Origin of the sequence: Nibribacter ruber (genome assembly GCF_009913235.1) — a bacterium.
Taxonomy (GTDB): domain Bacteria; phylum Bacteroidota; class Bacteroidia; order Cytophagales; family Hymenobacteraceae; genus Nibribacter; species Nibribacter ruber.
Genome location: NZ_CP047897.1, coordinates 4,258,022 through 4,315,692 on the forward strand (window position 1 = coordinate 4,258,022; position 57,671 = coordinate 4,315,692).

Sequence of the window (57,671 nt, forward strand, 5' to 3'; positions counted from 1 at the left end):
CTCCTGGGGGTTTTCCTTTAGGTATTGCACATATTCAGAGAGCTGTACAATCTGGTGGCTGTTCATGCGCCGCTCTATGCGCCTGAAGATGGTATTGCGCTTGTACAGAGAGAAGTCATGGCCGGTCTTGTTACGGATGAGGGAAAAAATCTTCTGCAACATCTGGGTGGACTTGTGCGCCTCCTCCACGTGCTTGCCTTTGATGGGCGGCATCTGGGCGTAGGAGATAAGCTTGTCAGACATGTCTTCCACCCGCAGAACATGGTCTACAAACTCGGTTTTGATGGCGTTGCGGGGCATGCTGTCAAAGCGGGCGGTGTTGGGGTCCTGCACCATTACCATCCCAAAGTTCTCCATGATCATTTTCACGCCCAATGCCCCGTCTGAGCCCATGCCAGAGAAGATGATGCCTACGGCGTGCTCCCGCCGGTTCATGGCCAGACTCTCAAAGAAGAAGTCAATGGGCATGCGCTGGCCGTTGGGCTGGGCCGGGTGGTGCAGTTGAAAGACGTTTTTCTCCAGAGAGGTCTCCTGGTTGGAAGGCACCACGTACACGTGGTTGGGCTGTATCTGCAGCCCCGCGGTAATCTCTACCACGGGCATGGTGGTGTAGCGCTGGATGATCTCGGTCATCAAGCCCTTTTGTGTGGGGTCTAGGTGCGGCACCACCACAAAGGCCATGTCTGAGGTGGGGGGCATATGGTGGAAGAACTGCTCAAAACCCTCCAAAGAACCCGCAGAGCCGCCCAGGCCTACCACCTTAAACGTGTTGTGGTGTTGGGCTACCGGTTTGCTTTCTTCGGGGCTTTTGGCAGAGGCACCTTTTCTAGACAAATCCTCCGTAATGATAGGCTGTTCTATCTCTTCTCTCTCCATTGGTATGTGTACGTAGTAGACACGGCTGGGTCTGTCAGGAAAAACAGGGGAGAACCTGTCTTAAAATGCCCAAGAGCCTGTTTTACTTAATCCAACAAGGTACAAATTACCCGGCAGACTCTGCCAAAAATAGGAGCGGGCCGCTGATAAACCGCATTTATACGGAGGGCGGCTTTGGAATTTGTTCCAGAAATGAGGGTACATACGGTAATTGTGGCAGGTACAACACCTCTTGCCGGGCTATGCTCGTACTACCTGTACAAGCTATTCCAGACACAAGATGAAATTACTGCACCATGATGTCATTGTCATCGGGACCTCGGCGGGGGGCATGAACGTATTGTGCAACCTGCTGTCTCAGTTACCGGCAGACCTACCCGCGTCCATTTTTATTGTCCAGCACCTGGCCAGGGACTCCAACGCCCAGATTCTGGTAGACCGCCTTAGCAAATTCACCAAGCTGCAGTGCCAGGTAGCCCAACATGAGCAGACCATAGAGCACGGCAATGTGTACTTTGTGCCGCAAGACAACCACCTTCTGTTGCAGAAGGGCAGAATGCTGGTCACCAAAGGCCCCCGGGAGAACCTGTTCAGGCCTGCCATTGACCCTTTGTTCAGGTCTGCCGCCGCGGCCTATGACTCAAGGGTGATTGGCATTGTGCTTACCGGCATGTTACAGGACGGCACCGTGGGCATGGAGATGATCAAGCGCAGCGGCGGCATTACCATGGTGCAGAGTCCTGCAGAGGCAGAATACCCAGACATGCCCCAGAGCGTGCTAGACATGATGGAGGTAGACTACGTGGTGAAGGTGGCTGAGATGGGAGAGCTTATCAAGGAACTGGTCCATGTGCCGGCGTCTGCCATGAAAGAACCGCCCGAAGACATTACCTATGAAGCCAAGATTGCCGAACGCCTCATGCTGGACTCAGGAGACATAGAAGACACAGAGTTGATGGGTCCCCGCTCTGCCTTCTCCTGCCCAGACTGCGGCGGCGCCCTCTGGGAGGTAAACACCGGGCATGTGAAACACTTCCGGTGCCACGTGGGGCATGCCTACACCCAGGAGTCCTTTCTTAATGCCAATGTAGAGTCCCTGGAAGAAACCCTCTGGATTGCCATGCGCATGCTGGAGGAACGCCGCACCATGCTGCACGCCATGGCCGAGCAGGACCGGCGTAAAGGCCACAACAATTGGTCAGAAAGCCAAAAGGAGCGGGCAGATGAACTTAAGCTGCACATTTCCCGCATCCGGCAGGTGCTGCTGGCCAACGCCAACTCCAAAAACCACAAACAAGACGACCAGGAGGAAGAACGCGCCTAGCCGTTTTTGGCCTGTTTCGTGTAAAACAAGCCAAAAACGAAGCCTCTCCTGCAAAAGCAAAAGGTGGCTCCTGCCGTGTATGGAAAGAGAGCCACCTTTTGCTTTGGTAAATTATGGAGAGTATCAAACCCTGGTAGAAGGAGTTTCCAATCAAACTTCAGCCTGCCTGCTGGCAAAACGGCGCAGCAGCAAGTACCCGGTCAAGCCCGCCAGAATGGAAGCCACCAGAATAGAGAACTTGGCCGCCGTCTGGTAGTCTGGGTTGTCAAAGGAAAGCAGGGCCACAAAAATGGACATGGTAAACCCAATGCCCGCCAAAAAGCTCAGGGAGAGAATCTGGGTCCAGGTAACGCCTTCGGGCAGGTCACTGATGCCCAGTTTCACCGCGGCCCAGGAGAAGGCCATGATGCCCACGGGCTTGCCCACAAACAAACCCAGGATAATGCCCAAGCCCAACCCGCTGTACAGCCCGTCTACCATGCCCAGTTCCAGGGCAATGTTGGTGTTGGCCAAAGCAAAAACAGGCATGATGAGAAAGTTGACGGGCTTGGTGAGCGCGTGCTCCAGCTTTTCCAGAGGAGATTCGTCAGCGCCGGGGGTGGTGGGCAGCGTGAAGGCGGTGAGCACCCCGGCAATGGTGGCATGCACCCCAGAATGATGAATGCAGTACCACATGAATACGCCCGGCACCAGGTAGAAAATCAGGCTCTTGACCCCCAGCTTGTTAAAGGCAATCAACATGGCAAAGATGCCTGCCGCATACAGCAGGTAGTTCAGGTGCATTTCTTTGGAGTAAAACAGCGCAATGACCAGAATAGCGCCCAGGTCATCTACAATGGCCAGCGCCGTCAGGAAAACCTTTAGCGTGACGGGCACCCGGCTGCCCAGCAAAGAAAGAATGCCAATGGCAAAGGCAATGTCGGTGGCCATGGGAATACCCCAGCCGCTGGCCAGCTCGGTGCCCTGGTTGACGAGCCCGTAAATAGCCGCCGGCACCAGCATGCCCCCAATGGCGGCAAACACAGGGAAGGAAGCCTTTTTCAACGATGACAACTCACCCTCTTTCAACTCACGCTTGATCTCCAGGCCCACCAGCAAGAAGAAGACGGCCATGAGCCCGTCATTGATCCAGAGCAGGACAGAATACCGCAGACGCACGCCCTCAGACGCGTAGCCCACCTCATGCGCCAGCAATCTCTCCAGGTCATCGCCCAGCGGCGAATTGGCCACCAAAAGCGAAATGAAAAGACAGAGCATGAGCAGAATGCCGCCGGCAGAAGCTGAACTGAAAAAGGCTTTGAAGGTTCTAACGTTGATATGAAACATAGGCAGGAGTAAGAGGTAGGCAGATATTTTAACGGCTTTTCACTTAAGGAAGATGCACGCCCTGTAAACCTACAAAATTTATAAGAAAGGCAGGGCCAGGGAGAGAGCCGCCGCCGGTGGTCGTTTTTGGCGGGTTTTCCAGGAAAGAGACCAAAAACGAGCATGGGTAGAAATTGGCTTTTCCCGAGGATAGGGAAGGCTGTATGTTGCCAGAAGAGAGGTAAGGCGCTAATAAATAGCCTTTTGACAATTTATATTCTCCGTATAAATACTGCTTTTAGAGCAACCCCTGCCCGGGAAATACGTTTTACTTGGAATCTATAAAAATTTGGAGTTTCCCCCTATGAGAGAAGAAGATGTTGTGCTAAAAGCCATTCATAGACTAGTGAAGGGAGACCCTTCGCCGGTTCATTTACCTTTATCCCCAGACGCGGTAAGTGCCTTGTCTGGTGTGCCCGTGGAGCGTGTGGTTGCGTGTTGCAAGGTGTTGGAGTGCCACGGGTACTTAACCAGCTGCCGTGTCAACAGAAACGTGAGTTATTACATTACCAACGCCGGCATTTCTGAGGTGAAGGGCGGCAAATTGAAACTTGGCATCTTTCACCGCGTGCCCGCCTCTTACCAGGAACTGAGATAAACCACCCTCCTTGCCCAATCTAAAACTATGAGCCAAAGCCCCTCCTTCTCCAGGACGGGGTTTTCTGTTTTTGGGCTGTTTCCTGAGAAACTGCCCAAAAACGACTTCTGCTATTCTATGATGATGTTGTCTACGTTTACCTGCGGCGCCTGCCCGTCTTTCATGTAGGCCCAGAACATGCCTTTGGTGCTGTACGTGATGCCTATGCTACCTTGGGCATCTACCGCAATGACGCCGCCCTGTCCGCCAGCCAAACCCACTTTCTCATGAATCACGTGCTGCACGGCTTCTTCTACGGTAAGGCCCTTGTACTCCATGAGCGCGGCAATGTCATGGGCCACGGTGTGCCGGATGAAGAACTCGCCGTGCCCGGTCCCCGAAACAGCGCACACGTGGTTGGCGTACGTGCCGGCCCCAATGATAGGTGAGTCGCCCACCCGTCCATAGCGTTTGTTGAGCATGCCGCCCGTAGAGGTGCCCGCCGCCAATCTACCGGCCTGGTCAACCGCTACGGCACCCACCGTCCCTAGTTTAGTTTCTGCCGATGCCAGGCCCTGGGATTCGGCTAGTTTTACCGCTTTAATTTGCGCGCGCCGTTCCTCCAGTTCAAAGTAAGATGGGTCTACCAGGTCTAAGCCACGGGCGGCGGCAAACGTCTCTGCGCCGGTACCCACCATCATGACGTGCTCAGAATGTTCCATTACCTGGCGCGCGGCCAGAATGGGGTTCTTGATGGTGCGCACCCCAGCCACCGCGCCCGCCTTGAACGCAGCGCCGTCCATGATGGAAGCGTCTAGTTCCACGCGTTCTTCATTGGAGAAAACCGCGCCCCTGGCCGAATTGAACAGAGGAGAATCTTCCAGTAGAAGGATGCTGGCCTGAATGGCGTCTAGGCTGCTCTTGCCTGCCTGCAACACGGCATAACCTGCCTGCACCGCCTCCAGCAGTTTGCTTTCATAGGCCGCTCTTTTCTCTGGAGGCATGGGTGCATCATACACATTGCCGCAACCCCCATGGACAATTATAGCAGTGACAGCAGCAGAAGAAGCAATAGGTTTCTGGTTCATGGACCTAAGTTGGGTTACACGTTCGCCCTGCAAGATAAAGGTTTGCGCCAGACCAGTTGTCCCAGCTAAGGAAGGAATCCCGTTTTTGGCCTCTTTTCCGGGAAACAACCTAAAAACGAAACCACTCTGGTCCTTAAAAATGGTCTGCCCGGGCATCTAGGCAGTCAAGTGCGAAGAAAATAGTTGGTGAAGCGAAGTGAGGAGGCCGCGGGTTTAACTTCTATTTTAAATCATAGGGGGGCACTTCCCAGACCGGCAAAGCGGGTGTTCCCAACTTACTGCTCACAGGCTGCTTTATTAGAGTTGCTGATCTCGTCTATGCTTTACTTGTCGGCTGCACCATGGCTGCACAGGCACCAGGCCTTTTCCATTCGCTTTTACTGTTTACCTCTGCTTTATTGTCTTTCTAGGGCAGACTTGGTTCTGTAAGGAGGCTGCTTAGGGAAGGCATCAAAAAATACGTGGTATCTGCCACCGCATTTGTACGGACCGTTTTGGCAAGAAATGACCGTAATTACTCACCTGCGGCTCAAATTCAGTGTTTATCCAGACCATTTGCCGTGTTTATTTTCCATTTTCAACGGCCTTGAAAACGTATATCTAGCTATACCTCTATAGAGGACTACTTCTATAGCTGAAGCAGAGTGTGTGATGTATCATTTAGATCCCAATGGCCATGCAAAGAATTATTTCACAGACGGTAAACGACAAGAAGATCATTCTTTTGCAAGGAGACGTGGACACCTGTGACCAAAGACTGAGCCGACGCTTGCAAAGCGTTCAGCGGCAGGGCAAAGAGTGCCATGTGTGGATTGACTGTGGTTCTGTGGAATGCATCAGGCAGCTGGGGGTGTGCCATTTCATTAACCAGCTCCTGGTGCTTCGCAACACCAACCCGCATATAGTATTGGTGCAGCCAGACCCTGTTCTGCAACAAGCCTTGGCTGTGTGCAAGGTGGATGGTTTGTTTACTTGTATTCCCAGTCTGGAGCAGGCGTATTTGGGCGTTTAGCCTGCCTTGCATCTGGTGGGCTAGGGAGAGATTACATGATGATGGATTTAGAGAAGTTTACAGAGTTGGCTGCCGCCCTCTCGTATATACAAGAACTGGGGTTCACCCACACCTTCCGGTGCCACGGCCAGCAATTGGTCTCTCTGGAAACCCGGCAGGCGTTTTCACAAGACAGGTTCCTGCTGGTGGCCTGCCACCGTTTCAGGACGGGGGCGCACAAAGACCTGCGGGTGGTGCTGTATGCCGTAGAAGGCCCCGAAGGCGCAAAAGGCATTGTGCTGGATGACTGCCAGAGCTACGGAGACAACTGCCTGGGCAATTTTCTGGTGAAGCTCAAGATGTGCCAGCTCCCGCCGGCGCAAGACGCCAAGCCCCTTCCTCCAGAAAAAAGACTGCCTCCGTTCAGGCGCGCTTCCTAGCCTTTGAAAAAGCTTGATTAGAATTTCAGCGGCACCATTTCGGCCCACAGCTCATTAAAATGCTGCAGATAGGCCTGCACCACCTTTGGGTCTGAGGAGACCAGTACGTTCTCATGATTGTAGAGTGCGGCGCTTCTGGTCCAGTTGTAGCTGCCGGTGAGCACGTGCGTGTTATCCAGCACGGCAAACTTGTGGTGCATGTGGTTGGGCGTCTCGTCTACCCGAATGGTCAGCCCGGCCTGGGCCAGTTCCCGTATGTCTGATCCTTTGTCAAACAGCTTTTCATTGTCAGTGAGCAGCTCAATGTTTATTCCCCGCTGGAACGCCTGCAGAATGGCCCTGGTAATGCGGTCATCAGAAATGGTGAACACGCAAATCTTAAGCGAAGTCTTGGCTGCCAGAATGTTGGAAATGATGGCGTTCAGGCAGTCATCGCCGGGGCTGAAAAACACGCCGGTTTTCAATTTAGACGAAGTAGGGGAGAAGAAAGAGCTCAAAGACATGGCAACTGGAAAACGTGAAGGGTGAAGATACAGGTTCAGGCCTGAAATTCTAACAGCCCACGGCGTTTTTGGCCTCTTTCCCAGAAAACAGGCCAAAAACGGAGCTTCCTTTTGGTGCTTTACGCTAGTGACGTGCCTTTACCTAAAAGCCCCTGCACCAGACTCTCCAATCGGGCCAGTCGCTCTTCTATAGAGGACGGGGACTTGAGGTACGTGCTATACACGCCTTCAATGCGCCAAATTTCTCTCACGTCTTTTACGGGCACCGCCAGGTACTCATAATCTGGGTTGTCGGCTTTCATGGACAGCGCGCCTTCCTGGGTGAGGCCTTGGTAGCGGCGGGCCATGATCTGCGCGTCTGTGACTACTACATACAATTCATTGGGTTGCAGATCTTCGGGCTGAGCAGGTAGGGCGGCGCAATACAGCAAATCGCCTGGACGGAGCCCGTGCTGCTGGTACTGCATCTCAGAGCCCTGGTGCTCAAAGGCGCGGTGCAAGGTAGTACTGGCGTTGGGCAAGGCAATGAAGGGCAAGCTTTCCAAAAACTCGCGCTCCTGCCTTCTGGTAAGATACGCTGCCTGCAATGCTCCCATCACCAAAACCGCCTTCTGCGCGGAAGGCTCAGGCGTATCTGCTACTTTTTTGAGCAGCTGGCTCTGGTGTAGGTCCCGTTTAAAGATGTCAAAGCCGTATAAATCATTGACGGTGAGTTCTTTGGTGATGAGAAGGTCCAGGCTTACGCCGAAGTGCCGGGCAATCTGAATGAGCGTGTCAATCTTGGGTTCAGAGCGGCCTTCTTCATAGGCACCCACGCTAGGGCGCGCTAAATCAAATAGTTGCGCGAAACCGGCCTGGCTCAAATTCTTGACCGTCCTGATTTTCTTAATGTTCTTCCCGATGCACGACATAAAAAATATTTTAAAAATAAACCTGCTACAATTTTGAGCGTATCTATTTTTTGTAGTATAATTGCCTTCGAAATCAGGACAAGATAAGGACTATTTCTGTAAATGTGGCTACTATTATGAGCAATGCTAGGTAAAACAAGAATTTCGCTGTTTTAGCACTCATAAAAAGAAGTTCCGGTAGAATGTCAGGATTATGAGCAGAAGTTGAGATAAGGTAAACCAGCAAGGCCTTCCAAATCGGAAACAGGCCAGCGGATAGGGAGAAAGACTGAAAGTAAATAAAGAGAACTATGAACCAGAGAACCAACACTTACATGGCCACGCTTTTCATCACCTTTGTCCTGGTGAAACTAGTGAAGGCGGTTCTGGGATTTGAGTACCATATCTTGCAGGAAGGTATTTTCAACCTGAAGTTTCTGGCAGACCTGGCCATGTGGGGAGTAAGCTACTATCTGGTGGATTTCCTGAGGCAGCAAATGTTCCAACCAAAGGCTTCGCGTTAGAGAGCTAGAGCGCACTCGCATAAAGACATACTATGGAAAACAACTACTTCTTAAAAGTAAAAGACTATCTGTTGGAGCTGGGTTTTCAGATTAGGCTGGAAGACCCCCATGACAAGGTGTTTGTGGTTGACAAGGAAAGCCTGGGCATTACCAACCTGGTCATTGGTTGCGCAGACCCGCTGCTGATCATGGAGCAATACCTGCTGGAACTGCCCAAGGTCACCGTGGAGATTTGCCAGAGCCTGCTCCAGAAAAACCGCGACATCATTCACGGAGCCTTTGTGCTGGATGAGACGGGCCAGAAACTCATCTTCCGGGACACGCTGCAAATGGCCAAACTAGACCTGCATGAGATTGAGGCTTCCCTCAACTCCCTTGCGCTGCTGCTGAGCGAATACTCAGACCAACTCATTCAATTCTCAAAAAACTAAAGAAACACGCTATGAATATTCTTAAACGCATTTTCAAAATAGGGCAGGCCGAAGCCCACTCGGCGGTAGACCAGCTGGAAAACCCCATCAAATTGACGGAACAGGGCATCCGGGACATGAAAGAAGACCTGGACAAGAGCCTGAGAGCCCTAGCCGAGGTCAAAGCCATGGCCATCAGGTCCAGTAACGACGTGGAAAACTACAAAGCCAAAGCCCAGGACTATGAAAGCAAGGCCGTGCAACTGTTGCAGCGCGCCCACCGCGGCGAACTGAGCGCCACCGAGGCAGACCGCCTGGCCGGTGAGGCCCTGGTCAAGAAAGAGGAAAACACGGCTTTGTCTGCCAATGCGCAGGAGGACCAGCTCAAGTTTGAGAAGAGCGTGGCCCAGATGGATGCCAACATTAAAACACTCAGGTCTACCATCAGCAAATGGGAGAACGAGCTGCGGGTCTTAAAGTCCAGGGTGACGGTGAGCAACGCCACCAAGACCATTAACAAGCAACTGGCCCAGATTGACTCGTCGGGCACGGTGGCGTTGCTGGAGCGCATGAAGGAAAAAGTTGCGGTAGAAGAAGCCCTGGCAGAATCATACGGCGAGATTGCCAATGAAAGCCGCTCCATTGACCAGGAAATTGAGAAGGCCCTGGAAACCAGCTCGGCGCAGAAATCGGCTAAAGAAGTAGAAGCCCTGAAAGCCAAACTTGGATTCACCACCTCGCCAGAAACCCCGGCAGAATAAGAAAGGCGCCAGCGTTTTTGGGCTGTTTTCCAGGAAATAGCCCAAAAACGGACAATGTCGGTTTTTGCCGGCTTTCGGCTCCTGCTGCTGGGCTGAGAAGTAGCGGTTCAGGGTTCCTGAGCTTGTATCTCTCTGCTTTGCAGAATTGAGGTTTGCAGTCCGTTGTTCAGGATTTCTACTCCTCGGCGAAGGCTAGGTCATAGAAAAATAAGCAACCTCTGGATATTTCAGAAAGCAGCAAGAGGGGAGAGAGCCAGGTGAGCACGCTATATAGAATTACCGCAAGACCCGCCACCGTTTTTGGCCTGTTTTCTGAGAAAGAGGCCAAAAACGAATCCTTCGTCCAGAATCAAGATGCAGTATTTCAAATTTAACGTCTAGCAAGGTGGGTAAAATTGGATTTATGTTTTTTGCGGCCTTGTGCTTGTGGGCCATCACCCAAGGGGTGGGCGGGTACCCGGCACCCATGGCTACTCTGCCAGGCCTCGCGCAGATGCGGGCAGAAGTCATCTTAGTGAGTGCAGACACGTGCCAAGACCTGTTTCTGCAATTGTTGCCCCAGGGGCTGCAACCGTAGCAAAATCTGCCTGATGCCGCTGGAAAAAGAAGCAACTGGCAAGAATTAGCCGCAGAAGTAATTGAGAATTTGTAGATTTAGAGGAGAGAACCCGCGTACGTATGATTGAACTTTTACAAGCCTCCTTTTCCAGTGCCAACGCCTTTGCCTCTGGGCTGCTCATTTTCGTGCTCATCTACTGGCTTACGGTCATCATTGGGTTGCTGGACCTAAGTTCCCTGGATGTGGATTTGGATACAGATGCAGACGTAGACGGCCTTTCTTCTATTGCCTGGTTCAACTCTGCACTCGCTTTTTTCAATTTGGGCAGAATCCCGCTCATGTTCTTCTTGTCCTTCTTCGCGCTGCCGTTCTGGGTAATGTGCGTGGGCGTGAATAGCCTGTTAGGCACGCAGGACAGTTGGTTGGGCGTGCTATTTATGTTCCCAATCGCTTTTTTTTGTCTTTTTATCGCCAAGCTGCTTACCTGGCCCTTTGTGAAGTTATTTACCATCATGGAGAAAGAAGAAGCGCCTAAAACCACGGTCATTGGGCAGATGTGTACCATCCTGCTGCCCGCCAATGCCACCCAGATAGGCCAGGCCGCCGTGAAAACCGCCGGATCGCCGCTCTTGCTCAACGTCAAAACCACCCAGGGCCACCTTGTCCAGAAAGGAGAGACCGCGCTGGTGATTGACTACCTTCCAGAAAACCAATTGTATTTAATAGAACCCTACGAATCCCTTTAATCTTATCCTTTTATGTTTCAATCTCTTACTCTAGCCACCACCGTCATGCTGGCGGTGATTGTCTTCGGGCTCTTTATTGTGATTATAAAGATGTACCGCAAAGCCATTCAGGGAGAAGCCATGGTGCGCACCGGCATGGGTGACACCAAAGTGTCCTTCTCCGGCATTTTTGTGGTGCCCATCATCCACAAGCTGGAAATGATGGACATCACCCTCAAAACCATCGTGATTGCCCGCACCGGCACCGAAGGCCTCATCTGTAAAGACAACCTGCGCGCTGATATTAAGGTGAACTTCTTTGTGCGCGTAAACAAGACTGCCGAGGACGTGGTGAACGTGGCGCAGTCCATTGGCTGTAAGCGGGCCTCAGACCCTTTGGCCCTGGAAAGCCTCTTTGACGCCAAGTTCTCAGAAGCCTTGAAGACCGTTGGTAAGCACTTTGACTTCGTGGACTTGTACCAAAGCCGCGACGAGTTCAAGCGCCAGATCCTGGCCACTATTGGCACTGACTTGAACGGTTATATCCTGGATGACTGCGCCATTGACTATTTAGAGCAGACCCCGCTTTCCAGCCTGAATGAGAACAACATCCTGGACGCTGAAGGTATCAAGAAGATCATTGACCTGACCGCCAAGCAGAAAGTACAAGCCAACCTGATTGAGCGCGAGCGCGAGAAAACCATCAAGAAGCAAAACGTAGAAGCGCAGGAAACCATTCTGGAGCTGGAAAAACAGCTAGCCGAGAACCAGGAAAAGCAGCGCCGCGAGATTGCCTCCATCAAAGCCAGAGAATCTGCCGAGATTGAGAAAGTAACCCAGGAACAGCGCATGATCTCAGAAAGAGCCCGCATTGCCACAGATGAAGAAGTACAAATCTCTGAGCAGAACCGCGACCGCCAGATCTTGGTAGCCGAGCGCAGCAAACAGCGCACAGACGCCATTGAAACCGTGCGCGTTGAGCAGGCCAAACTCTTGGAAGAAAACGAGATGCAACGCATTGTGGCCCTGGCTCAGATTGAAAAAGAGAAAGCCGTAGAAGAAGAGCGCAAGAACATCCAGGCCATCATCAAAGAGCGCGTGGTAGTGGAGAAAGCCGTGGTGGAGGAAGAAGAGAAAATCAAGGACACCAAAGCCTTCGCCGAAGCCGAGCGTATCAAATCTGTGGCCATTACTACGGCCACCATGGAAGCCGAAGAAGCCCTGGTGAAAGAGATCAAAGGTGCTGAGGCTGCCCGTCAGGCCGCTGAGTTCAGAGCGGAGCAGTTATTGATTGACGCCGAGGCCGAGAAAACTTCTTCTGTCAACCGTGCCCAGGCCATAAAAGTAATGGCCGAAGCCGAAGCAACCCATGCCGCTGCCGTTGGTTTGTCTGAGGCCCAGGTGATGGAAGCCAAGGCCGCCGCCCGCCAGAAAGAAGGCGAAGCCGAAGCCGTGGTAACCGAGCGCCAGGCCATTGCCAGCGCCAAAGCCACCAAAGTACAAGCAGAGGCCCAGGCCGAAGCCGATGAGAAACTAGGTCTGGTGGCCGCCAAGGTAACCCAGGAAAAAGGCCTTGCCGATGCGTCCATCATTGCCAATCTGGCCGCCGCTGAAGAGAAACGTGGTTTAGCCGAGGCCCGCGTGAGCGGTGAGAAGTTCACCGTTGAAGCCAAAGGTATTGAAGAGAAGGCAGACGCCATGAAGAAACTGGACGGCGTAGGCAAAGAGCACGAAGAGTTCAAGCTGCGTCTGGAGAAAGACAAAGCCATTGAACTGGCCCACATTGACATCCAGAAAGAGATTGCCGCCGCCCAGGCCAGCGTGATTTCTGAGGCCTTGAAAGCGGCCAAAATTGACATTGTAGGCGGGGAGACCATGTTCTTTGACCAGATTGTAGGCTCCATCACCAAGGGCAAGCAGGTAGACCGCCTGGTGGCCAACAGTGAAGTGCTGGGCACGGTCAAAGAAGCCTTCTTCCAGAAGGACGGCAACGGACACATTGACTTCAAGGCCAACCTGCAGCGCTTTATCACCCAGTTCGGCATGGACACCGAAGACGTGCGCAATCTGAGCGTTTCGGCCCTGCTCCTGAAAATGATGCAGCAGAAAACCCTGGATGACGCCACCGCCAACACCCTCAAGGAATTGACCTCTACGGCTACGGCCCTTGGTCTGGGTGACCAACCGGTGTACACGCTCAACTAAGGTCCTCATCCTCAGGGCGCTCTTTAAAAAGGGCGCCCTGAGGAACCATCGGGGAAAATAGAAAGGGAAGAGTGGAGTCAGGATCGTTTTTGGGCTTTTTTCTAGGAAACAGGCTAAAAACGAAAGAAGAGCGTTCAAAATAGGACTACGCTAGAAAAAATATTGAAAAACCTTAGAAGAGTGGGCTTCGGCTTTTACCCTTCACCGGAAATCAGTAGCTTTATTTTCACAGGTAATAATTTTTGACCCTTATCCTTTACGCATGAAAGCCCTCGCCCTTTCTATTGTTTTCGGTGCCGCCGTCCTGACCTCAGGCCTGGCGCAAGCCCAGACTAAAACTGCCACGCCGGCTAGAAACCGCGCTGCCTATACGCTTCCGCAACAATTCAACTCCCTTAAGTTCAGGTCTTCTGCTTACACAGAAAATGGCCAGAGTTACCGGGTGGTACGTGAAAGCGGGTTAGACGCCTTGCTCAAAAGCGTACAGGACACGCTCCAGTTGCGCCAGCAAAGCATTAAGAACGCCGGCAAAGACGTAGCCGTGGCGTTAGAAAAGGCCAAGCAGGAAATAACCGATCAGAAGGCGCAGATTCAGGCGTTGCAGCAGGAGAATGCCAAGAAAGAGCAACAATTGCAGCAAGGCGCGCATGACGTGGCCAGCCTGTCTGTATTGGGAATGGACATGGACAAGCAGATGTATGTGTGGCTGAGCCTGGGCATTATTTTGGGCTTAGGCATCCTGTCAGCGGTGTTGTCTGTCATGTACAAGAAAAGCAACGTGGAGGCCCAGGAGAAGATTGACGCCTATGAAGAGGTAAGCGAAGAGTTTAAGAACTACAAGCAGGCCGCCCGTGAGAAGGAAATCAAACTCAAGCGCGACCAGCAGTCTGAGGCTAACAAGGTAGAAGAGCTCAAACAACAGCTTGCCCAGTTGAGAAACTAGGGGATTGAGGTTGGTATAAGGTGTTTTCTGCGGCGCTCCTTCTTTTGCGTTTCCTTTTTTATGGAATTTCCTGTTCAGAGAACAAATAAATAAAGTGGTGCGCCTCCCAACTGAAAGAGCTTTGGGAGGCCAGCACCCATCTGTTTTTGGCCTGTTTTCTAAGAAATAGGCTAAAAACGAACCTTATACCATACTACCTCGCCCGCACAACCATTTGATTTCCCTTCTGCAAGGAGAACATGGGGTGAGGTACAACCTTTACTACCATGAGCACTGTTACTCCAGATACCAATACTCCCACTTCAAATGCCCCCGTTCAGTTAGAAGGCGGCACCTATGAAATTCTGCGTAACCGTTTAGCCAAGAGCGGCGGCGAGCTGCGCGGGTTGCTGGACCAACTCAACCAGGAACGGAAAGAAGTCTTCGGGGCGATTGAAACCAAACTGCTTACCACGGAGCGCGTCACCACAGAGCACAACTGCGTGCCCTGGGACATGGTGCCGGTAGGAGAACAGCTGCTGTTTGGCTACAACGTGCACCTGGGCCTGAAGACCGACGTGGAACTGAGCGACGTGTTCAGCGTCTATCTTTACCAGAACCACACTTTTCAGCAGCAGGGGCTGGAGCTTATCAACCACGCGGAATTTCTGGACGAGTTTCAGAAGCTGTACAAATACTACAAGAACACGCAGTTTGTCAAGTTTGCCGTCCAGGGCGTGCACCTGTTCATGGTGTTTCGCATAGGGAAAGGCGTCAATGACATCAAAACCTTTAAATGGGCGCTACAGGCCGGAAAAATCACCTACCTGGACAACCGCTCAGACCATGAATACAGCTTCCCCAACCAGCATGACTTCGCCTGGAAACGCGTTGCCAGAGAGGCGCACCGCCCGGGCAAGCACCCTCACATCTCCATTGAAGACAAGGTGTTTGTGGAAACCATTGGCGGCGACCTCACTATCAAGGTAGAAGACAATACAGACACCGGGCAGGGCATTTACTCTGAGCCCGTGGAGGACAAAGACCAGACCCTGGATGATTCTGAGCTGTATTACGCCCTCATCGGGAACCTGATTCTGCTCAAGATCAAGCCCTACCGTGAAAACAACTACCGCTACATCGTTTACAACGCCAAATTGAAAGAGGCGCGGCGCATTGACGCCCTTCAGGATTGCTGCGTGTTTCTGCCAGAGGACCAAGGCATCATTTACGCCTATGGCTATTACCTGCAGACCGGCGAGTTCAAAAGCTTTGACAACGGCTTGCAGGAGATGCTGTTTGAGAAACGCATTGCCTCGCCCAACGGCGAAGATTTCCTGTACGTCTTCTACAACAAGCAGACTGGCGTGTACCTGCTCCTGAGCTACAACCTCATCACCCAAAAGATTGAGAGCCCCATCATCTGCCACGGGTACGCCATCTATGAGAACGGCGAGCTCTGCTATTTCAGGGCAGACGAGGAGCCCAAAAAGCACCATGCCCTCCAGATTTGGCAGACGCCGTACATTGGCAGCAACTACACCATTCCGGTTACCAAAGAGAGTTTCCTGTACAAGATAGGCAACAAAGAAATTGTGCGGGCCATGGCCGAGTGCACCGAGATTCTGACCCTGGTCCACAAAGAAGACTCCTATGACAACCTGTACCTGGACCTCATCAAGCTCACCTCAGACTTACTGGATTCCTACCACTGGTTGGGCAAAAAAGAGACGTTTGCGTTAGCGCAGCCCCTCACGGCCATCAGGCAGACGGCCACCGCCGCGGTTGAGGAATTTGAGAAGGTCATAAGCATTAGAAAAAACACCCAGACTCAGGTAGAAACGGTATTGGGCACGGCAGATGCGTTGTTGGCCAAACTCAAGCTGCAGAGCGCCGGGCACATTAATGAGTATGTGAAAGCCTTAGCGGATGTGCGTTCAGTGCGCGGCGAAGTGATTTCTTTGAAGGAGTTGCGCTACGCAGACTTGGTGCGCATTGAGCAGTATGAGGCCCAGTTGCAAAGTTTCAGCCAGGAGCTGGCCAACCAGACTGTAGACTTTCTGCTCAAGCCAGATGCGCTGGCTCCCTACCAGCTACGGGTAAGTGACATTACCGCCAGCATAGACAAGATTGCCAAAGTGGTGGAGGCTGACGCCACTGACAAGGAGATTGCGGCCGTGAGTACAGAGCTGGAGATGCTCATTGAGATTGTGAGCAACCTCAAGATGGAAGATGCCACCCAGACCACGCGCATAGTAGACGCCATCTCCACCATTTATGCGTCCTTCAACAAAACCAAAGCCACCCTCAAACGCAAGCGGCAGGAGCTGTTGAGCAGTGAAGGCCAAGCCGAGTTCAACGCACAAATCAAACTCATCAGCCAGAGCGTCATCAACTTTTTGGACGTCTGTGACACGCCCCAGAAATGCGAAGAATACCTGACCAAGCTCATGGTGCAATTAGAGGAGCTGGAAGGGCGCTTCTCTGAGTTTGACGCCTTTTTAGAAATCATAGCCGACAAGCGTGAAGAGATTTACTCTGCGTTTGAGAGCAAGAAAGCCGCCCTGCAGGAAGCCCGCAACAAACGCGCCACCACCCTGCAACAAGCCGCCGACCGCATTCTCAAAGCCGTCCAAAGCCGCCTGGGCAAGCTGGGCACCGTGGCCGAAATCAACGGTTACTTCGCCTCAGATTTGATGATGGAGAAGGTGCGCACCACCGTAGACGAGCTTCTGGCTATGGGCGACACGGTGAAAGCCGATGCCATCCAGAGCCGCCTGAAAACCCTTCGCGAGGACGCTGTGCGCCAGCTCAAAGACAAGAGCGAACTGTTTGTAGAAGGCCAGAACGTGCTCAAGTTTGGCACCCACCATTTTACGGTAAACACCCAGCCGCTGGAACTGAGCATTGTGCACCGTGACGAAGCCATGTACTACCACCTCACCGGCACCAGCTTCTTTGAAAAGATAATAGATGAGCGTTTCCTGAGCTTCCGGCCCGTTTGGGAGCAGTCGCTTGTCTCAGAAAATAACCAGGTGTACCGCGCTGAGTACCTGGCGTTCCAGATTCTGCAGGCCGCGCAGCAGGCAAAAAACATAGCCGCCCCGGCAGATGGCCAGGAGGGAACATTGCAGCTCCTAACGTTAGACCAATTGCATACGCTGTCGTCAGGAGAGTTGCTGGAATACGTGCAGAAGTTCATGGCCTCCCGGTTCAATGAGGGCTACCTGAAGGGCGTGCACGACCAGGACGCAGCCCTGATCCTGACCTCACTGGTGCGCCTGTTCAAGACGGCAGACCTGCTCCGCTACACCGCCACTAATCGCGCGCTGGCCCGTTGTTTTTGGGCTGTTTTCCTGAAAGAAGGCCAAAAACAGCTGTTCCATCACCAGCTTAAAGGCGTAAGCGCCATCTTACAGGTGTTCCCAGAAACGCATCAGTTTGACAACATCAAGGCAGATCTGCAGCGTGAGCTTAAGGTATTCCAGCAGGAGAGTGGTTTGTTGCCAGAGGCTGATCCATTAGCCGCTGGCGAGTACCTGTTCTTTGAACTCACCCGCAACGACCAGTTCATCTCCAGCGCTCAGGCCGCCGAATTGGTGCAGAACTTCCAGCAGTACCTTTCTGAGAAAAAGGCGTGGACCATGTTTGAAGCATCAGTCTCGGCTTTGGAAGAAAACAAAGTTGAGCAGCTGGAACTGTTGCAACATTGGCTCAAGGCGTACCTGTCGCAGGCAAATCTGGCAGCAGATATTGAATATGTACCAGAGGCAGCCGTGCTCTTATTTTTACAAGACCTGAAGCCCAAGCAAGTGGTGCACGCCCACCTACGTGAGGTCTTGGCAGGCATGCAGGGCACGCACCCGCTGTTGCAGGAGCAAAAGTATCAATTGCACTTCCACGGGTTCCAGCAGAAACTACATGGCTATGAGGAGCAGGTGGTGAGCCAGTTTAAGGCGTTCCATGCGCTTAAGCACCAGATGACCGCCGCCTTTGAAGAGGAGTTGCGGTTGCAGGAGTTCAAGCCGCGGGTCATGTCTTCCTTCGTCCGGAATAAGTTGATTGACCAGGTGTACCTGCCGCTCATTGGCGCCAACCTGGCCAAGCAGATGGGCACCGCCGGTGAAACCAAACGCACCGATCTCATGGGCATGCTGCTATTGCTGTCGCCGCCGGGTTATGGCAAGACCACGCTCATGGAGTACATCGCCAACCGCTTGGGCATCATCTTCATGAAGATTAACGGACCGGCCATCGGGCACCAGGTCACCGCGCTGGACCCTACGGAGGCTCCCAACGCCGCCGCCCGCGAAGAGCTGGAAAAGCTGAACCTTTCTTTTGAGATGGGCGACAACGTCATGATCTACCTGGACGACATTCAGCACTGTAATCCTGAATTCCTGCAGAAGTTTATCTCGCTCTGCGATGCCCAGCGCAAGATTGAGGGCGTATACAAAGGCCGCAGCCGAACTTATGACTTCCGGGGGAAGAAAGTGTGCGTGGTCATGGCAGGAAACCCCTACACCGAGACGGGTGACAAGTTCCGGATCCCTGACATGCTAGCCAACCGCGCCGATATTTACAACCTGGGCGACATCATTGGGGATACCGAGGACGTGTTCAAGCTGAGCTATCTGGAAAACTCACTTACCTCCAATACCGTGCTGGCAAAGCTGGCAGCCAAAAGCCAGAAAGACGTGTACGCGCTGGTGCAACTGGCCCAGACCGGCAGCAATGAAGGCATGGAACTGGAAGCAAGCCACACCGCCGAGAAAATCAACGAGTACGTGGCCGTCCTGAAAAAGCTTCTGCATGTGCGCGACGTCCTGTTGAAGGTGAACCTGGAGTATATCCGGTCGGCGGCCCAAGCCGATGAGTACCGCACTGAGCCTCCGTTCAAACTGCAGGGATCGTACCGCAACATGAACAAGCTGGCAGAGAAGATCATGCCCATCATGAATGAGGCCGAACTGCACACCCTCATCTTGTCGCATTACCAATCAGAGTCCCAGACCCTGACCACGGGCGCCGAGGCCAATATGCTCAAGTTCAAGCAGCTCATCGGGGTAGCCACGCCAGAGGAAACCCAGCGTTGGGAAGACATCAAAACCGCCTTCGTCAGAAACAACAAGCTCAAAGGATTCGGGGATGGCAACCAGGTAGGGCAGGTGCTGGCGCAGATGGAGAACATCTCTGACGGCCTTTCTGGAATTAAGCAGGTGCTGGGAGAGAGGCAGGTTCTGACCACTCCGCCAACCCCTCTGTCAAATTGATAGCCGAATCCTAAAAAGTCGTTTTTGAGCTGTTTTACCCAAAACTGCCCAAAAACGACTTTAGTCAACATTAAGCGATTATCCACCTAGTCTTAACCTGAATGGCCCAGTTTCATCATACATTTTCAGACCCGTTCAGCTCAGAGGAAGTGGATTTGGGTTACGTAGACGGTGGCCAGCTCAAGCAGGTTTTCCGGGAATTTGCGTGGGAGGAGTGGCTTCAGAAGATGGAAGACTCTGCCATTGATGATTTTCATTTTTCGCCCACCTTGAATGTTTTTCAAAAAGAGCAGAAGCGGGAAATGCTGCTGTCTGCCCTAAAAGACAAGGGGAAGCTTATTTTCTATGTGTCTTACCGGCGGCCGCAAAAGGTGAAAAGGCTGTTCGGGCTCATGGAAAGGTTTGAGGAGAAATACACCACTGAGGTATTAGACCAAACCAAAGAGCAAGCCGCCCAACTGCTTCAGGCATTCATAGAGGGAGACGCAGCCTACCTGAATGAAAAAGTAAAGTAAACGCGGCACATTAGCTCCTTTGGCTATTTTTGGTGAGAATACACAGGCGGTAAGAGAAAGAGCGGTGCCCTTTCCGGGAGGGAGTCTACTTCTTGGTTAGGGGGACTTTCCAGATACCCAGCCTTTCCTTAACTTACCCGCTCTATCGGATCATATCCTTCACCTACAAAGCCATGGACTTAAATCAAATATTGTTGCAAGAGTTTACCCGCGAAGCCAAAAGCACCCGCCGAATGCTGGAACGGGTGCCGGACGAAAAGTTGGACTGGCAGCCGCACGCCAAAAGCTTTTCCCTGGGTAAACTGGCCGCCCACGTGGCAGAAATCCCCAGTATGTTCATCAGCAATGTTCTGCAAACCGAGGAGACAGACTTTGTCAAGCAGAAATTCAAGCCCTTTCACGCAAGCACCACCCAGGAACTTGTAGACTTCCATGACCAGGTGGTGGCCCAGGTCACCGAGGCCCTCACCCAAGCCTCAGCTGAGGAGTTTGGCAAGACCTGGACGTTGCGGCACGGAGAGAACGTGATCATGGCCATGCCCAAGGCGGCCGTCATCAGATCCGTGGCCATGAACCACCTTATCCATCACCGCGGGCAGCTGTCTGTGTACTTGCGTCTGCTGGACGTTCCGGTGCCGGGCATGTACGGCCCCACCGCCGATGAGGCCTTTGCTGGCTAACTGTTCACCCACTTTTACCAAAGTCCCGTTTTTAGCTTCTTTTCTGAGAAATAGGCTAAAAACGGGTTTTGTGTTTTCCCTCCTTGCCCCAAAGGGCCTTCATTGCGCTTAGAACAGGCAAACTTTTGTGAGACTGTTGAAAAATTTCCTCCATCCGGCAAAACCCAACCTGCTAGAAAGTCCGTATTTCTACCATGACTTAAACATGCGTTTTTTGCTGGTTTTAAGGGAAACAGGCTATAAACGGTAATCTTTAGAAGGAAAAGATGCCGGAGTCTGGTCCCGGTTGAATTAAAACTCGCGTAGAAAACGTTACCTTTAAAGTCAGTTATAGATATAAATTTGTGCCGAAGGCGTATTATTCATCTGTAGCCTTCTCATCACCTAATTGTTATTTATGGCGACGCCAAGATTTTTGCAACCCACCGGCTTTCACTCTGAGCTGAAAAATAGGATTAATCAGTATTTCAAGGACCGGGGCACCTCGCCCACCGGCAACTACAAACTATACACCAAGGCGGTCATCCTGGTGGCAAGCCTTCTGTTCCTGTACGTGCACCTGGTGTTCTTTACGCCTGCCACCTGGCTGGCCCTGGTAGAATGCGTATTGCTGGGCGGCGTGACGGCGGCCATTGGCTTTAACATCATGCATGACGGCGGCCACGGCAGCTTCAGCAAGAAAAAATGGTTGAATGAACTGGCCGGTCTTTCCCTGAACGTGATGGGCGCCAACATTTTCATGTGGACCACCAAGCACAACGTCATTCACCACACCTACACCAATATTGACGGCGTAGACGATGACCTGGACGCGCGCCCGTTCCTGCGCCTCTGCGAGAACCAGAAACGCCTGGGCATACATAGATACCAGCATTTCTATTTCTGGGGAGCCTATTCCATGCTCTACATCTACTGGATTTTCTTTACAGACTACGTGAAGTACTTTACCCAGAAGGTAGGCGATATTCCTCTCAAGAAAATGAAGCGCTCTGAGCACATCTCGTTCTGGGCTTTCAAAGTGCAACACTTTTTAATGTTTGTGGTGGTGCCTATTTACATGGTGGGGTTCTTGCCTTGGCTGGTAGGTTTCTTGGTATATGGCATGTTCACGGGTCTGGTACTCAGCATTGTGTTTCAGCTGGCACACACCGTAGAAGACGCCCATTTCCCGGTGGCCTGTGAGCAGACCAACAAGATTGAAGACGAATGGGCCATTCATCAGTTGCGTACCACGGCCAACTTCGCTACTAAAAACAAAGTGGTGTCTTGGCTAACCGGCGGATTGAATTTCCAGATAGAGCACCATTTGTTCCCTAAAATCTCCCACGTACACTATCCTGAGATCAGTAAAATCATAAAACAGACTTGTGCTGAATACAAAATTCCGTATATTGAGTACGCAAAAACAAGAACGGCCATTGCTTCGCACATTTCTCACCTGAGATATCTGGCCAAAGCTGCATAAGCTCCCATACTCGATCTAACAAACAAAACGTCAAGGCCTGAATCCACCAGATTCAGGCCTTGACGTTTTTAGGCTGGTTTTAAGGATTAATTCAGGCTGAAGGAGAGGGGTAAGGTGGTTTGGGTGTTGAACCTGGTTTTTAAGCTATCATCTTGTGCCGTTATTGATGGGGCGCGGGCCAATGGCCAAAACGGTTTTCTTCTATTGGATTTCTTTGGGGCAGGGGTTATTTGCGTGGTTTGTTCTTATGCTTTTGTGCACGCATTCCGCTATTCCTTCGTAGTCTCTTTCTTCCGGTGCGCACTCCCTTTCTTGTTTCATTGTGTCTGCTATGCGCTCACGGCCGCGGGGCCCCGTCCTGGCCCTTCGCGCTGCTGTTGTTTGTGGGACTTTGTCCCCTCCGCCGCTCACCGCGGCGCACAAACACCAGAGGCGCTCAGGATCAGTACTGGTAAAGGTGGGGTCTGCTAAGGTCTGATGGTTGGTAAGGCTAATTGCAGGCAATAGCCTTGGCTGCCGCTGCAGAGTCGTTCGCGCTGGCGCACGGTTTTTATCTGCTTACACGTGACCGGCCCGGCCTTGCGGCCGTCTGCCGATTGTAGCGTCGTTCGGTGGAACGACGCTGCTGTTTTTGGCCTCTTTTCCAGAAAACAAGCCAAAAACAACAAGGCCCGCTCCCATGGGAACGGCCTTGTTGACTACACTTATTAATCACTAGTCATTAATTATTACTTCAGGTAGCGTTCAAAGAACTCATAGGTGCGGAGCATTTGGTCAATGCGTTGGCGGTTGTTGCCGGTGCGGGTGATTTCATGGGTGGCCCCGGGGTGGCGGACGTATTCTACGGGCCGGTTCAGGATTTTGAGGGCCTTGTAGAGCATTTCGCTTTGGATGACGCCCGTGCGTAGGTCATTTTCGCCGTGGAAGATGATGAGCGGCGTGGTGATGTTCTGCACGTAGGTGAACGGCGACTCGCTCTGGATGATGGCTTTGTTTTCGGTCTCCCAAGGATAGCCGCCAAAGTAGTTTGGCACCAAACGCCAAGCGTTTCCTTCGCCAAAGAAGGTGGTCAAATCATACACGCCCCGCTGTGAGCAGGCCGCCTTGAAGCGCTTGTCATGACCCAAAATCCAGGAGACCAGGTAGCCGCCGTAAGACCCGCCCGTAACGGCCAGTTTAGACGTGTCGGCCCAGCCTTGGGCCACGGTTTTGTCAAGAGCGGTTAACACGTCGCTGGCCGGGCCGGCGCCCCAGTCCTTGATGTTGGCGCGCATGAACTCTTCGCCGTACCCACCAGAGCCGCGCGGGTTGCTGTACACCACGCCATAGCCCCTGGACGCGAAGTACTGGTACTCGTGCCACATGCTGCCCTCGCCGGGTCCCCACATGGCGGTAGGTCCTCCGTGAATCTCCAGCAAAAGCGGATATTTCTGACCGGCCGTAAAGTTGGTGGGCTTCATGACCCAGTATTCTATCGTTTGGCCTTTGTCATTGGTGAAGGTGTGTTTCTCTGGCTGGCTCAGCTTTTTGTTTTTCACCCAGTCATAATTGAAGGAGGTGAGGCGCTTGGCGTTTTTGGCATCGGCATTGGCCGTGTAGAGCTCATTGGGGTTGGCTACTTCGGTCTTCACAAATACCAGTTGGCCTTTCTTCAAGTCAAAGCTGCCCACGCCGGCGGTAAAGTCGGTGAGCTGGGTGATTTTTTTGCTTTTCACATCGGCGCGGTTCAGGACGAAGCCCCCGTTAGACGGTGAGACAAAGTACAGGTTCCGTTCCTTTTCATCCCAGGTGAGGTTGCTTTTGGTACGATCATAAGGCAGGGAGACTGTGTTGGCCAGGGAACCGTCTACAGGCATGACGGCCAGCACCGGGTTCGCCACCTCCATGACCGGGCTGTACTGGAAGGCCAGCATCTTGCCCGACGGGGACACGGACACGCCGTTGTAGGAGAAGCCTTTCTTAGAGACCAGCGTTTTAAGGCCCGTGCCGTCAGCGTTGATGAGGTAGATGGAATTCTCCAAGGCGCGGGTAGGGTTTTCCTCTGCGCTGGCATCTCCCTCAAAGACGATCTGTCTGCCATTGTTCACAAACTGCCCGTTAGAGCTGGACACGAAACCAGGCGTCAAATCTTTGGCCGTTGCGCCCGGCTTGGTGTCTATGATGAAAATGTGAGATAGGCTGATGTTTGACGAGGTGGTAGACTCTTCCTGAAACGACAGTTGGTTGATGACCTTGGCCTTGTTGTCCTTCTCGTTCTGGTCCAGATAGCTTCTGATCTCAGCGAGGGAACCGTCTGGATTGGCTTTGGCGGCGTTGGGGCGCAGGTGCTCGTTCTGGAAGAAACCCGGTTTCTCATAAGACCATTTTGGCACATCGTGGGTGGGGTTGAGCAGCGAGTCTGCCAACAGTTCCCGCAAGGCTATGCCCGAGGTGAACAGGAGTTGTTGCCCATTTGGGCTCCACTGTGGTTGGCTGGCGCCGTATTTAAATTTGGTCAGCTGCACGGGCTCGCCGCCGGCAAAGGACATCAAAAAAATCTGAGGCTTGCCGTCTGCCACGCGCACGAAGGCCAGTTGCTTACCGTCTGGGCTCCAGGTGGGTTGGGATGAGTTGCTGGTGCCGTAGGTGAGCTGCCGCGCCGGGGCGCTGCCGTTGGCGGGTTGCAGAAACAGCTGCGTCACGTACTTGTACTCGTTTTTCTGGGCGGCGTCTGGCTCAATGCTGGTGACGGTAAAGGCCACCTGTTTGCCGTCTGGCGAAAGCGCCACTGATCCCATCTGCTTGATTTTGAGCAGGTCTGTGATCTGGATGAGGCTGTTGTCCTGCTGCGCGAAACCACAGGAAAGGCTTACCCACCAGAAAAGCAGGAAAGCGAGGCATCTTTTGTTCATGTTCGGTTGGTGTGGAGGTTTGGAAGTAAGCGCTGGTGTAAATCTATCTTTTGCAAAGCCCAATGCCATTGCCAGAACCTACCTCTGCCTTTTACGCGCACCATAGCCTCGCTACGCTGCTCAGAAAAGGCATCTGCAGAAGTCCGCTCTGCCTGTATTCGCCCGCAAAATCAAAATTGAAACCAGTTCTAAGGCGATATAAAAAGCCCTGCCTTAAATCTAGAAAAAATCCACCAACTCCTACCTTTCACGTGCCTTACTTTTCTGGTACCAAACGCTTGTCCCTCGTTTTTGGCATATTTCCTGGAAAACAAGCCAAAAACAAACGGGCTCTTATGATTTGTAAATCACAAGAGCCCGGGTGCACTTAATTTCCTGTCATCCTAAGCGGCGCCTACCGGGCTTGCTCAATCTGCTGGACAAGGTCCTCGTCAGATAAGCTGTCTAGCCAGTCTTTGGCTACCTCCAGCCTCACCGTCTGGGCCTGTCCGCTGGGCGTGCAGACCACCGTCACCTGGCCATTGTCTGTCTCACTGAGTTCGGTGGCTTTCTCTGCCGCGTCTCCCTCTAAGCCCGCATACGCCTGCACGCACGTCCAGGTAAGATTGTCCTTGTCCGTTACTTCCCGCTGAATCATGTCTGTCAATTAGAAATTAGAAATTAAAAATTACGAATTGGGTTTAACGTGATTATGCTGGAAAAGGTAGACCGTCCTCCGTTTTTGGCCTGTTTTCTGGGAAATAACCTTAAAACGGGTTGTTGAGGAGATGTGAAGATGTGTAGATGTGAAAATTTGAGGATTTGAAAATTTGAGAAGGAGGGGATATGAAACTTATGACTCCCTCACTATTGTCATCCTGAAAGGATCTTGGGGGCAAGTTAGATAGGCCGTTGCCAAACGTCAATATCTCTGCTTCAAGTTTATAACTTGGAGCTTTGGTTGGGGCAAGTTTATAAACTTGTGAAAACCGCATTCTTCCTTCTTTCCACCAACGCAAGTTTGGAAACTTGCTCCTAGGTTACCCACAAGTTACCTCTCCGCTCAAACTTTCGGGAGGGATAATTTTACATCTCCACATCTCCAAATTCACTCAATCACTCATTCACTCATTCACTCAATCACTCAATCACTCATTCACTCAACGTCACCCAGCAAAGTCAAAGGCATTGATGTAGCCGGCCATGTTTTCCAGAAAAAGATGAACGTGAAAGCCGTCTCCTAAGGCATGGTGGAGGGCGATGCTGAGCGGGAGGAAAACCTTCTCCTCACGGGTTTCCAGCCGTCCGAAGGCGATTTTGGGAATGCCCGGGTCTTGTTGGTTGATCTGGAAGGCGTGTTCCATGCCTTTGAAAGGAAACCACGGCAGCGTGGTCACGTGCAGGTTGTCTGGGCCCTGGTAGCCATGGAAAAGGCCAGGGCTGGATTTTACTTCCTGAATCACCTGTTGGGCCGAAGCGCAAAAATCAGTCAGCGAGTCCTGGAACGGGAAGTGCGCGAAAGCAATGGTCTGGTTGTCTTTGAGCAGCGTGGTGGAAATGTCCAGGCCATCGTACTTGATCGGTTTTCCGTCTTCCAGGCGGTATAGGAAATTCTCAGTGGTTCTGGCGGCTTGCAGGGTCACGTACAAGTAAGCCAGAAACACCGAAGTCTGGGTGCGCTTGCAATAGGCGTAAAGCGGCGTAAGGTCTACCTCGGTGTGCACGTTAAAGAACGGCTGGTCAAAATTCTTGAAGAAGGTAAACTGCTCTTCGCGGTCCCAGCCTTGCAAAAGAATGGGTTGTTTACTGTATCTGGAAGTCATAGGTACTGATTCTTTTCTCTAACTGGGATGGATGAATGTGTAAAATGGTGGCGCCCTTTACCTGTACCAGCCGTTCCTCTTCCAACTGCCCAAGGAGCCGGTTCAGGTTGCGCTGCGATGTGCCCAGAAACTCAGTGAGCAGGCTCTTGGTGATGTGCAGGTCGCTTATCTGTGCAAGTTCCCGCAGTACAATGAGCAAAGTGTAATACAGGCGGTTGGTGCTCTGGATGGACGTCTGCAAAGACGTGTTGACTAGTTTAGAAGCCATGGAAGTGTGCACCAGCAGGTTGAAGTCGGGTTCTTGGGCCAGCATCTGCAGAAACTTGTCGCGGGACAGGTAATGGAACGTGCAGTGGGTGAGGGCGTGCACGGTGCAGATGTAGGGAATGTCCAGGATAGCCTCCACGTCGCCTTCCATCTCGCCGGGGCCAAACACGCCCAACGTAAACAAAGGGCCGTTGGCGGTGGCGCGTGTGACCTTCACCAGTCCCGAAGCCAAAACATACACGCCTTTGGGTTTTTCGCCTTGTTGCAGCAACTCTGACTGCGCAGGCACGGTTACCACGGTGCTTTGGTAGCGGGCGAGCACGGCAGGGTGCGCCTGGAGAAAATGCGACACCCGGGTGCGGTATTCTGTGAAAAACTGCTCTTCCATGCCACAAACTTACGGCCTTGCCTCAACCCACCCAAGGACATTTGTCTTTCAGGCTGGCAGCAGGAGGAGAAAACTCGTTCAAGTCAGAGCTACGTCCGTTTTTGGCCTGTTTCCTAGGAAGTAGGCCAAAAACGCCTTCACCCCGAAAGCTTTCCTCAGCAGGTACAACCGCAGGTGTTAGCTTGTAGTTAGCCTAGAGGCAGGTTGCAAACGTGCATAGATAAGAAAAGACCAGAAGGCGGTTTGCTTCTATGGCACCACCAGAGGCTTGCCCTATGGAAGAAAGCCTTGCCTTTCAGCTTAGAAACTCAGAAAAGCCTTTTGTAGGGAATAGAAAAAGCCACGCAATGTGGGCGTGGCTCTCGTGAGGTTGGGAGGTCTGTTTGAAAAGGCTATTCTATTGTGTAAACCACTCCGGCATTTCTAATCCGCCTAGGTACGGCTCTACCACGTGCAGGGCGTTGGCGGGCTCATAGAACGTACTCACAACTTGCAGGGGGCCTCGGTTCCAGACTTCCACAAACCGCTGGTCAATGTAGAACAGTTGGACGGTCCAATCCTTGTGCTGCCGGTTGGCCAGATAGGCGCCTTTCTGGGCCAGTTCCTGGGCCTGTAACCACGGCGGAAGCTTTCTGAAGATGGAATATTCTAGCATGGTTTCTTAAAAGGTGGGGGTCACTTCAAAAGCAAAAATAAGGCAAATAAGTTTCCGGGAGAAGCCCCAGCGGTTCTGGGTAAACCCACAGTTCTGGCGTACGGGAAACGGAGAAAGAAAAGAATAAAGCCTTGACGGCCAGCATTCCTTTCCTAAATTAGCAACCATGAAAACTATGAAGACTACACTTGGTCTGGGAAAGTCCTCCCAACTACCTAAGGCCCTTTTGGTCGCTTTGCTTTTGTCATCACCGGCGGTGGTACAGGCGCAAAACGCCAACCAGACGCAAACCCAACCGGCAAAGAACCCAGTGGTGGAAGCCATTGTGAAAGAAGCCACCCAAAATTCTCAGCTAGAGTCCTTGGCCCATGAGCTGCTGGACGTGATTGGTCCGCGTCTGGTGGGTTCTCCTGAGATGAAGCAGGCCAACGACTGGGCCGTGGAGAAGTACAAAGGCTGGGGCATCATGGCCCGCAATGAGAAGTGGGGCGAATGGCGCGGCTGGCAAAGGGGCACCTCGCAGATAGAAATGGTGTCGCCCAGAGTAAGGTCTCTGGAGGGCACGCAACTGGCCTGGAGCCCTGCCACCAAAGGCAAAGGCGTTACAGCTGAGTTGATGGTACTGCCAGACGTCCAAGACTCCGTTTCCTTCCAGAAGTGGCTGCCCAACGTGAAAGGCAAACTGGTCATGGTCTCTATGTACCAACCCACCGGCCGCCCCGACTACAACTGGCAGGAATTTGCCACCAAAGAGTCTTTTGAGAAAATGAAGGCCCAGCGCACGGCCCAGACCGAAGCCTGGCGTGATAAATTCACCAAAATGGGGTATACCTCCCGCACGCTTCCGGTGGCCCTGGAGAAAGCGGGAGCCGCCGGCGTGGTCATGTCTAACTGGTCTGCCGGTTTTGGCGTGAACAAGATTTTCAATGCCTATACCAAGAAGATTCCTACGGTAGACCTTTCCCTGGAAGACTATGGCATGCTGTACCGCATGGTAGAAGCCGGCGACAAGCCCAGAATCAACATCAAAGCCAATTCTAAGGAGTTGGGCGTGCAGCCTACCTTCAACACCATCGCAGAAATCAAGGGCTCAGAAAAACCAAATGAATACGTGATCCTGTCGGCGCACTTTGACTCTTGGGACGGTGGCACCGGCGCCACAGACAACGGCACCGGTACCATTGTCATGATGGAGGCCATGCGCATCTTAAAGAAAATCTACCCCAACCCGAAGCGTACCATTTTGGTAGGCCACTGGGGCAGCGAAGAACAGGGTTTGAACGGCTCGCGTTCTTTTGTAGAGGATCATCCTGAGATTGTGCAGAACATTCAGGCGGTCTTCAACCAGGACAACGGCACGGGCCGCGTGGTGAACATCTCGGGGCAGGGCTTCCTGCATGCCTATGACTACATTGGCCGTTGGTTGTCTGCGGTGCCGGCCTCTATCCGGCAGCCCATTGAAACCAACTTTCCGGGCATGCCGGGCGGCGGCGGTTCTGACCACGCTTCCTTTGTGGCTGCGGGTGCTCCAGCTTTCTCTTTGAGTTCTTTGAGCTGGTCATATGGCACCTACACCTGGCACACCAACCGCGACACGTATGACAAGATTGTGTTTGATGATGTGCGCAGCAACGCCATCTTAACGGCCATCTTAGCCTACATGGCCAGTGAGGACCCAGTTAAAACTTCCAGAGAGCGCATTGTGCTGCCGGTCAACCCAAGAACGGGCCAACCTAGCACCTGGCCTGCCCAAAGTAAGCCTACCCGTAAAGGCGGCCTGGAATAAAGTTGGCAAGGAAAGCTAACTGGTTGGCTTCAAACCTACACCTGCATTAAAATAAAAGCGCCTTCCTTTAAGCAAAATAAAGCTTGAAGGAAGGCGCTTTTATTATTCAAGGCAAGTGGGCAATAACTAGATTCTGTTTGAATATAATAATTTCGATAAATATTATAATAGTTAAATTTGCGCGCTTGGTTTGTTTGCATGGTTTAAATTCAAATAATGGTGGAAGAGTACGGAAGGGGTCAGATAATGAAAGTAATAGAGTAGGTTTAAAGCTGAAATGGAGGATGTTTAATGTAACTACATTCTTTGTATAGTTCAATTATACTAATCATTTCCTTTGTATCTTTGCCCCGATTTGCAGAGTTGGATACACGTGAGCGAAAAGACACAAGGATTGCGTAGTTTTTTAAAAAGTAAATGGGTGCATTTGGTGGGCTCTGCTGCTGAATTTCCCATGGAACAGCGCGTGTACAACACCTTTTGCCTGATTACCATTCTGGGGGTGGCCTACAACATTCCCTTTAATATTATCACGGGCTTATACGGTCCTTTCTTTGTCACTATCTTTTTGTTGGGATTGGTGACGTTCGCGTTTTACCTGTCTCGGTTTAAAGGAAGATACATCCTCAGTTTTGCCATCTTGTCCATATCTATACATGCGGGGCTAGGCATCAACTATTTTTTCAATGATGGCATCACCGGGCCTACGCTGGTGTTGTTGGCGCTTTTCTTTTTCCCTATTCTGGTGGTGGCCACCAAGAAATACTACTGGCTCTGGACCACAATGAATGTAGGTTTGATTTTAAGTCTGGCCCTGGCAGAGTATTACTTCCCAAATCTGATTGTTGGCCGTTACCTCACCCGCGAGACGCGTTTCATTGACATGATCACTACTTACCTGATTGTGATTCTGCTCATACGGGTGTGTACCGTCTTTCTTTTAAACCACTACAACCGCGCCCGCCTAGCCACCGAAGAAGCCAACAAAGCCTTGCAGAAGCTCAACCAGGAGAAAACCAAGCTGTTGTCCATCATCTCGCATGACCTGCGCGCACCGCTGGCCAATATTCAAGGGTATTTGCAGATTTTGTCCCAGGCAGAGATTCCTCAGGAGCAGCGCCTTCAAATAAATAACCAACTCCTGCAGAACACCCAAACCACGCTGGACATGCTCACCAACGTTCTGGCCTGGTCTAAAAGCCACATGGACGGCGGGCAGAAGTCCCTGGATTCAGTGAACGTGCGCCAGGCACTTTCTTCTACCCTGGAACTCTTCAAGGACATTGCGCACCGCAAAGATATTGCCCTGGCGTATACCCTGGAGGAAGATGTTCAGATCATGAGCGAAGTGGGATTGTTGCAGTTGGTGGTGCGCAATCTGGTCAACAACGCCATCAAGTTCACTAACCCAGGCGGGGCTATTTCCGTCAGCGCCGTGAAAAACGGTGACAACTTGTTGCTACAGGTCAAAGACAGCGGCAATGGCCAACCAGCCCTGCTCTCGCCAGACATCTTCTTGCTGAACAGTGGCACATCGTACGGCACCCACCAAGAGAAAGGCGTAGGTCTGGGCCTGGTGCTCTGCCGCGAGTTTGTCGCGTTTCAGAAAGGCCGCATCTGGTTTGAAAGCCACCCGGTGTCTGGCGTGAGTTTCTTTGTGGAGGTGCCTCTGGTTCCGGCAGAAAGAACGGCAGTTGCTTCTGCCGCTTTCGCGGAAGTGGCTTGATATGCGTTTTTAGGCTGTTTTTCAGAAAATAGCCTAAAAACGGAGTAGCTTTTTAATACGATTGCGGCTAGGCCTTGCGCCGATAATGGTGTTGCATTGGGCTAATGACCAGAACCGCCTTTCAAATGCTCTGTTCTTTTACCCAACGCAGATTCTCCCCTTGAGGATTGCCCAAACGCGAGTTTGAGGCAGCGCGCGCAGCTCAATAGAGGGGTGTTTACACTGGCAGATGAAATGCTCGCCTCACCCTTGGAGACGAGGGACTAACTCGCGACTCAGGACTGGCACAGACCTCGTAGTGTGTGCAGTTCCTACGAGTGTCTTCAACCGTTTTCCGCCTATTTCCCAGAAAATAGGCCGAAAACAAAGGAGCCTTGCCAGAAGTATGCCGGCAAGGCTCCTTTGTTTTGGTAAAGGGAAAAATAGGGCTATTCTACTCGCTTGCTGGTCACGTAGAAATTAGGGTCTACGGTGATTTCGGCGGGCTTTCTGGTGACGGAAGCGTTCTTCCAGGTGGTGGCGGTGGGTTTAATCCATTGGGCTTTGCCGTTGACCAGGACTTTAACGGGCATGGAGAAGGTGTCTAAGCAGTTGGTCCAGCGGTAGGAGAGTTGGTTGCCGTTGAGCTTGTATTCCAGCACCGGTATGCGCGTGTCACGCAGGTACTGGTCAAAGAAGCCAGTCAGGTTCTGGCCGCTTTTCTGTGCCAGGTACTGTTCAATTTGGGCGCCGGTGACGGTCTGGTGGTAGAAGTCCTGGTTGAGGCCGCGTAGGATTTTACGCCATTTCAGGTCATTGCCTACTAGCTGCCGGACCATGTGCAGCATGTTGGCGCCTTTGGAGTACATGTCTCCTGAACCGGCGTAGTTCACTCCGTATTTGCCCACAATGGGACGGTCATTCCGGATGCCTTTGCGGGTGCCAATGACGTAGGCGCTGCTGGCCTCTTTGCCGTAATGGTAGTCTACAAAGATGTTTTCTGAGTAGGCCGTGAACGCCTCGTGCACCCACATATCGGCAATGTCCTGATAGGTGATGTTGTTGGCAAACCACTCATGCCCGCTCTCATGAATGATGATGAAGTCAAACTTGAGGCCCCAGCCGGTGCCGCTCAAATCTCTGCCCAGATAGCCGTTCTGGTACTTGTTGCCGTACGTCACCGAGCTTTGGTGCTCCATGCCCAGATACGGCACCTCCACCAATTTGTAGCTGTCTTCATAGAACGGGTACGGGCCGAACCAATGCTCAAACGCCTGCAACATGCGGGGCACGTCTTTGAACTGGACTTTGGCTTTCTCCAGGTTCTCAGGCAATACATAATAGATGCAATCCAAAGGGCCTTTCTCGCCGGGATATACTTCAGAAAAAGACACATAATTGCCCACGTTCACATTCACGCCGTAGTTGTTGATGGGATTGGTGACCGCCCAATGGAAGGTTCTGGTACTGTCTGCGTGGGTTTCTACGTTGCGGAGCCTTCCGTTGGAGACGTCCACCAAGGGCATGGGCACGTTCACGCGGATCAGCATGCTGTCGGGCTCGTCATACATGTGGTCTTTGTTGGGCCAAAAGAGGCTGGCGCCGCCGCCCTGCACCGAGGTGGCGATGAAGGGATTGCCCTGCGCGTCGTGTTTCCAGGTGACGCCGCCGCTCCAGGGCGGGTTCACGCTCACCTGCGGCCAGCCACTGAAATACACGTCAAGGGAATACGTGGCCCCCACGGTCTGCGGCTGTTGCAGTTGAATAAACCAGGCGTTGCTGTCCTGGCGCACTACCAGGTCCTGGCCGTTCTGGGTGACGCGCTCAATGCGCATGGGGGCCTGCAAGTCTATCTGAAGCGTCTGGTGCGGCTGCAGCACTTTGTAGGTGACCTTGTTCATGCCGGCAAAGGTGCTGTCCTGGGGATTTACTTTTATGGAGAGGTCATAGTGCGTCAAGTCCCACCAGGCGCGTTCTGGCGTGATGGAACCGCGCAAAGTGTCTTGCCGGGTAAACGTGGGGGACGTGGTTTGGGCCAGGGCGAAAGACGCGGTCACTGCCCAAAGACAGGCGGTAGCCACACATAGACTTCTGATAAAGGAGGTTTCCATAGAAAAACATTTGCCAAAAACGGGAGATACTAAGGTACGTCGCAAATTGAAATTTACACATCCTAATGCCAAGAAGAAGATAGACCACTACCTATCACCAACCGCCTCCTCCTCATGGCCCTTTCAGAAAAACGCATCAGGCGATAAATACCAGTAGGAGAGGGCTAGACCTGTCCACCTGTGCATTGCCCGCTTCTTTTTTTTCCTATGCATGCGAAGTCATCCCCCTACCCCCTTAAAAGGGGGACGGCATACGTGTTTTTTGTAGAGACCAGTCATTGCCTTGTCTCCCACGCATTGCCTTCTTTTGCTGGGTTTTACCAACTCTGCCTTTTCTTTCATAGGAAGGGAGGTTTTGTATCTGTTGATGTAGACACCCCCCTTCGCCCCCCTCAAGGGGGGAATCTGCAACTTGAACCGTCCATAGCGCTGATGCTCGTCTGGGCAACCCTCAAGGGGGAATCTGCAGTTAGCCTCCGTTATAGGTTGCTGGAAATTACCATCATCAACCAACAACCAGCAACCAAGCATCAGCAAATAACAATTAGCAACCAGCAACCAACAACCAGCAATCAACAATTAACAATCAGCAATCAGTAACAACCTTCGTTTTTGGCAGGTTTTCTGGGAAATAGCCCAAAAACGGAGCCAGAGCAGAGAAAAGCGTTCTACTATTTTACGACGGGCGTTTACGTTTTAGTTTGACTGGGTACTAACAGGCGTGAACCAAGGCTTCTAAAACGGCCGCGGTTCCTGCTTTTTTCTGTAGTTTTAAAGCCATTCCATCGTCCTGCGTCCTGTATGAATTTGTCTGTCCTTACCATCAAACAAAGCCTCAACAAAGCCTACCGCCTGCTCAAGTCCAAACGCACTCACATGGAGGCGTTTAAGCAGAACCTTATTACGCTACTGGGGCAGATAGACGAAAAAGAAACCGAGGAGAACGTGAAGATCCACCTCATGGACTTCCTCAAGAACACCTGGTACAGCCCAGACTTTCTGGTGGCCACCAAAGGCAAGACAGACTTTGTGCTGCACACGGGCAAAGACGCCAAAAGCCCCAGCGGGGTGTTGGTTGAGGTAAAGCGGCCCAGCAACAAAGGGGACATGGTCACCCAGAAAGACCTCAACAAAAAGGCCCTGCAGGAACTGGTGCTGTATTACCTGCGCGAGCGGCATGACGGCCACAACACAGACCTGAGGCACCTGGTCATCACCAACATTTATGAGTGGTTTGTCTTTGACGCCGCCGAGTTTGAACGCGTGTTTGGCAAGAGCACGCAACTCAAGAAAAGCTATGAGTCCTGGAAAGCCGGGCAGAAGGTAAGCACCAACACAGACCTGTTCTACAAAGAGATTGCCAAGCCGTTCATAGACCAGCTCACCGAGCCGCTAACGTTCACGTACTTTGACATACGCGAGTTTGAGAAGCCTTTGCGCAGCCAGAGCCTGAAGGATGACAACAGCCTCATTGGTTTGTTCAAGATTCTGAGCCCCACGCATTTGCTCAAGCTACCCTTCACCAATGACAGCAACAGCCTGGACCGCGGCTTTTACGCCGAGCTCCTGCACCTCATTGGCCTGGAAGAAGTAAAGGAAGGCAACAAGAAGCTGATCAGGCGCAAACCGGTGGGCAAACGGCAAGCGGGCTCTTTGCTGGAGAACGCCATCATCAACATTGAGTCTGAAGACCTGCTCAGCAACCTGTCCAGTCCCGGCCAGTACGGCGCCACGCAAGAAGAACGGCTCTACAACGTGGCCCTGGAATTGTGCATTACCTGGATTAACCGCGTGTTGTTCTTGAAGCTGCTGGAAGCCCAATTGATCAAATACCACCGCCAGGACCACCAGTTTAAGTTTTTGAACTACGCCACCATTCCGCAGTATGATGAATTGAACAAGCTGTTCTTTCAGGTGCTGGCCAAACGGCCCCAGGAACGCTCTGCGCCGGTGCAGCAGAAATACGGCAAGGTGCCCTACCTTAACAGCTCCCTGTTTGAGACCACAGAGATGGAGCGCGACATTATAAGAATGAGTTCTCTGGATGACCTGGTGACTTTGGATTTGTACCCCGGCACCGTCTTGCGCAACGCCCAGAACAAACCGCTCACCGGCCACCTGAACTGGCTGGAATACCTGCTTCGGTTTTTAGATGCTTATGACTTTGCCTCTGAGGGCCGCGAAGAAATACAGGAAGAAAGCAAGACGCTCATCAACGCGGCCGTGTTGGGGCTCATCTTTGAGAAGATCAACGGCTACAAAGACGGCTCCATTTACACGCCCGGTTTCATAACCATGTACATGTGCCGGCAGGCCATCAGGCTGGCGGTGGTACAGAAGTTCAAAGACGCGTACGGCTGGCAACTGGACAGCTTTGACGACCTCAAGAATTACCTCGCAGACCACAAAGGCACGGCCAAAGTACTGGAGTTCAACCAGCTGCTCAACGGTCTGCACCTCTGCGATCCTGCCGTGGGTTCTGGCCACTTTCTGGTGAGCGCGCTCAATGAGCTCATTGCCTGCAAGGCAGAACTGGGTTTGCTGGCAGATGCCAAAGGCGTGCGCCTAAGCGATTACCAGGTCACGGTAGAAAACGATGAACTGCTCATAACCCACCGCGCCACCGACGATCTTTTTGAATACACCGTGCAACCTGCCCCGCACGGCAAGGGCTTTAAGATAGACTCAGAAACCCAGCGCGTGCAGCAGACGCTCTTCCATGAAAAGCAGACCATCATTGAGAACTGCCTGTTTGGTGTAGACATCAACCCCAACTCGGTGAAGATCTGCCGGTTGCGGCTCTGGATTGAACTGCTCAAGAACGCCTATTACGCGCCGCTTTCTGCTACAGAAGATGGAGCGGGGCTGGCCAGTGCGGTGTGCTACGCCCAGGAACCCGGCTTACGTGATGGGTTTGCCCAAGCCTCTGCGCCCACAGAACTGCACCTGCAAACCCTGCCCAACATTGACATCAACATCAAACAGGGCAACTCCTTGATTAGCCGCTATGCATTGGACGCAGATTTGGGCAAGGCGCTCAAGGGTGTGAAGTACAGCGTAGAAGAGTACCGAAACTACGTGCAGACCTACAAAAATACGCACAACAAAGACCACAAGCGCGAACTGGAGCAGATCATTGGTCGCATTAAGGCAGATTTCAGGACGGAGATCACCAAGACGGACCCCAAGCAGCTTCGGCTGAACCGCCTGAACGGCGAACTGGTCAACCTCACCACGCAGTTGGGCGTCTTTGAACCCAGCGCCAAAGAAAAGAAAACCCGCAAACTGCAACAGCAGAAACTGGAAACCGAGACGGCCAAACTACGGCAGGAGATTGAGGACATCAAGAGCAACGCCATCTACAGAAACGCCTTTGAATGGCGCTTTGAGTTCCCCGAGGTGCTGGACAACGATGGCAACTTTGAAGGCTTTGACGTGGTTATTGGCAACCCGCCGTACATTGATATTAAATCAATTGATTCTCCAGAATTAATTAAGGCCTATTTTGAAAAGTTCAAGGTGGCCGAAAATAGAATCAATTTGTATCCACTTTTCATTGAGCTGAGCTATGGAATATTGAAAAATAAAGGGGTGTTTTATTTTATAAACCCTAATTCAATGTTAATGAATTCTTCATATGATAAAACTAGAAACTTATTATATGATAATGTTAGAGAAATAATAAAGCTTCCAGATAATATTTTTTCTGATTCTGATGTGATAGTTGAAACTATTATATTGTCCTTTCAGAAAGAACTTTATTTTGATAAAGCAAAAATTGTTACTTTTAAAAGCAGCGACAAGATATCTTCATTACAAGATTTAATATTTAATTATGTAGATAAAGATTCTTGGAATTCCTCGGATGGAATAAAATTTAATTTGTACGCTTCTTTTGAAATTCAATCAATTTTAAATAAATCTTTTATTTTTACTAAGCCATTAGGTAGTATTTCAGACTTCTCCTTAGGTATCACACCTTATGATAAATATAGGGGGCATTCTCCATCAGTAATTAAAAATAGGGAATTCCACAGCATTACTAAGATTTCAGATGATTACGAACCTTTGATAACGGGTGAGAATATAAAGAGATTTATTGTAGACCCAACGCCCAAAGAATTTATAAAATATGGAAGTTGGCTTGGTGCACAAAGGGAAAAAAGATTTTTTACCGAGCCAAGGATTATTGTGCGGCAAATTGTTTCAGGAAATCCGTTAAGAATTTATGCCGGTTATACAGATTTGCCACTTTTCTTTACTCAAATTGGATTTTCAATAATTCCAAAAGAAGGCTTCGGTCCAAAGTATATTACAGCATTGTTGAATTCTAGCCTTATTAATTTTATTCATAAGTATTTGTATCTGGACGTTGAAAAGGATTTGTTTCAAAAAATTTTGATAGAGAATTGTAAAAAATTGCCAATTAAAGAGGCAACAATTGATAAACAAATTGCATTAGAAAGTCTCGTCAACCAAATCCTCGCCGCGAAGCAGGAAGATGCGCAGGCAGACACCTCGGCGTGGGAGCGGGAGATAGACCAGCGGGTGTACCAACTCTATGACCTCAGCCCCGAGGAGATTGCCCTGGTAGAGCAAGGCTAAGGCCCTGCACCAACCCAAGAGTAAGGAGAGAGATATACAGATGCGTTTTTGGCTTGTTTTCCAGGAAACAGGCTAAAAACGCATTTTCTGTTTCGGGGCGCGGCGGGCGGGCTTGGCGGGGACCGGGCCGGCGCGGGGCGGTGGCTTATCCTTCTGGCCAGAAACCTCGTTCAATACAGCAATCACCTTTTCCTATCCTTACTACCATGAACTACAATCTTTTCAGTGATACGGGCGTGCTGGTGTCTGAGCTGTGCCTGGGCGCCATGACCTTTGGCGGCGGCGAGAACGCGGGCATCTGGGCCCAGATTGGCCAACTGCCACAACAAGACGTCAACCGCCTGCTCACCACCTCCCTAGACGCCGGCATTAATTTCATAGACACCGCCAACGTGTACAGCTTCGGGCAGAGTGAGCAACTGCTGGGCGCGGGCCTCAAGCAACTGGGCCTCAAACGTGATGAGCTGTTCATAGCCACCAAAGTGCGCGGCAAAATGGGCGAAGGCGTGAACCAGCAGGGCCTGTCCAGGTACCACATCTATAAGAGCGTAGAAGACAGCCTCAAGCGCCTGCAACTTGACCACATAGATTTGCTGTACGTGCACGGCGTAGACCCTGCCACCTCTGTAGAGCAGATTGTACACACCCTGCATGACGTGGTCATGACCGGCAAGGTGCGCTACGTGGGCGTCTGCAACTGGCCCGCCTGGATGGTCATGAAAGCCTTGGGCATTGCCCAACAGCGCGGCTGGCATGCGTTTAAAGCCATGCAGTACTTCTACACCCCCGCCAACCGAGATTCTGAATTAGACCTGCTGCCCCTGGCCCTGGACCAGAACCTGGCCTTCATGCCCTGGAGCCCGCTGGCCGGCGGTTTCTTATCCGGTAAGTTCACCAGAGACCAAACCAGCACCGGCGGCCAGAGTAGGAGAGACACCTTTGACTTTCCTATCATTGACAAAGAGAAGGCCTATGACATCATTGACGTGCTCCAGACCATAGGAGAGAGCTACAGCGTCTCGGCCGCCGAAATCACCCTGGCCTGGGTACGCCAACAGCGCGGCGTCACCAGCACCATCATAGGCGCCAAGAAACCAGAGCAGCTCACCTCCAACATTCACTCCACCACTATTGAACTGACCGTAGACGAACTAGCCCAAATCAATGAAGCCAGCCAGTTCCAACCAGGCTACCCCCATTGGATGGTAGAACGCCAAACTGCCGGCAGAATGCCGGAAAAGTCCTGAGTTTTGAGTTGCGGGTTTTGAGTCGCGAGTCAGTGAACACTAGCAAAGACCGTTTTTCCCTCGCTCGCCTCTGGCGAGTGTGAGTTTGTTGGTGGCCTCTGGCCGCTGTTTTAAAATGTAGCTACCTGCCCCAGCGGCGGGACGCCGTTTACAAGCCCACACTCGCCAGAGGCGAGCGAGGGATACGTTTTCTATAGCAAATGAAGTAGGTAACCACCCCCAGCAGTACTTGCCCATGAGTGAATTTAGGCGTACCTCTCCAGATGAAACCTATTTTATCACCTTGACGGTGACCGGCTGGATAGACGTGTTTACAAGAGCCGTGTACAAGGATTTTCTCATAGAAAACCTTGCCTATTGCCAGAAAAAAGAACACCTGGACATCTTTGCGTATGTGCTCATGAGCAACCACCTTCACCTGGTAGCCCGCCGTCCCGAAAAAGATTTAACTGAATTGCTGGGAAGGTTCAAGAGCTATACGGCAAAAAAGGTGTTGGCTGCCATAGAAGCGCATCCTCAAGAAAGCAGAAAAGAGTGGCTGTTGCACCAGTTTCAATTTTATGCCCGGCAGAAAGAACAATATAGCCAATACCATTTCTGGCAGACCACCCACCACCCTGTTCTGCTGCATACGCCAGCGCTCTTACAACAAAAAGTAGACTACATCCATCAAAACCCGGTAAAGGCCAGCATTGTCACAGAACCAGAATACTACGTGTACAGCTCAGCTTGTCCAGATAGTCCGCTAAAAGTGGCAGACCTTTAACGTGCCTTGCTTCCTTTCCCTCCTTCCCTCGCTCGCCTCTGGCGAGCGTGCGCTTGTTGGTGGCCTCTGGCCGCTGGGTGGGAGTAGCTACATTTTCTACCAGCGGCGGGACGCCGCTTACAAGCACACACTCGCCAGAGGCGAGCGAAGTGTTCACAGCAGGCAACGCCGCTCTCTGGACATGCTCGTACGTCTATAGCGCTTCGTTTTTAGGCTATTTTCCAGAAAACAAGCCAAAAACGAAAATCAGAACAATCCTTATCTTTGAATCAAGCCAAACCACAACCATCCAACACCATGATCACCATTTACCACAACAACAGATGCTCTAAAAGCCGAGGCGCGCTGGAACTGCTGCAAGAAGCGGGCAAAGAAGTAGAAGTGAAATCTTACCTTACCCAGCCGCCCACGGTGCAGGAATTGCAAGAGGTGTTAGCCAAGCTGGGGCTGGGGCCAGAAGACATCATCCGGAAAACCGAGTCGCTCTACAAAGAACAGTACGCCGGCAAACACCTCACGCAGCAAGAGTGGCTGCAAGTGCTGGTAGAAAACCCCATTTTGATAGAGCGGCCCATAGTAGTCAACGGCGACAAAGCGGTGATTGCCCGCCCACCCGAAAACGTGTTTTCTATTCTCTAAAACCGGCCCCCATAGAAGGAGCCTCGTCTGGTGACGGCAAAGCCTCTGCGTCTGTGGGTGCCAGAGCAGGCTGTACCTGCAAATCATGCCGGGAGAGAGAACGCACCGCCAACACTACGCTCAGGACGGTAAGTACAGACCCCAGCAAGAAAGGCGCCCCCGGGAAATACAAGGGTGCCTGGTCATGCGTGAAATAGGCAAACATATACGTCATGAGCGGAGGGCCTACAATAGAAGTGGCGCTCACCAAGCCCGTGAGGCCGCCCTGTAGTTCTCCTTGCTCATTGGCGGGTACCTGCGTAGAGATAATGCCCTGGATGGCCGGTCCGGCAATGCCGCCCAGGCAGTAGGGCACCAGAAAGGCAAACATCATCCAGCCCTTGGTGGCAAACGCGAACAGCAGAAAACCCAGGGCGTACAGCGCCAGTCCCAGGTACACAGAGCGTTTAGGACCCAGCCACGGGTTAATCACCCGTATGAGGCCGCCCTGCACAATGGCTACAAACAGTCCCACCGCGCCCAGAGAATAGCCCACCCACGCCTCGTTCCATTGAAACTTCTCCATGACGTAATACGCCCAGGTGCTTTGGGTGGAATGAGCGGCTATGTACACAAAAATGAGCGAGCCTACCAAGCCCGCAATCACCGGGTAGCGCTTTAACTGCAGCAGGGAACCTACCGGGTTGGCCCGTTTCCAGTGGAACGGCCGGCGGTTTTCTGGGGCCAATGACTCTGGTAAAATGAAATAGCCGTACAGCCAGTTGAGCAAGGTAATGCCGGCCGCAGCGTAGAACGGAACACGGGCGCCAAACTGTCCCAGCAACCCGCCAATCACGGGCCCAATGATAAAGCCCAACCCGAAGGCCGCGCCCACCATCCCAAAATTCTGCGCCCGTTTCTCTGGCGTGCTGATGTCTGCAATATACGCCGTGGCCGTGGTCATGCTGGCGCCGGTTATGCCGGCAATGATGCGGCCAATGAACAACCAGCCAATGTTAGGCGCCAGGGCCAGCAGAATATAGTCAATCCCAAACCCGAAGAGGGAGAAGAGCAGCACCGGCCGTCTGCCAAACCGGTCAGACAGGTTGCCCAACACCGGCGAAAACAGGAACTGTGACACAGAGAAGGCAAACATGAGCCAGCCCCCGTACAAAGAGGCCTGGCTTAAGTCACCGTTTATGAGTTCTGCAATGAGTTTGGGCAACACCGGAATGATAATGCCAAACCCTATCACGTCTATAAGCAAGGTGACAAAAATGAAACCCAGCGCTGCTTTCCTGTTGCCCAACATAGTATTCTTCTTTCCTGCAAAAATAGGAGTTCTGCCAGCGCTATGCTATAGGTAGGATTAGAAATAGCACTCAGTTTATAAAAGCATTGCATTTAACGGCAGTTTGGTAGGGTTTGACCGGAGAAAAGCCCCGTTCGCCTAATAAATAGACGTTCTGCTATATAAAGCAACATCTTTACATCACTTACACAAACAACCAGACCTTCACATGAAAAAGTTAGCACTCGCCTTTGTACTTTTATTGACTGTTGCCTCAACGTCTAACGCAGGCACGGTTGCTTCTGCCACCTCTGTGACCGCCGGTACGCTGGCCCGTGAACTGGCCAACTTTCTTCAGTTGAATGAGTTGCAGTACCTTAAGATAAAAGGATTTGAGTCTGTAAAGCTAGAAGCCATCAAAACCGCCGAAACCTCTTTGACGGGTGATGCCCTGGCTAAGCAGTTGGTGGCCATTGAGTCTACGTTTGCCGCCTCTGTGTTAGAAATCCTGACGCCCGCTCAGCAAAAAGCCTTTGTAGGGATGAAGTCCATGCTGGCCACTGCGCAAGAGACCGCCGTTAAATAAATTCTAAGCGCTCCACATCATAAAAAAAGGAAAGCTCCTCTTGGTAAAGAGGAGCTTTCCTTTTTGGGTACTCTGCAAAAGGTATGACGCTTTTGCCAACTGCAATCTAAGGTGTGAGGGTCGCGGGCATGTATAGCACCGCCACCAACCTAAGAAAATCCCCCCTCTACCGGACAGGCCAAGCGGAGGATCTGCTAAGAGACTTGACTGTCTACAGAGAATCTATCCAGGATTTCACTTCGTGTTTTCCCTTGCCAATTTTCTGCTGCAACTTCCCGATCCATTCGTCTTCCTGACCTTCGTCATAAGCTAGATCGTCATCAGACAAGTCTCCGTACGCTTGCTTCATTTTGCCCTTAATCTCATTCCAGTTACCGCGGGCTCTATATTCTTGTTCGTGCATGGCTTTTCTATTTATAAGGTTACATATAGATATGTAATAATATACGCAAGCACGGTGGTAGAAGTTGGCCTTTTGGGCAAGAACAAACTCGGTAATTTACACGGTTTGTACGCTAGGTGAAACCTCCTTTACGTAAGGAGCCAGCGTGGTAGTGAGAACAGGTTGCCTTATTGAAAGTTACGCATTTTTTTCAAGAATTCCCGCAGGTGCAGGGGCTCTTCCAAGACCCGTATTTCCAGGTCCAGCTGGCTTAGTTCGTCCTTCAGCTCTTTCTTCACTTTCCTGAATTTGAGGTCCATCTGGCGCTCTGTGCCGGCAAACCGCTGGTAAAAGTTGGCCTGCGGCCCCGTCTGGAAATGCTGCAGTTCCCGCTCCAGTTCCTGAATTTGGTCATGGAGCAGTTTTAGGTAATACTGCAGCTGGTCTTCAGGTACTTGGTCTAAGTGGGCTTCTTCCAGGTGCAGGAACTCCATCTGTAGCCGTAGCAGCTCAAAAAAGTCATCCTGGTTGTAGGCGATGGTCACGCGCTTCATGGCTTCTTCTTTCCAGAGGCGCGTCTGTTCATCCCGTTCCTTATCTGGGTGCAGGAGTTTGACCAGCGTGGTGTAAATCTTGCGGCTGGCTTTGGTGAGCGAGGTCAGCTCCAACTTCAGCTCTGTGGCCTGGGCTTTCTTCTTCTTGGCCTGCTGACGGGCTTTTTGCTGCGCTTCGCGGCGCTGCTGCTCCTGAACTTGCCATGCGTCATAGTCGTCTGGGTCAGGGGCCTGTTCTGGAGCATCGGGTACTTCATCCTCTGCTGTAGACACGGCGCTGGCCGCCTCTGGATTATACTGCGCATACAGGTCTTTCAAGTCATGGGCACCATAGGTGTCTATGAGGTCGAAGGCCAGTTTCTCAATCAGGTAGGCAATTTTCTCTTTTTCCTGCTTCTGGAAGAACTCCAGATGGTACGCCCGGTCCAGCAGCCGCACAAAAGCCGTTCTTTTCTCCACCAGTTGCCGTATGAGCGGCTGCACTTCTTTCTGCACCCGCACCTGCGCCGCCGCCAAAGAAGCCCGCTGCTGCGCCAGCTGCTCTTTGAGGAAGTTGATTTTGGCTACGTGCTGGTTGAACTCCTGCTGCTGCGGAGTAGTCCCCGAGGTGCTTAAACCCGTGACGGTAGGGAAGTTCTCTTTCGCAGAGGGTTTGCGTTTGGCCATGGAGCAAGGGAGGTTAGAAAGGTTCTTGGTTTACTGAGGTGTAAAGGTACTGGATTGCGGTTTGTTTTGGCTTTTCGTTTTTAGGCTGTTTTCTGGTAATTGGGCTGAAAACGGAGTTTCTATTCCTAAGAATTTTCTTTGAAAAAGGAGCGTATTCGTCTCCCTTTGAAGGGGGTAGGGGGATGATATGCGAGTCCTGAGTCTATAGCTCTATCCTAACATGGACTCTCCCCTTGATGATTGCCCACACGTGAGTCTGAAGCAGTGAGGATTCTCCCCTTGAGGATTGCCCAAACGAGAGTTTGAGGCACCGTGCGCAGCTCAGTAGAGGGGAGTTCACCCATGCTGGTCAAAACCCAAGCCGTTGTTGGTGTTTACACCAAAAAACAAGTTACCTCCTAACACCTTTTACTACCATCTTCTTCTTTCATACTTCCTGCCCAGGTTTGTCACTTTTCTCCTTGATGAGAAAAGTAACCAAAAGAATCAAGAGCCCCCGAACTCGCTGCCGCTCAGACAGGCGGGGTCTCATCTTTCTGCACTTGGCTGATGTGATTCGTTTTATAGCTGGCTTATGACTTTGCCATTTGAAAAGACACTACTTGCTCCCTGCCCATGCTCCGGGCGCACAGCCAGGGCTGCCCTTCGCAAGGTCGGTCGGCTGACGGATTGATGTTGGAGACGCTGTAATGCGTTTATGCGCTGGCGCGGTGTGTAAATTGCCATTGATTTTTTGTAGAGACAACGGCACCGCCTTGTCTCTGGCGCATTGCCCTCTTCTGCCAGCCTCCTAACCTTCTGCTGTTGCTCAAAGGACCTCGTAGCGTCCGGCAGGACTTGCGAGCGTCTGTGCCATGAACCGTTTTTGGCTTGTTTTCTGGAAAATAGGCCAAAAACGGCAAGGCCAGCGTCCAACTACTTGTCAAACACTGGCCTTGCTGTTATTGGGCTATCCATTAGCTTATGCTACCGCTGCTTTAGGCAGTCGTTGCAGGGTCTCTAGCAAAAAGCCCCAGAATTTCTGGACAGAGCTGATCTGTACTTTCTCATCAGGGGAGTGGGCGCCGGTGATGTTGGGCCCGAAGGAAATCATCTCCATGTCTGGGTAGTTGGTGCCCAGAATGCCGCACTCAAGTCCGGCGTGGCAGGCATTTACATGCGGCGCGCTTTGGAAGAGTTCCTGGTACAGGCCGCTCATTAGCTTAACAATGGTGGCGTCTGGTGCAGGTGCCCAGCCCGGGTACGCGCCTTTAAAGGTCACATTGGCGCCCGCCAGCTCAAAAGTAGATTTAATGGCATCAGCCAGGTCCAGCTTTTCACTGTCTACGGAGCTGCGGGTCAAGCACTGCAGGGAGTATTCGCCGTCTTTCACCAGCACGCGGGCCAGGTTGTTGGAGGTTTGCACCAGGCCTTCAATGGCCGGACTCATGCGATGAATGCCGTTGGGGCACGCATACACCACGCGCAACAACAGGTTCTGAAACTCCTGCGAAATGGCCAAGGAGGGCAAGTCAATGTGTTCGGCTTTAATCTCCAGGTTGGCATCAGTGAGGGCGTATTCTGCCTTCAGGACTTCGGCTTGTTTTTGGAGGAACTGCTCAAAGGCCTCGGCTTTCTCTTCGGGTACGGCCACTTCGGCAAAAGACTCTCTGGGGATGGCGTTGCGCAGGCTTCCGCCGTCAATGCTGTATACGCGCACGTTAAACTTGTCAGTGGCCTGGTACAACAGACGGTTCATGAGCTTGTTGGCGTTGCCGCGGCCTAGGTGAATGTCCATGCCCGAGTGCCCTCCGGTCAAGCCGGTTATGCTTAGTTTAAAGCCTACAAAGTCAAACGGAATGCTTTCAGAATTATACGTGCCCGTTGCCGTTACGTCAATGCCGCCGGCGCAGCCAATAGTAAGTTCCTGGTCGTTCTCGGTGTCCAGGTTCAACAGGATGGTGCCGTCCAGCAAGCCGCCTTTCAAGCCCATGGCGCCGGTCATGCCGGTTTCTTCGTCAATGGTGAACAGGGCTTCTAAGGCTGGGTGCGCAATGTCTGTAGAAGACAGCAACGCCATGATGGTGGCCACGCCAATGCCGTTGTCGGCGCCCAGGGTGGTGCCTTTGGCGCGTACCCAGTCACCGTCTACTTCCATCTGAATGCCTTGGGTGTTGAAATCGAAATCAGTATCAGCGTTTTTCTGGTGCACCATGTCCAGGTGGCTTTGCAACACCAGGGTAGGACGGTCTTCCATGCCGGCGGTGGCGGGCTTCTTGATGATGACGTTGCCCACCTCGTCGGTGAGGGTTTCCAGGTTCAGGCGCTTCCCGAAGTCCTGCATGAATGCAATCACGCGCTCTTCTTTCTTAGACGGTCTTGGTACCGCGTTCAAGGCTGCAAAATGTTGCCACAGGGCTTTGGGTTCTAAAGATTCTATCTGACTGCTCATACTGTTTCTTTTGGTTAGCCCTGCCGCCCAGAGACAAATTCTTCTGGAAGAAGGGATTCTGTTTCGGAGGTAAAGGTAGCAAACGGTTTTGACTCAGAAAGCCAGAGTTGCCTATAAACAGCCTTCGTTTTTGGCCTATTTTCCAGAAAACAAGCCAAAAACGGTATGCTCCCAGATACTACCTTCAAGGATCCTCAACAAAACCCTGCTTCCCAAAAAAGGTAAAAGAAGAGTAAAAACCATACATATTCATTCAATCACTCATTCACTCATTCACTCAATAAAATATGAGCAAGAAAAACAAAGCGGCGTTTTATGAAGCCTACGGCGATGCCGGTCAGATAAAAATAGGGGAACTGGACCTGCCCGAAGTAAAAGAAGGCGAAGTGCTGGTGCGCGTGAAAGCCGCCGGAGTAAACCCGGTAGACTCTGCCGTGCGCGAAGGCTGGCTCAAAGACTTTCTGCCCCTGAACTTCCCGGCCATACCGGGCTGGGACGTAGCCGGCGTGGTGGAAGAAGTGGGCTTTAGTGCCCGCCGTTTCAAACCCGGCGACGAGGTCTACGCCTATGCCCGCCGGCCCACGGTCCAGCACGGCACCTTTGCCCAGTACCTAGTCATTCCGGAAAGTTATCTGGCCCACAAACCCCAAAACCTGAGTTTTGAAGAAGCAGCTGGCATTCCGTTGGTAGGTTTGACGGCGTATCAGTCTTTGTTTGATGCAGGCAGTTTGCAGGCAGGGCAAACGGTCTTGATTCTGGGGGCCTCTGGGGGCGTGGGCAGTCTGGGCATTCAACTGGCCAAAGAAAAAGGAGCGACCGTGATTGGCGTGGCCAGCCAAAAAAACCACCAATTCATGAAGAACCTGGGCGCGGACCATACCGTGGACTACAAAGACACCCATGTAGGCCAGGCAGTGAAAGCTTTGGCGCCAGAGGGTGTTGACCTGATCTTTGACGCGGCCAGCGGCGAAACCCTCACTCAAAGCCTGGAAGCACTCAAGCCCAACGGCAAACTAGTCTCCATCTTAAACCAAGGGCAGGACCTGGACAAGAGCATCAACTTCCAATACGTCTTTGTAGAACCCAACTCCACGCAACTGGAGCACCTGCGTGCATTGGCAGAGGCCGGTAAACTAAAAGTGCACGTGAGCGGCACCTACTCCTTAAACGAGACGGCAGAAGCCATGCGCCAGATAGAAACTCATCATACCACCGGCAAGATTGTGATCCTTCCGTGATTAAGAATTTTCCCTCTCCTTGGACTGTCCCCTGACAGTCCAACCCGGTTTCCCTAGCCTCCACTATTCATTCTAGTGCCGGTCTGTCAGGGGACAGTCTGGGGCGATAGGGCATCAAGGAGGGATCTCCCTGGCGATTTTGGCCTCATTTCCAGGAAACAGGCCAAAATCGCTTTGCCCTTTCCCTGCTTCAGGCAGGCAGCTTGGAACAGGGAAAGGGCAAGTTTATACACTGTGTTTCTTACTTCGGCCAGGTAGCGCAAGCTGAAAGCTTACCTCTTAGGTGCCTACAAGCTGGCGGGAGGCATATGCATTATTTAAGTTCCACATCTTCACATCTCCAAATTTCCAAAACTCCTGCAAGAATCCTGCGGACTAGGTAGGCAGAGGCTACTTGCAGAAATTCGGTTTTAGCCTCTTTTCCCGGAATCAGGCCAAAAATGAATTCAACCTCAGCAATAAAAACAAAGCCGCCACGGTCCTCAGAACCGCGGCGGCTTTGTTTCAGGCGGCAGGAAACGGTTTACTTGTCTACCAACTTGTACTGTTCTGGATTGTAGCGCTCGCCTACGTTAGGGTACTGGTTTACTAAATCTTGCAGGCCTTGCAGGTCAGAAGAGGTGAGTTGTACGTCTACGGCGGCGGCGTTTTCTTCTAAGTACTTCCGGCGTTTGGTGCCAGGTATGGGAATGATGTGCTCGCCTTGCGCCAAGACCCAAGCTAAGGCCAACTGGGCGGGAGTGCATTGTTTGTCAGCCGCGAAACGGGAGAAGGCTTGCGCTAGCTTCTGGTTGTTGTCCCAGTTGTCCTGGTTCTGGAACCGGGGAAGCGACTTGCGCATGTCATGGTCGGGGAGGTTCTGCATTTCAACAGTATTCGTCACCAAACCCCGCACCAGCGGACTGAACGGCACAAACGCGATGCCCAGCTCTTTGCAAACGGGTATAACCTGTTCCTCTGCGTCACGGGTCAGTAAAGAAAACTCTGACTGCACGGCTGCAATGGGATGGACGACGTGCGCTTTCCTGATGGAAGCCGGTGAGGCTTCTGACAAACCCAAATACCGCACCTTGCCTTCCTGCACTAATTGCGCCATGGCTCCCACCATTTCCTCCACGGGTACCTTGGGGTCTATGCGATGAGCGTAGTATAAGTCAATCACGTCTACCTTCAGGCGTTTCAGGCTGCCTTCAATAGCGGTGCGCAGGTACGCCGGGGAGCCGTCAAACTCCATCTTGCCGCCAGCGCCCTGCTTAAACCCGAACTTGGTGGCAATGAAAATCTTGTCGCGGTGAGGAGCCAGCACTTTTGAGATGAGTTCTTCGTTGTGGTGCGGACCGTACACATCGGCGGTGTCCCAGAAGTTGATGCCCAGTTCCAGTGCCCTATGCAGGGTGGCGATGGATTCTTCATCGTTTCTGGTGCCGTAGGCCTGGCTCATGCCCATGCAACCTAAGCCAATGGCAGATACTTTTTCTCCGGTATTCCCTAGTTGTCTGTATTTCATGATGCTTCTTTTTATCCTCAGTTTAGAACTTCTTTTTACGAGAGGGTCAACAAACAGGCTCAGTCAAGTGTTTATGCACATGAAACTGCAATACTCGCTCGCCTCTGGCAAGTGTGGGTTACCTGCGGCGTCCTGCCGCTATAGATTTATGGCAGGGGCTCCACGTTTTTAATGAAACGCGGCCGCATTAAACTTATTCGGTGAAATATAGTTCCAACGGCCAGAGGCCGCAGGGAACCCACACTCGCCAGAGGCGAGCGAGAAACCTTTAAGAATTCTTTTGAGGGCTTGATAAAGGCGCATCTGCCCGGAACGGCCATTCTTGCTGCACCTTGGCTTTTATCATATACACCACAGCGCCCAAGGTGATGACCACCAAACCAGACAAGACCATGTTCCAGCCGGTGGATAGCAGGATGCCGGCCCACATGAGCAGGGCCAGTAGTACGGGCAGCGGGTACAAGGGCATCTTGTACGGGAAATCTTGGATTGACCTTTTCTTGTGCAGCAAAAGCAGCCCCACGGCCTGGCCCATGAACTGGATGAGAATGCGCATGGCCAGAATGGCACTAATTACGTCTGCCAACCTGAACAGCAAACTAAACACAAAGGCCACCGCCCCCAGAAACAGTAGAGAGATGTGAGGGAAATGTTTGGTAGGGTGCAACCGGGCGAAGACCTTAAAGAATGCGCCGTCCACGGCCGCCGCGTACGGTATTCTGCTATACCCCAACGTTGCCGAAAACACAGACGCAAAGGCCACCCATAAAATCAAGACGGTGGCAATGGTGGCTGCGGTCTGGCCCATTAAGCGTTGCACAAACACACTCACCACAAACTCATACTCCTTGGCCTCCTGCCACGGCACCACGCTCACCACGCTCACGTTCATCATGAGGTACAGTACCGCAATACCCGCAATGGAGATGAACATGCTGCGCGGAATGTTTCTGGACGGATCCTTGATTTCGGCTCCCAGATGGCAGACGTTGTAGTAGCCCAGATAACTGTACACCGTTTTCACGCTGGCAAACCCGATGGCGGCCACAAAGGCATAATTCACCGTGAGGCCCTGGTTCATGTCTTTTATTGGTTGCAGGAAGTTTCCGTGTACCAGGCCGCCCCCAATAATCCAGCCCATGGTGAGCAAAACGCCTCCCCAGAGCAGCACGCTGATCTTGCCAATGGCTTCAATCTTGCGGTACAGCATGATTACAATCAGAATCACCAATGCCCCGCTTACCAGTTTAGAAGTGACGGTGGTCAAGGGCACCAGATAGGAGAAGTAGGAGGCAAAGCCAATCGCCGCCGAGGCAATGACCAAAGGGGCCTGAATCATGGTTTGCCACACAAACAGGAAGCTCATAAAACGGCCCATGCCTTTCTCGCCGTAGGCCTCCTTTAGGAAATTATAACTGCCACCGGCCCTCGGGAAGGCGGCCCCCAGCTCGCTCCACACCATGGCATCTACAATGGACAAAGCCGCCCCTGCCAACCAGGCATACAGGAAGTAGGGTCCGTTCATCATGCCAATGACCATGGGCAGCGTGATGAACGGACCAATGCCTACCATGTCAATCATGTTGATGGCCGTGGCTTGCGCCAGCTCCAGGCGTCTTTCTAAGTTAGGTGCAGACATGTAGAAGTTTCGTCAAATAAGTAGGGATGGTTCCGTATCCTAAAGATGCAAAAATTACCGAATCAGCTTCATGCAAAGCCAGTATCCCTCGGTAAATCTGGGAATATCGGTTAGTTGTCGTTTTTGGGTTGTTTTCTGGGAAATGGGCTAAAAATGATGCCCCACCCCAACCCCTCCCCGTGGAGAGGGGCTTTTGATCTGCTAGGGTGAACACCCGTCTAAAGCGCTACCTTCAAAGGGGAATCTGCGTTTAGCAATGGTCCTTGGCACAGACGCTCGCAGGAGCTGCACACGGCTATTTTTTAGTACTTAGTTCTGAGTCTAGCGTTCTAGGTCTGAAAGGACCTCTTCTTCCTTTCTCCTCTCCAAGGGTACCTTACCAACAAGCGTAGGTTGAGGCCACTCACTTCCTCAGGGCAGTCTCAGACTGCCCGCCATGGTGGGTCCAAGTTATAAACTTGAACCAGGCATGGGAAAGGGAATAAAGCAACCGTGCGCAGCACGCGTGACTCTGCATCGACAGGAACCGCAATTGCCTGCAACCAGCTAATAAATAAACCAGCCTTAACAGAATTGGGACCGAAACCAGTCCTGGTCCTGAGCGCCTCTGGTGTTTGTGCGCCGCGGTGAGCGGCGGCAGGGACAAAGTCCCACAAACAACAGCAGTGCGAAGGGACAGGACGGGGCCCCGCGGCCGTGAGCGCTTAGCGGAAGAAATGAAACAAGACAGTGGGTTCGCACCGGAACAGGCGGCACTGCCAAGGGAAAGGCCAACGGAATTGCAAAAGACCAGTAGCAAAAGGATAACTGGTGGAAAAGTCTAAAGTCTGGTACGGCAATCAGAAAATGCGATAGGTTTTACCCTAGAACAGAGAAAGAATCAACTGGTGTAAACACCCCCTTGCCCCCTCAAAGGGGGAATCCCCCAGCAAAGAAGCTTAAAAAGAAAACCCTCGTTTTTGGCTTGTTTCCTAAGAAACAAGCCAAAAACGCCACTACTTCTTAAACTTTGCAAATCTCCCTTATCTTTGAAAACCATCAGACCAGCTCTTCATATAAGCCTTACACCATTCTCATGAGAAAACTTCTCCTTCCTGTTTTCCTGCTTTTTGCAATGACTGCCTTCGCCCAGAAACCACCCTTTGACTTGGTGCGCTGGGTGAATCCTATGATTGGGACCGCCAAAATGGGCCACACGTATCCCGGGGCTACGGCACCCTTCGGCATGGTGCAGCTGTCTCCAGACACCGATACCATTCCATATGAGATGGGCGGCAAGTACAACAAAGACGTGTACAAGTACTGCGCCGGCTACCAATATGATGATCCTACCATTGTAGGCTTCAGCCATACACACTTCTCGGGCACCGGCCACTCAGATCTAGGTGATTTCCTGATCATGCCCACTACTGGCAAACTCCAACTGAACCCCGGTACCGAAGACAAGCCAGAAACCGGCTATCGCAGCAAATTCTCGCATAACAATGAGCGCGCTGAGGCGGCTTATTACAGCGTGCAGCTAGACGATCATAACATCAAAGCAGAACTGACGGCCACTAACCGCGTGGGCATGCATCAGTACACTTTTCCAAAATCAGATGAGGCCCACATCATCCTGGACCTGATGCACGGCATCTACAACTATGAGGACAAGAACACCTGGACGTTTGTGCGTATTGAGAACGACACGCTCATTACCGGCTACCGCATGACCAACGGCTGGGCCAGAACGCGCACCGTGTATTTTGCCATGTCTTTCTCCAAACCGTTCACCAGTTACGGCAACAAAGACTACAGCAAAGCGCAAGTGTACAAAGGCTTCTGGCGCAAGTTTGACCAAACCAGGAACTTCCCCGAAATGGCCGGCAAACAGCTACGCGCCTACTTTGATTTCAAGACCGAAGAAGGGGAGAAAATCAAAATAAAATTTGCACTGTCACCGGTGAGTACGGCCGGGGCTTTGGCGAACATTCGTGCCGAGATTCCGCATTGGGATTTTGAGAAAGTGAAATATGAAAGCCAGGCCCAATGGAACAAAGAACTGGGTAAAGTGCGCGCCGTGCTGCCCACCAAGGATGACTACATCAACTTCTACACCGCGCTGTACCATACGTTCCTGGGACCCACCACTTACATGGACGTTGACAACCAGTACCGAGGCCTGGACCAGAACAACCACGTGGCCCAGGGCTTCACCAACTACACCACCTTCTCACTTTGGGACACGTACCGCGCCCTGCACCCCTGGTTTAACATTGTACAGCCCAAACGCAACGCCGACATGGTCAGCTCCATGCTGGCACACTATGACCAGAGCGTGCACAACATGTTGCCGGTCTGGTCGCACCACGCCAATGAGAACTGGTGCATGATTGGCTACCACAGCGTGTCGGTGATTGCAGATGCGATTATAAAAGGTACGTACACCGGCGATGCCAACCGCGCTCTGGATGCCTGCGTGGCCACCGCCCGCCAAGGCTATTACGACGGCCTTCAATACTACATGCAACTAGGCTACGTCCCCGAAGACAAGAACGGTTCCTCTGTCTCCAAGACGCTGGAGTACGCTTATGATGACTGGTGCATTGCCCAGATAGCGCAAAAGTTAAATCGTCAGGACGTGTACCAGGAGTTCAGCAAACGCGCCCAGAACTGGAAAAATGTGTATGACAAGAACATCGGGTATATGCGTCCTAAACTGAGCGACGGAACGTTCAAGAACGAGTTTGACGTCTTGAGCACCCACAACCAGGGCTTCATAGAAGGCAACGCCTGGAACTACAGTCTCTACGTACCGCATGCCCCAACAGAGATGATACAAGTGATGGGCGGCAACAAGAAATTTGTACCGCACCTGGACTCACTCTTCACCATGCACCTCCCAGATGAGTTTTTTGCGGATACCGAGGACATCACCCGCGAAGGCATCATTGGCAACTACGTACACGGCAACGAGCCTGCGCACCACGTAGCCTACCTCTACAACTGGACCAATCAGCCCTGGAAAACGCAGGAACGCGTGCGCATGATTTTGAAAAAGCAGTACCACCCCACCGTTGACGGCCTTGGCGGAAACGATGACTGCGGCCAGATGAGCGCGTGGTATTTGTTCAGCTCCCTCGGGTTCTATCCCGTAGCTCCCGGTTCTGAGCAATATGCCTTGGGTAGCCCCGCCGTGAAAGAGGCGACGGTGCAATTGGAGAACGGCAAGACCTTCACCATTGAGGCCAAAAACCAAAGCGATAAGAACGTGTACGTGCAGAAAGTGGAGCTCAACGGCAAAACCCTCACGCAGCCATTCCTGAACCACGCAGACCTGGCCAACGGCGGGAAGTTGACGTTCTACATGAGCAGTAAGGCGAAGAAGTAAACAAATCATAGCAAGAGAAAAAGCCCGTTCACGCCATTTGCCAAGGTGGTGCGAACGGGCTCTTTTTTTCTTGGGTATGAACCGATGATGACTTCCCGGTTAGAACTTCAGATGAAAGCCTAACCCATTACCCATAAAGCCTAGTTTCATATCCAGCTTCGGGAGGGATGATTCTAACTGCCCACTATTGTAAAGATGCACGGCTTTGGTGGCATGCTTCGCGTAGGAAGAAGAAAACTTAAACCCTACCGCCACAATTCCCACGCCCGTACCTGCCATTGCCCATCTTTTCCCTCCGTCCATGGATGTGGCCAATAGAGGCCAGGCTATCAATAGACCGCCCACAGTGCTGAAAAAGACAGTGCCCGTTCCTCCTTTTTTATAAGCCAGTTGCATCTGCTCATGCGCCGCCGGGTTTGATTGTGTAATTTCTAGCAATTCCTTTGGACTTAGGCTCTTGCCATTCTGAAGAAAGACCGTAGAAAAACCTTTCTTAATCTGAATACTATCCACAGGCGCTTGAGTCTGCGCAAACAATTGGCAGGTGAATAGCAAAGAAATACAAAGTATGAAAAGTGTTTTCATTCAGGAATCAGGGTTAAGGAAATGGAGAAAGCCTTGCTTGAAATGGGTATGTCTAAGGTATATTTTTATTCGCTGAAATAAGGATTGTCATCACTTCCTGCTTGATAATTCCTTCATTAATCCATAAAAAGAAGAGTATTCGTTTTTGGCGTGTTTTCTAAGAAATAGCCCAAAAACGAAGGATGTTGTATGCTTTATAGGTAAAAACCGCTTATCAACGTTAGGGGCGTGTAGGCAATAGAGACTCACTAAAATTGCCGAAATTTGTAGCATGAAAAGAGTTGCCCTTCTTGTTCTGATATTGTTCAATTTCACTGCCAACGCCCAGGTGCTCCGGAAACGCCCGGTCACCTTGATGGGCAGCCGGTTTGACATCACCATCGTGGCGAAGGATTCTCTGACGGCCGAAAAGAGCATTGACGCCGTAATTGCAGAAGTGACCCGCATTGAATACTTAATCTCGGACTGGAAACCAGAGACGCAGATTTCTGAGGTGAACCGCATGGCCGGCATTGCCCCCGTGAAAGTAACCCCTGAGGTGTTTGCCTTAACCGAGCGCGCTCTCTGCTTATCCAAAATAACCAAAGGCGCCTTTGACATCAGCTTCGCGGCTATGGACCGCATCTGGAAATTTGACGGCTCCATGGAAGAAATGCCTAGCCCAGAGGCAGTCAAGAAATCGGTGGAGAAGGTAGGCTATCAAAACATCGTCCTAGACAAAAAGAACTCCACCATTTATCTCAGGAAGAAGGGCATGAAGATTGGCTTCGGGGCGCTGGGCGAAGGCTACGCCACTGACCGTTGCCGCGACCTCATGCTGGCCCGCGGCATTCCTGCCGGCATTGTGAACGGCTCCGGCGACATGAGTACCTGGGGCCAGCAACCCGATGGCTCTGACTGGATGATTGGCATCACCAACCCGGTGGACAGAGACAGCCTGTTTGCCGTGGTTCCGCTTAAGCAAAGCGCCGTAGTCACCTCTGGTAGTTATGAAAAGTTTGTAGAATTCAACGGCAAGCGCTATTCTCATATCATCAACCCGGCCACCGGTTATCCATCCACCGGCCTCACCAGCGTCACCGTTTTTGGCCCCAGCGCCGAGGTAGCCAACGGCTTCAGTACCTCCATCATGGTACTAGGCAAAATGAAGGGTCTGAAACTTTTGAAGAAATACCCTGCCTATAGCTGCATCATGATCACTGATGACGGGGAAGTGGTGGCGTCTCCTAATTTGGATATGAGTCAGTTTGTACCAGAGCAGTAGGAACCATCTATTTAGTGTCTTTGCCGCGAGTCTTCAGACTCGCGACAGAATTAACGCATCTGAAGCCAAGCTCACCTGTTTCCATCCACTGCAAGAATCATTCAGTAATAGCCAGTAGGTAATTAACTCAAACAATCGTGCATTCCGTTTTTGGCCTGTTTCCTAGAAAACAGGCCAAAAACGGAATGCACTGATGCCTTTTAATAGCAATCAGTGAGAAGTTGGCCCCTGGATTGGTAATGGCTGAGGCTTTGCCCTAGTTTGGTTTGGCAGATGGTTTCCAGAAGGGCCGTCACGTCTTTTTGCATGGCCAGAGAGCCACAGATCATCAGGACGCCGCCGGTAGAAAGCATGTTGGCAATAAAGGTGGCATCGCGGTCAATCAAGTCACTTACATATTGTTTAGCTCCTTCGCGGGAGAAAGCTACTTGTAAGTAGGTGAGTCTTTGGGCTGACTGTTGCTCTTCTAAATAGCCTTGGTAGGTGCTGAAAGAGGCGCTGCTTCTAAAACCGCAATACAAATGAATAGCCGTTTTTGGGCTGTTTTGGCCAATCATGCCCAAAAACGGACCAATGCCAGTGCCGTTGGCAATCATAACCACTGCCGGCGCTTTCTTAGGGAAGTGGAAGTGCGGATTAGGCACCAGCTTGGCCTGAAGGGTTTGGCCGGGCGTGAGCCGGTGCAGGAAGCCAGAACCCAGGCCATTGGGGTGCAGGCGCACGCTCACTTGCAAGGCATTGTCCACCAAACCCACAGAATAGAGGCGTTCGCGGTGGTCGTTTTCTGGGTATACGGCCAGCAAATCTCCCGAGGTTACTTTAAGGCGTTTGGCCGGTTTTAACCGGACCAGGAAGGTGCCCTCCTCATGTTGCTGGGCCGTGGTGGCAGTCACGGTGAAGGTCTCCAGTTTTTGGGCGGGTACCTGTCTTAATTCTGGCAATACCATGAGGGGCAGGCCCGCTTGGGAAGACCAGGCCTCGGCCCACAAGGAGAATTCCTGCGGCGACCGGTCATTGACGGTATGCACGTCTACCAGCGCCGTGGCCCAGGGCTGCTGAGACAGGGCTTGGTGCACCTCAAAGGCGAACTGACAGAAATCTGGATAAGCCTTTGAACCGAAGCCCACTACCGAGAACTGAACCGGCTGCGCTTGCGGTACCGATTGCACTAACGTGGCAAACTTTTTAGCGTTGGTGGGCGCATCGCCTAGGCCATAGGTAGCG

Annotated in this window: 44 protein-coding genes (2 of these 44 running past the window's edge); 25 read left to right on the forward strand and 19 right to left on the reverse strand. The window is 51.9% G+C overall.

The annotated features are described in order from the left end of the window. Positions 1-876, reverse strand: the start of a protein-coding gene (locus tag GU926_RS17990; protein WP_160694362.1) for a CheR family methyltransferase. It extends 2,106 nt beyond the left edge of the window; only the first 876 of its 2,982 coding nucleotides appear in the window; its start codon is at positions 874-876; the stop codon falls past the left edge of the window. Between the two features lie 280 nt (positions 877-1,156). On the opposite strand from GU926_RS17990, the gene GU926_RS17995 reads away from it, so the two are divergent. Further along, the gene (locus GU926_RS17995; protein ID WP_160694364.1) at positions 1,157-2,200 is read left to right on the forward strand and encodes a chemotaxis protein CheB; all 1,044 of its coding nucleotides are present in this window, start codon (positions 1,157-1,159) and stop codon (positions 2,198-2,200) included. A 150-nt stretch (positions 2,201-2,350) separates the two neighbouring features. Here the strand turns inward: GU926_RS17995 and nhaA are convergent, their stop codons facing one another. Next, the gene (gene nhaA / locus GU926_RS18000; protein WP_160694366.1) at positions 2,351-3,526 is read right to left on the reverse strand and encodes a Na+/H+ antiporter NhaA; all 1,176 of its coding nucleotides are present in this window, start codon (positions 3,524-3,526) and stop codon (positions 2,351-2,353) included. Between the two features lie 343 nt (positions 3,527-3,869). Between nhaA and GU926_RS18005 the strand changes: the two genes are divergently transcribed. Beyond that, positions 3,870-4,163, forward strand: a complete 294-nt coding sequence (locus tag GU926_RS18005) for a hypothetical protein (protein ID WP_160694368.1) — start codon at positions 3,870-3,872, stop codon at positions 4,161-4,163. A gap of 110 nt (positions 4,164-4,273) precedes the next feature. On the opposite strand, the gene GU926_RS18010 is transcribed toward GU926_RS18005, so the two are convergent. After that, positions 4,274-5,230, reverse strand: a complete 957-nt coding sequence (locus GU926_RS18010) for an isoaspartyl peptidase/L-asparaginase family protein (protein WP_160694370.1) — start codon at positions 5,228-5,230, stop codon at positions 4,274-4,276. 676 nt (positions 5,231-5,906) lie between these two features. Between GU926_RS18010 and GU926_RS18015 the strand changes: the two genes are divergently transcribed. Both GU926_RS18015 and GU926_RS18020 read left to right on the forward strand, forming a co-directional pair. Then, a complete protein-coding gene (locus tag GU926_RS18015; RefSeq protein ID WP_160694372.1) occupies positions 5,907-6,242 on the forward strand; it encodes an STAS domain-containing protein in 336 nt (111 codons plus the stop codon). A gap of 35 nt (positions 6,243-6,277) precedes the next feature. Beyond that, positions 6,278-6,661 (forward strand): hypothetical protein, encoded by a 384-nt coding sequence (locus GU926_RS18020; RefSeq protein WP_160694374.1) that lies wholly within the window; start codon positions 6,278-6,280, stop codon positions 6,659-6,661. A gap of 17 nt (positions 6,662-6,678) precedes the next feature. Here the strand turns inward: GU926_RS18020 and GU926_RS18025 are convergent, their stop codons facing one another. Beyond that, a complete protein-coding gene (locus GU926_RS18025; RefSeq protein WP_160694376.1) occupies positions 6,679-7,164 on the reverse strand; it encodes a phospholipase D-like domain-containing protein in 486 nt (161 codons plus the stop codon). A 119-nt stretch (positions 7,165-7,283) separates the two neighbouring features. Beyond that, positions 7,284-8,075 (reverse strand): XRE family transcriptional regulator, encoded by a 792-nt coding sequence (locus GU926_RS18030; RefSeq protein ID WP_160694378.1) that lies wholly within the window; start codon positions 8,073-8,075, stop codon positions 7,284-7,286. A gap of 290 nt (positions 8,076-8,365) precedes the next feature. Here GU926_RS18030 and GU926_RS18035 point away from each other — a divergent pair, with 290 nt between their 5' ends. The 11 genes from GU926_RS18035 to GU926_RS18085 all read left to right on the forward strand — a co-directional run bounded on the left by GU926_RS18035 (position 8,366) and on the right by GU926_RS18085 (position 22,093). Beyond that, positions 8,366-8,578, forward strand: a complete 213-nt coding sequence (locus GU926_RS18035) for a hypothetical protein (protein ID WP_160694380.1) — start codon at positions 8,366-8,368, stop codon at positions 8,576-8,578. Between the two features lie 32 nt (positions 8,579-8,610). Beyond that, positions 8,611-9,009 carry a YbjN domain-containing protein gene (locus GU926_RS18040; protein ID WP_160694382.1) on the forward strand — a complete coding sequence of 133 codons (399 nt, stop codon included), beginning with the start codon at positions 8,611-8,613 and terminating at the stop codon, positions 9,007-9,009. A gap of 11 nt (positions 9,010-9,020) precedes the next feature. Beyond that, positions 9,021-9,749, forward strand: coding sequence for a PspA/IM30 family protein (locus tag GU926_RS18045; RefSeq protein WP_160694384.1), 729 nt, complete (start codon positions 9,021-9,023; stop codon positions 9,747-9,749). 403 nt (positions 9,750-10,152) lie between these two features. Then, a complete protein-coding gene (locus tag GU926_RS18050; protein WP_160694386.1) occupies positions 10,153-10,326 on the forward strand; it encodes a hypothetical protein in 174 nt (57 codons plus the stop codon). A 101-nt stretch (positions 10,327-10,427) separates the two neighbouring features. Further along, positions 10,428-11,054: an OB-fold-containig protein gene (locus GU926_RS18055; protein ID WP_160694388.1), complete on the forward strand. Its 627-nt coding sequence runs from the start codon at positions 10,428-10,430 to the stop codon at positions 11,052-11,054. 12 nt (positions 11,055-11,066) lie between these two features. Further along, positions 11,067-13,238 carry a flotillin family protein gene (locus tag GU926_RS18060; protein ID WP_160694390.1) on the forward strand — a complete coding sequence of 724 codons (2,172 nt, stop codon included), beginning with the start codon at positions 11,067-11,069 and terminating at the stop codon, positions 13,236-13,238. Positions 13,239-13,500: 262 nt separating this feature from the next. Further along, on the forward strand, positions 13,501-14,181 hold the full coding sequence (locus tag GU926_RS18065; RefSeq protein ID WP_160694392.1) for a hypothetical protein: 681 nt from the start codon (positions 13,501-13,503) through the stop codon (positions 14,179-14,181). 266 nt (positions 14,182-14,447) lie between these two features. Then, positions 14,448-19,433 (forward strand): DNA repair ATPase, encoded by a 4,986-nt coding sequence (locus GU926_RS18070; RefSeq protein ID WP_160694394.1) that lies wholly within the window; start codon positions 14,448-14,450, stop codon positions 19,431-19,433. 101 nt (positions 19,434-19,534) lie between these two features. After that, positions 19,535-19,948 (forward strand): hypothetical protein, encoded by a 414-nt coding sequence (locus GU926_RS18075; RefSeq protein WP_160694396.1) that lies wholly within the window; start codon positions 19,535-19,537, stop codon positions 19,946-19,948. 173 nt (positions 19,949-20,121) lie between these two features. Continuing rightward, a complete protein-coding gene (locus GU926_RS18080) occupies positions 20,122-20,628 on the forward strand; it encodes a DinB family protein (protein WP_160694398.1) in 507 nt (168 codons plus the stop codon). Between the two features lie 397 nt (positions 20,629-21,025). Beyond that, positions 21,026-22,093: a fatty acid desaturase family protein gene (locus tag GU926_RS18085; protein ID WP_160694400.1), complete on the forward strand. Its 1,068-nt coding sequence runs from the start codon at positions 21,026-21,028 to the stop codon at positions 22,091-22,093. A 728-nt stretch (positions 22,094-22,821) separates the two neighbouring features. Here GU926_RS18085 and GU926_RS18090 read toward each other — a convergent pair. The 5 genes from GU926_RS18090 to GU926_RS18110 form a co-directional block, all read right to left on the reverse strand. After that, positions 22,822-24,984 (reverse strand): S9 family peptidase, encoded by a 2,163-nt coding sequence (locus tag GU926_RS18090; RefSeq protein WP_160694402.1) that lies wholly within the window; start codon positions 24,982-24,984, stop codon positions 22,822-22,824. A 394-nt stretch (positions 24,985-25,378) separates the two neighbouring features. Then, positions 25,379-25,621, reverse strand: a complete 243-nt coding sequence (locus GU926_RS18095; RefSeq protein WP_160694404.1) for a hypothetical protein — start codon at positions 25,619-25,621, stop codon at positions 25,379-25,381. A gap of 508 nt (positions 25,622-26,129) precedes the next feature. Further along, the gene (locus tag GU926_RS18100; protein ID WP_160694406.1) at positions 26,130-26,786 is read right to left on the reverse strand and encodes a CatA-like O-acetyltransferase; all 657 of its coding nucleotides are present in this window, start codon (positions 26,784-26,786) and stop codon (positions 26,130-26,132) included. After that, complete coding sequence (locus GU926_RS18105; protein ID WP_160694408.1) at positions 26,767-27,441, reverse strand: Crp/Fnr family transcriptional regulator; 675 nt, start codon at positions 27,439-27,441, stop codon at positions 26,767-26,769. The genes GU926_RS18100 and GU926_RS18105 overlap by 20 nt, the downstream gene beginning before the upstream one ends. A gap of 397 nt (positions 27,442-27,838) precedes the next feature. Beyond that, the gene (locus GU926_RS18110) at positions 27,839-28,096 is read right to left on the reverse strand and encodes a hypothetical protein (protein ID WP_160694410.1); all 258 of its coding nucleotides are present in this window, start codon (positions 28,094-28,096) and stop codon (positions 27,839-27,841) included. A gap of 175 nt (positions 28,097-28,271) precedes the next feature. Between GU926_RS18110 and GU926_RS18115 the strand changes: the two genes are divergently transcribed. Further along, a complete protein-coding gene (locus tag GU926_RS18115; RefSeq protein WP_160694412.1) occupies positions 28,272-29,882 on the forward strand; it encodes a M20/M25/M40 family metallo-hydrolase in 1,611 nt (536 codons plus the stop codon). Positions 29,883-30,255: 373 nt separating this feature from the next. Continuing rightward, positions 30,256-31,608 carry a sensor histidine kinase gene (locus tag GU926_RS18120; RefSeq protein WP_160694414.1) on the forward strand — a complete coding sequence of 451 codons (1,353 nt, stop codon included), beginning with the start codon at positions 30,256-30,258 and terminating at the stop codon, positions 31,606-31,608. A gap of 428 nt (positions 31,609-32,036) precedes the next feature. Here the strand turns inward: GU926_RS18120 and GU926_RS18125 are convergent, their stop codons facing one another. Next, positions 32,037-33,698, reverse strand: coding sequence for a M1 family metallopeptidase (locus GU926_RS18125; protein ID WP_160694416.1), 1,662 nt, complete (start codon positions 33,696-33,698; stop codon positions 32,037-32,039). Positions 33,699-34,499: 801 nt separating this feature from the next. Between GU926_RS18125 and GU926_RS18130 the strand changes: the two genes are divergently transcribed. The 4 genes from GU926_RS18130 (at position 34,500) to arsC (ending at position 40,955) form a co-directional block, all read left to right on the forward strand. Beyond that, the gene (locus GU926_RS18130) at positions 34,500-38,303 is read left to right on the forward strand and encodes a type IIG restriction enzyme/methyltransferase (RefSeq protein ID WP_160694418.1); all 3,804 of its coding nucleotides are present in this window, start codon (positions 34,500-34,502) and stop codon (positions 38,301-38,303) included. A 206-nt stretch (positions 38,304-38,509) separates the two neighbouring features. Then, positions 38,510-39,550 (forward strand): aldo/keto reductase, encoded by a 1,041-nt coding sequence (locus tag GU926_RS18135; RefSeq protein ID WP_160694420.1) that lies wholly within the window; start codon positions 38,510-38,512, stop codon positions 39,548-39,550. A 235-nt stretch (positions 39,551-39,785) separates the two neighbouring features. Beyond that, on the forward strand, positions 39,786-40,316 hold the full coding sequence (locus GU926_RS18140; protein ID WP_160694422.1) for an REP-associated tyrosine transposase: 531 nt from the start codon (positions 39,786-39,788) through the stop codon (positions 40,314-40,316). Positions 40,317-40,613: 297 nt separating this feature from the next. Then, on the forward strand, positions 40,614-40,955 hold the full coding sequence (arsC, locus tag GU926_RS18145) for an arsenate reductase (glutaredoxin) (protein WP_160694424.1): 342 nt from the start codon (positions 40,614-40,616) through the stop codon (positions 40,953-40,955). On the opposite strand, the gene GU926_RS18150 is transcribed toward arsC, so the two are convergent. Next, a complete protein-coding gene (locus GU926_RS18150; RefSeq protein WP_160694426.1) occupies positions 40,945-42,246 on the reverse strand; it encodes a TCR/Tet family MFS transporter in 1,302 nt (433 codons plus the stop codon). The genes arsC and GU926_RS18150 overlap by 11 nt on opposite strands. Before the next feature lie 208 nt (positions 42,247-42,454). Here GU926_RS18150 and GU926_RS18155 point away from each other — a divergent pair, with 208 nt between their 5' ends. Then, complete coding sequence (locus tag GU926_RS18155; RefSeq protein WP_160694428.1) at positions 42,455-42,811, forward strand: hypothetical protein; 357 nt, start codon at positions 42,455-42,457, stop codon at positions 42,809-42,811. A gap of 211 nt (positions 42,812-43,022) precedes the next feature. Here the strand turns inward: GU926_RS18155 and GU926_RS18160 are convergent, their stop codons facing one another. The 3 genes from GU926_RS18160 to GU926_RS18170 all read right to left on the reverse strand — a co-directional run bounded on the left by GU926_RS18160 (position 43,023) and on the right by GU926_RS18170 (position 46,844). Further along, positions 43,023-43,214 (reverse strand): CsbD family protein, encoded by a 192-nt coding sequence (locus tag GU926_RS18160; protein ID WP_160694430.1) that lies wholly within the window; start codon positions 43,212-43,214, stop codon positions 43,023-43,025. Positions 43,215-43,381: 167 nt separating this feature from the next. Next, positions 43,382-44,413, reverse strand: coding sequence for a J domain-containing protein (locus tag GU926_RS18165; protein ID WP_160694432.1), 1,032 nt, complete (start codon positions 44,411-44,413; stop codon positions 43,382-43,384). A 961-nt stretch (positions 44,414-45,374) separates the two neighbouring features. After that, positions 45,375-46,844, reverse strand: coding sequence for an aminoacyl-histidine dipeptidase (locus GU926_RS18170; protein ID WP_160694434.1), 1,470 nt, complete (start codon positions 46,842-46,844; stop codon positions 45,375-45,377). Positions 46,845-47,131: 287 nt separating this feature from the next. On the opposite strand from GU926_RS18170, the gene GU926_RS18175 reads away from it, so the two are divergent. Beyond that, positions 47,132-48,082 (forward strand): NADP-dependent oxidoreductase, encoded by a 951-nt coding sequence (locus GU926_RS18175; RefSeq protein WP_160694436.1) that lies wholly within the window; start codon positions 47,132-47,134, stop codon positions 48,080-48,082. A gap of 523 nt (positions 48,083-48,605) precedes the next feature. Here GU926_RS18175 and GU926_RS18180 read toward each other — a convergent pair. Continuing rightward, positions 48,606-49,589 carry an aldo/keto reductase gene (locus tag GU926_RS18180; protein ID WP_160694438.1) on the reverse strand — a complete coding sequence of 328 codons (984 nt, stop codon included), beginning with the start codon at positions 49,587-49,589 and terminating at the stop codon, positions 48,606-48,608. 268 nt (positions 49,590-49,857) lie between these two features. Then, complete coding sequence (locus tag GU926_RS18185; protein WP_160694440.1) at positions 49,858-51,228, reverse strand: APC family permease; 1,371 nt, start codon at positions 51,226-51,228, stop codon at positions 49,858-49,860. Between the two features lie 1,075 nt (positions 51,229-52,303). Between GU926_RS18185 and GU926_RS18190 the strand changes: the two genes are divergently transcribed. Then, a complete protein-coding gene (locus tag GU926_RS18190; RefSeq protein ID WP_160694442.1) occupies positions 52,304-54,598 on the forward strand; it encodes a GH92 family glycosyl hydrolase in 2,295 nt (764 codons plus the stop codon). A gap of 99 nt (positions 54,599-54,697) precedes the next feature. Here GU926_RS18190 and GU926_RS18195 read toward each other — a convergent pair whose 3' ends face one another. Continuing rightward, positions 54,698-55,183 carry a hypothetical protein gene (locus tag GU926_RS18195; RefSeq protein WP_160694444.1) on the reverse strand — a complete coding sequence of 162 codons (486 nt, stop codon included), beginning with the start codon at positions 55,181-55,183 and terminating at the stop codon, positions 54,698-54,700. Between the two features lie 271 nt (positions 55,184-55,454). Between GU926_RS18195 and GU926_RS18200 the strand changes: the two genes are divergently transcribed. Beyond that, a complete protein-coding gene (locus GU926_RS18200) occupies positions 55,455-56,447 on the forward strand; it encodes an FAD:protein FMN transferase (protein ID WP_232058381.1) in 993 nt (330 codons plus the stop codon). Between the two features lie 200 nt (positions 56,448-56,647). Here GU926_RS18200 and GU926_RS18205 read toward each other — a convergent pair whose 3' ends face one another. Continuing rightward, positions 56,648-57,671, reverse strand: partial view of a PepSY domain-containing protein gene (locus GU926_RS18205; RefSeq protein WP_160694445.1) — the 3' portion only. The gene runs 1,172 nt beyond the window's last position; the window shows 1,024 of its 2,196 coding nt (coding positions 1,173-2,196); its start codon lies off the right edge, out of view; its stop codon occupies positions 56,648-56,650.

Bases quoted from the DNA above. Each gene is read 5' to 3' on its own strand.
- GU926_RS17995 (WP_160694364.1), top strand. From the start codon at position 1,157: ATGAAATTACTGCACCATGATGTCATTGTCATCGGGACCTCGGCGGGG.
- nhaA (WP_160694366.1), bottom strand. From the start codon at position 3,526: ATGTTTCATATCAACGTTAGAACCTTCAAAGCCTTTTTCAGTTCAGCT.
- GU926_RS18005 (WP_160694368.1), top strand. From the start codon at position 3,870: ATGAGAGAAGAAGATGTTGTGCTAAAAGCCATTCATAGACTAGTGAAG.
- GU926_RS18010 (WP_160694370.1), bottom strand. From the start codon at position 5,230: ATGAACCAGAAACCTATTGCTTCTTCTGCTGCTGTCACTGCTATAATT.
- GU926_RS18015 (WP_160694372.1), top strand. From the start codon at position 5,907: ATGCAAAGAATTATTTCACAGACGGTAAACGACAAGAAGATCATTCTT.
- GU926_RS18020 (WP_160694374.1), top strand. From the start codon at position 6,278: ATGATGATGGATTTAGAGAAGTTTACAGAGTTGGCTGCCGCCCTCTCG.
- GU926_RS18025 (WP_160694376.1), bottom strand. From the start codon at position 7,164: ATGTCTTTGAGCTCTTTCTTCTCCCCTACTTCGTCTAAATTGAAAACC.
- GU926_RS18030 (WP_160694378.1), bottom strand. From the start codon at position 8,075: ATGTCGTGCATCGGGAAGAACATTAAGAAAATCAGGACGGTCAAGAAT.
- GU926_RS18035 (WP_160694380.1), top strand. From the start codon at position 8,366: ATGAACCAGAGAACCAACACTTACATGGCCACGCTTTTCATCACCTTT.
- GU926_RS18040 (WP_160694382.1), top strand. From the start codon at position 8,611: ATGGAAAACAACTACTTCTTAAAAGTAAAAGACTATCTGTTGGAGCTG.
- GU926_RS18045 (WP_160694384.1), top strand. From the start codon at position 9,021: ATGAATATTCTTAAACGCATTTTCAAAATAGGGCAGGCCGAAGCCCAC.
- GU926_RS18050 (WP_160694386.1), top strand. From the start codon at position 10,153: ATGTTTTTTGCGGCCTTGTGCTTGTGGGCCATCACCCAAGGGGTGGGC.
- GU926_RS18055 (WP_160694388.1), top strand. From the start codon at position 10,428: ATGATTGAACTTTTACAAGCCTCCTTTTCCAGTGCCAACGCCTTTGCC.
- GU926_RS18060 (WP_160694390.1), top strand. From the start codon at position 11,067: ATGTTTCAATCTCTTACTCTAGCCACCACCGTCATGCTGGCGGTGATT.
- GU926_RS18065 (WP_160694392.1), top strand. From the start codon at position 13,501: ATGAAAGCCCTCGCCCTTTCTATTGTTTTCGGTGCCGCCGTCCTGACC.
- GU926_RS18070 (WP_160694394.1), top strand. From the start codon at position 14,448: ATGAGCACTGTTACTCCAGATACCAATACTCCCACTTCAAATGCCCCC.
- GU926_RS18075 (WP_160694396.1), top strand. From the start codon at position 19,535: ATGGCCCAGTTTCATCATACATTTTCAGACCCGTTCAGCTCAGAGGAA.
- GU926_RS18080 (WP_160694398.1), top strand. From the start codon at position 20,122: ATGGACTTAAATCAAATATTGTTGCAAGAGTTTACCCGCGAAGCCAAA.
- GU926_RS18085 (WP_160694400.1), top strand. From the start codon at position 21,026: ATGGCGACGCCAAGATTTTTGCAACCCACCGGCTTTCACTCTGAGCTG.
- GU926_RS18090 (WP_160694402.1), bottom strand. From the start codon at position 24,984: ATGAACAAAAGATGCCTCGCTTTCCTGCTTTTCTGGTGGGTAAGCCTT.
- GU926_RS18095 (WP_160694404.1), bottom strand. From the start codon at position 25,621: ATGATTCAGCGGGAAGTAACGGACAAGGACAATCTTACCTGGACGTGC.
- GU926_RS18100 (WP_160694406.1), bottom strand. From the start codon at position 26,786: ATGACTTCCAGATACAGTAAACAACCCATTCTTTTGCAAGGCTGGGAC.
- GU926_RS18105 (WP_160694408.1), bottom strand. From the start codon at position 27,441: ATGGAAGAGCAGTTTTTCACAGAATACCGCACCCGGGTGTCGCATTTT.
- GU926_RS18110 (WP_160694410.1), bottom strand. From the start codon at position 28,096: ATGCTAGAATATTCCATCTTCAGAAAGCTTCCGCCGTGGTTACAGGCC.
- GU926_RS18115 (WP_160694412.1), top strand. From the start codon at position 28,272: ATGAAGACTACACTTGGTCTGGGAAAGTCCTCCCAACTACCTAAGGCC.
- GU926_RS18125 (WP_160694416.1), bottom strand. From the start codon at position 33,698: ATGGAAACCTCCTTTATCAGAAGTCTATGTGTGGCTACCGCCTGTCTT.
- GU926_RS18130 (WP_160694418.1), top strand. From the start codon at position 34,500: ATGAATTTGTCTGTCCTTACCATCAAACAAAGCCTCAACAAAGCCTAC.
- GU926_RS18135 (WP_160694420.1), top strand. From the start codon at position 38,510: ATGAACTACAATCTTTTCAGTGATACGGGCGTGCTGGTGTCTGAGCTG.
- GU926_RS18140 (WP_160694422.1), top strand. From the start codon at position 39,786: ATGAGTGAATTTAGGCGTACCTCTCCAGATGAAACCTATTTTATCACC.
- arsC (WP_160694424.1), top strand. From the start codon at position 40,614: ATGATCACCATTTACCACAACAACAGATGCTCTAAAAGCCGAGGCGCG.
- GU926_RS18150 (WP_160694426.1), bottom strand. From the start codon at position 42,246: ATGTTGGGCAACAGGAAAGCAGCGCTGGGTTTCATTTTTGTCACCTTG.
- GU926_RS18155 (WP_160694428.1), top strand. From the start codon at position 42,455: ATGAAAAAGTTAGCACTCGCCTTTGTACTTTTATTGACTGTTGCCTCA.
- GU926_RS18160 (WP_160694430.1), bottom strand. From the start codon at position 43,214: ATGCACGAACAAGAATATAGAGCCCGCGGTAACTGGAATGAGATTAAG.
- GU926_RS18165 (WP_160694432.1), bottom strand. From the start codon at position 44,413: ATGGCCAAACGCAAACCCTCTGCGAAAGAGAACTTCCCTACCGTCACG.
- GU926_RS18170 (WP_160694434.1), bottom strand. From the start codon at position 46,844: ATGAGCAGTCAGATAGAATCTTTAGAACCCAAAGCCCTGTGGCAACAT.
- GU926_RS18175 (WP_160694436.1), top strand. From the start codon at position 47,132: ATGAGCAAGAAAAACAAAGCGGCGTTTTATGAAGCCTACGGCGATGCC.
- GU926_RS18180 (WP_160694438.1), bottom strand. From the start codon at position 49,589: ATGAAATACAGACAACTAGGGAATACCGGAGAAAAAGTATCTGCCATT.
- GU926_RS18185 (WP_160694440.1), bottom strand. From the start codon at position 51,228: ATGTCTGCACCTAACTTAGAAAGACGCCTGGAGCTGGCGCAAGCCACG.
- GU926_RS18190 (WP_160694442.1), top strand. From the start codon at position 52,304: ATGAGAAAACTTCTCCTTCCTGTTTTCCTGCTTTTTGCAATGACTGCC.
- GU926_RS18195 (WP_160694444.1), bottom strand. From the start codon at position 55,183: ATGAAAACACTTTTCATACTTTGTATTTCTTTGCTATTCACCTGCCAA.
- GU926_RS18200 (WP_232058381.1), top strand. From the start codon at position 55,455: ATGAAAAGAGTTGCCCTTCTTGTTCTGATATTGTTCAATTTCACTGCC.